Below are 57,509 nucleotides of genomic sequence, written 5' to 3'. Positions count from 1 at the left end.
GCTGGGCTGATCTGGAAGGCTACAACGCCGCTTCCCGCTTGGAGGAATACAAGAAGCTGTTAATTCATCTGGGTTCGCACGGCTCGCTGATTACCCGCTCGATTTTCAACAATGCCAGCACCGTGATCCGCAAGCCTGCCACGCTCAATAAGCTGGTGACGGAAATCGACAAGATGGACTGGTACAGTGCCAAAGCCGAGGGGCTGGGCGATATGTACGAGGGCTTGCTGGAAATCAACGCGACCGAGAAAAAATCCGGCGCGGGGCAGTATTTCACCCCACGGGTGTTGATCAATGCGATGGTCGGGCTGATGAAACCGACGCTGGATGACGTAATCGTTGACCCGACGGCGGGCACGGGCGGCTTCCTGATCAGTGCGCACCATTACATCAAGCAGCACAATGACGTGGAGTCGCTGGATGCAGCGGCGTATGACCAGTACCAGCACGATACCTTTTTCGGCATGGAATTGGTGCCGGATACGCGCCGTCTGGCGATGATGAACCTGATGCTGCACGATCTGGCGGTGGATGATGACAACACCGGGATCATGTTCGGCGATACGCTTTCCAACGAGGGCAAGGCGTTGCCGCTGGCTACTTTGATTCTGGCGAATCCGCCGTTTGGGACGAAACAGGGCGGCGGCGTGCCGACCCGCGATGATCTGGTGCATTACACCTCCAACAAGCAACTGGCGTTTTTGCACCTGATGTATTTGCGGATGCTGAAACCGGGTGGGCGGGCGGCGGTGGTGCTGCCGGATAATGTGCTGTTTGAAAGCGGCATCGGGCGCACCATCCGCAAGGATTTGATGGAAAAGTGCAACCTGCATACGATTTTGCGGCTGCCGACCGGGATTTTTTACGCTGCGGGGGTGAAAACCAATGTATTGTTTTTTAGCAAGCCGCTGGATGTGCGCCAGGACAAGGGCAATACGCAGCACGTGTGGGTGTATGACTTACGAGCCAACATGCCGCAGTTTGGCAAGCGCACCGTGTTCAGTGCCAGCCATTTGGCGGAGTTCTGTGCGGCGGTTGGCGATGACCTGACCCGCGTGGATGAAACTGCCCGCCAAGCCTTCATCGACCAACACGGCAACCCGGATACCTGCCGCTTGCGCTGCTACTCCCGCGCTGATATTGCCGCCAAGGATGACTCGCTGGATTTATCGTGGATTCGGGATGACAGCAGCGAAGACAGCGCCAACCTGCCGGAGCCGGATGTGCTGATTGCCGCCGCGCTGGAAGAAATGGCGGGCGCGATGAGCGAGTTGCAGGCGATTCTGGTGGAGCTGGGGGCGGCGGAAGAATCCATCATTGAGCAAGCAGCAATGTAGCGTGGTAAGATTTTGGTGTGTGCTTAACAGCAGGAGTTCGATATGCGCAAACAGCGAGTCTACTACTCATCCCCTTTAGATGCCTTGATTGCGGTCAGCAAACGGCTGGGGTTGTATGAAAGCCAGCAGGGCATGGATTCAGAAACATTTGTCGACCTTTACCGCAAAGGTCAGATGCCCGATGACATCGCTTTTGTCGAGTGGGCTAATGATTACCAGCACTACCTCGCCTTACACCAGCAGGTAGAAAGGGTCATGCGTGCGGCTGCATAATTTATTGGGCTACCGCTATCACTGTCAGGATGATGCAAACCGGTTGTTGTTCCGCTACGACGATACACCACACTTCCCTGATCTGGATACCTTTCCCCATCACAAACACACTGGGCAGATTGTTATCAGCCACGAAAAACCTCGGCTGATTGATGCCTTGCACGAAGCTGCCGGTTTATGAATAACGACTTGAAGAACCCCCTCCCCAACCCTCCTCTTATCAGGGAAGGGAGCAAAGCCCCCGACTCCGCCTCTGCTCCCTCCCCTGACAAGGGGAGGTCAGGAGGGGTTTCTTCATGCGCAGCACTCCCCCCCGGCTGGGAAACTATTAAACTTGGTTTTATTGCAAAAGCAATTACCAAAGGAACAACTCCAACTACAGCAGGCTTCAGATATAAAGAAGAGGGAGTGCCTTTTGTTAAAGTTGAAAATATAAATGACAATGGAATAAATTTAGACTCAATAAGTCAATATATAGGTAATGATGCTCATGACTTTCTAGCACGATCTCAATTCAAAGAAAATGACATCTTATTCAGCATCGCAGGAACTATTGGGAAAACTGCCCTTGTCAAAAAAGAGCATTTGCCAGCAAATACAAATCAAGCTGTTGCCATAATTCGTGGGGTGACAGATTATTTTCAAGAAAATTTTCTACGCTTACAGCTCAAAGAAAAAGCAGATCAGATAGCAATGAGTAATGCCCGTGGTGGGGCAATGAAAAATATTTCTTTAGGTGATCTTAAAAGTCTTGATGTATTGATTCCCCCTCTCCCCGAACAAATCCGCATTGCCAATAAACTCGACAGCCTGCTTGTCAAGGTCGAAACTGCCCAGACCCGTCTGGAAAACATCCCTACACTGCTGAAACGCTTCCGGCAGGCGGTGCTGGTTGCGGCGACTTCGGGGGAGTTGACCCGTGAGTGGCGGGAAGAGAACTCACTGATTTGGAAGATTGATCAAATTACCGTCAATTTAATTGCAAAAAATGAAAAATACTCATTAGGAATTGGACCTTTCGGAAGTAACTTGAAGGTAGTTGATTATCGTGATGAAGGGCATCCTTTGGTTTTTGTGCGAGAGATCAGGGCTAATAACTTCGGAAGAGAAGGTACAAAATTTGTTGATGATGATAAATTTGCCGAGCTTGTAGCACACAGGGTAAAGCCGGGAAGTTTACTGATTACAAAAATGGGTGATCCACCTGGAGATGTTGCTATATATCCTGAAAATCGCCCGGAAGGAATTATTACATCTGACTGCATTAAGTTGGATGTTGATCCAGAGAAAGCCAATAGGGATTTTGTTTATCTCTATCTGCAATCAAAGCCATTTCAAACCCAGATTCAAAATATTACGGCTGGAGTTGCTCAGCAAAAAGTGAATCTAAAGAAATTTCGGGAGTTATTGATCAACTTGCCTGAGATGGAAGAACAGGCGGAGATCGTGCGGCGGGTGGAGTCGCTGTTTGCGATGGCGGATACGGTCGAGCGGCAGTATCAGGCCGCCAAAGCCCGGCTGGATAAATTGACGCAGGCGATTCTGGCGAAAGCCTTCCGTGGCGAACTCGTCCCGCAAGACCCGGATGATGAACCCGCCAGCGTGTTGTTGCAGCGGATTCAGACAGAACGCGCATCACCCAAACCGGGGAGCAAAGCCCATGCATAACCCTGAAACTGACCTCCTCCCCAGTGCCCTGCGGGCGCTACAAGGCAATATCCCGGCTTCCTTGCGTGCTTTTTCCGCAGAATACCGCGCCGGAACCATTCACCTGCGCAGTATCTTTGATGAAACCGCCACCGATGCCGAAGTGGAGCTGCTCAGCATTGCCGCTGCCGAGATCATCGCCGATTTCCCGGCACTGAACCTGGAGGAGGAATACCTGCGGGGAACCGCCACGGATGCGATGGCGCATCTGGCACTGCCCGTTTTTCTCCGGGATGAGGGCTGATACTGATGCAGCTTGGTGAATCTCTCAAACAGCTTGACTGGTATATGTGGCTCCTGTGGCGGCGTCATGCCAGCGCCAGTGGCAACGTCAACCTGACCAATACCGAGATGGAATACCTGTACGCCTTGAGCAATACCGACCCGCAAGGTGTGCGCCTGACCGATCTGGCGAATCTGCTGGGAATCACCAAAGCCTCTGCCAGCGCCATGGTCAGCAAGCTGGAAAAACAGGGTTATATCCAGCGCCAGCCCAGCCCCTCTGATGCCCGTACCAGCCTGTTGCTGCCAACCCCCCAGGCCATTGCGGTACAGCAAGAAGACCTCGCCGCTTACCAACAGACGGCTGACATGCTGGAAAAGGTGCTGGCAAAAGAAGAGTTGCAGCAATTGCAGGCGTTGCTGGATAAAGCCTGTCACGCCTTGTGGGCAGCAGAACCATCATCCTGCGCTTTGGTCAGTTTGTGCATTGAGCAGAATTCCGGCTAAATATTCAATGCCACATCGGCTGGTTGCCGTCCAGCGGAATCATGCTTCCTGATGCAAACCGGATCATGTCGCTGACGGCAAACAAGGCAAGCGTTGCCGTTTCGTTATCCTGTTCTGTTTTGTCTGCCAGCATGGCATTGATGTAATCCTCAAAGGCTTGCCGGGTTCTGGGATTTTCTGCCATCAGTGCCCCCACCTCCGGGCTGAGGTCGACGGCTGTCCGCAACAGGCGGGTAGGCGCTAGCGCCAGGCAACGGATGTCCCAGCCGGTGAATTCGGCGACCATCGCCTGGGTGGTGTTGGCGAGCACATGCTGGATGGTTACATGATCACGGATAGTTTTGAGGGTGCTGGCGGTGGCCAGTGACAGGATGTTGAGGATCACCCCCGTCTTGCCTTGATGACGCAAATGTTGCGCCAGACCGAGGGATGCGCTGTGAATATTGGGCAAATGTGTTTTGCTGATCTGTTGCCAGACCGTGTTGTCTGCTCCCTGCATGGGGTGGGCTGGAAAGAGGCAGGCGTTGTTGACCAGAATGTCCGCGTGCGGAAAGTGCCGGATGGCATGGTGGATCATGGTGTCTGCGGCGGCAGGTGTGGCAGCTTCCTGAAGCAGGATGTGGGTTTCGACCCCACAGGCATCCTGTATCTGTGTGCAGGTGTGCAGCAGGCGTGCCCGGTTTGTACCGCACAGCAACAGGTCTGCCCCTGCTTCCGCCAGCCGCTGGGCAATGGCAATTCCCAAACCATCATCTGCGCTGGTGATGATGGCAGCCCGGTTGCGCAGGCTTAGCAACTGTCCCGATGGCAGTACCGGTGTACAAACGGCAGATGGTGTGGGCATATCCATGACCTCCTTGTGTTCTGGTTTGGTTTGCTTAAAAAATAATAGTTAGCCTAAACTAACCAAATGGGCAGCGTCAAGCCTGTCTTGCCCACCTGACAAACCGTCTGCGGGCGACCGCTTTTCCTGAAAAATTTGCATTGTTGCTGCCTAACCGTATTGTGTGCGCCCAGGTAACAACAAACGTAACAAACATGCACATGAAAACCCCCATTCATACTGTTGCGCTGGCTGTATCACTGCTGGCGGCAACGGTCAGCGATGCCAAGGACAAAGCCTTGCCCTGGCCGGACATCCCACCTGCGGAAGCACCAGCCAAACCAGCAGACAGCAGCCCGGCAGACAATGCCAAACCGGAATCAGCCCCGGCGGAAGGTAACAAGGAAAAAAGGCGCAACCTGTATACCTGGCCTCCCGGCAAGGAGCCGCCAGCGCCCAAGCCTTCCGGCAAATAGTGGTTGTTACTGAGGTATCAGCGGGCGCGGCGCTGCATCAGCCATAACAGCAGCCCCGCACCCACGATCATGCCAGTTCCTGCAAAAAACGCCCAACCCAGTGGGTCGTGGAACAGGAACAGGCTGTACAGGGTGGCGGCAACCAGTTGTGCATTCAGCCAGGGTGACAGTTCCGAAGCCGGGAGTAGGGTATAGGCTTTGATCAGCAGGAAGTGTCCGCTTGCCCCCAATGCGCCCATGCTGATCAGCAGCAGCCACTGCTGTGCATCAGGTGTTTTCCACCAGAACGGAACCAGGCAGCTCAACACTACTGCACCGACAATCGAGGTGTAAAACAGCGACGTGCGCGGGTCATCCACGCTTGCCACCTTGCGGGTCAGCAGGAAATACAAGGCCAGCAGGAAGGAAGCCAGAAATGCCAGCAGCATGGTGGGTTCAAAACTCTGGAAACCGGGGCGGGTGATGATCAGTACCCCGGCAAAACCCAGCGCAACCGCCAGCATGTGGCGCGGCAGGATGCGTTCGCCCAGAAAAATGCCCGCCAGCAAGGTGACGAGCACCGGCGACAGGTACATCAGGGCTGTGGCTTCCGCCAGGCTGATGGTTCTGAGCGCCAGGTACAGTGAGGTATTGATGCCGATCATGCACAAGCCGCGCAAGAGCTGGGTTTTCGGTGCACGGGTGGTGACAACCTTCCGCAAGCCTTGCCGAAAAAACAGCACCGAGACGATGATGCTGTGGAACAGGAAGCGTGCCCAGGTTACTTGTGGGGTGGAAAAATCCTGCATCAGGAATTTTGCCAGCGAGTCCATCCCCGCCAGAATGACCGAGGCAACAAGGGTGAGGATGATGGCGAGCAAAGCAGGCTGGCTTTTCAAGGGGGAAATCCGTCAGGAAAAAGTAGTTAACTGAACCGTGCTTATTGCAGAAAATCTTCAAAGAACCAAGCGGCAAATTCATGCCGTCCATTCAAACCGGATTTGCGGTAGATGGCAGTTGCCTGCTGTCGCACCGTTTTTTCCTTGGTGTCACGCACACCGGCAATTTCCTCAAAACTCAACCCCTTCAGCAGTAACAAGGCGACCTCCTGCTCACTGGGGGTTAGCTCCCACTTGCCTAATTGTTCTTGGATCACTTCGCTGTACTGGCGGCTGGCCTGACGCAGTTTGCTGTTGGTTTCATTCAGGTCGGCGCGGGTGATGCTCAGTTGTTTGCGCAGGTTTTCTGTTTCCTGTTGCCGTTGCCAAAGTTCGTGCATCAGGACGCTAATGCCGACTACCGATACCAGAATAATCAGGGCTTCTACCAGCAGATGAATACGGCTGTGCTCGCTTTCCTGATAGTCGTTGTAGAAATCGTAAACGTTGAGCAGGGTAACGATGACCAGCAATGCGATGAAAAAGGTTTCCTTACTGTGGTGCATGAGCGTGTTCCTTTATTGGGCATATGTCTAATGCGGGGATTTTAGCACTAATGCCGCTTTGACAATGGATAAATTTGGGAATAATTTCCCAATCATTCGAGCAGTAACAGAAGGAGTCTTTTCATGAACATCAAAATAAGGCTTGCCCTTGCATCCATGCTGGGTGGCATGTTGGTGGCTTGTGGTGGTGGTGGGGCATCAACCAGTAGTGGTGAAAATGCGGTGACAGCCATGACCTACAGCATCAGCGGGAGTGTGCCAGGAACGTTGATTGAAGCATTTTGCTCAAATGGGCAAATTTACAGTACACAGTCTGAACATAACGGGACAGCCCAGCACCCCTTTACACTCAATTTGCCACGTAATGTGAAATGCCGTCTGGTGATGACGACCAATGAAAACGATTTTGCCAACCGGGTGGTGACACCTATCCGGTTGACGAAAAATGGCGCGGGTAGTATTGCTTTCACCAGCACAGGTAGCGCAGTCAGTCTGGGGTATATTGATCTGAAAACAAACCGTTCTGCCATGCGTGCCGATGCTAATCAGGATGGCGTGGAAGACAGTGCATTAGCTGTTGATATTTCATTATCGGCGAGCGATGTGGGGGTGGATACGGCTTTTGCTGATCCTATGGATGTTGACCGTGATGGCATTATCGACACCTATGAGGATGATGACGGGGATCGTGTACCTAATCGCCATGATGACGATGATGATGGTGATGGAATACCAGACCTAGCAGATAACGATTTTGATAGTGACTATGATGGTACTGGTGATGATGAAGATTCGGATGATGACAATGACGGTCACTATGACGGTGATTCCACTCAGATTGGTGGCGGTAACAGCAGCGTTATTGTGCCGGATGGAGGACGGTTGCTGGCTGCCCAATGCTTCCAGTGCCACGGAACGGAAGGGCGTTCAGTAAGCCGGATTGAAGGTCTGGCTGGTGAAGCGGGTGAAATTGCCAGCGAGATGCGAGAGATGAAATACAGCACCAATCTGAACGATATTATGCATCATCAGGCCAAAGGTTATACCGAGAGTGAAATTGACGCGATTGCCGCTTACTTTGCGAACAAATACGGCGGTGTGGCAGGAGGTGGTCATGATGGCGATGATGATTGATTTTTCATCTTTTATTTCACTTCTACGTTTACCTCATTTTTGCCTGGAGCAGTTACCATGAACCCAACAACCCGCCGTCAATTTTTGAAAAGCCTTGGTTTGGCAACCCTTGCCACCGGGTTCCCTGCGATTGTGACCGCAGCCACGACCCGTCCACATGTGATTGTGATCGGAGGTGGTTTTGCTGGGGCTACGGCTGCGAAATATTTGCGGCATTGGTCAACCGCCGTTGATGTGACGTTGATCGAGGCGAATGCCAATTACAATTCATGCATCCTCAGTAATCTGGTGCTGAACAACCAGATGAACATGAGCCAGATTACTTTTAATTACAATGTGCTGGCGCAGAAATACGGTATCCGCGTCATCAACGACTGGGTAAACGGTGTCGATGGCAATAATCAAACCGTGAGCTTGCGTGGTGGCACTACGCTTGCTTATGACCGCTTGATTATCGCGCCAGGGGTGCAATTCCTGCCGGTAACAGGGCTGGATAGCAACGTGATTCCCCATGCATGGAAGGCGGGTGTGCAAACCACGTTGCTGCAACAACAATTGGCGGCAATGCCGAACAATGGCAAGTTTGTCATGACTATTCCTGCCAAGCCGTATCGTTGCCCGCCAGGGCCGTATGAGCGGGCATGTGTGGTAGCAGATTACCTCAAACGCAACAAACCCGGCGCGACGGTGACGGTGCTGGATGCAAATGCTGACATCGTGGCGGAACGGGAAACCTTCAACCATGCCTTCACCGTGACATATGCCGGGATAGTGAATTACGTACCGAATGCAGTGCTGACTGCGGTGGATTCTGCCCGGAAAATTGCCCATACCAGTCTGGGAGACTACACCGCTGATGTGCTGAATGTAATTCCGCCACAAAGTGCGGGTGAAATAATCCACTCCACAGGGTTGGCAAATGTTGGTGGGCATTGGGCGGGTGTCAACCCGTTGAGCTATGAATCAACGGCGGTGGCAAATATCCACGTTATCGGTGATTCGCAGGGAACCGGGCAGCCCAAAGCCGGGCATATTGCCAATGCTGAAGCCAAGGTGTGTGCCGATGCGATTTTGCGTTTATTGGGGGGCAACCCGCCGTTTGCTGCACCTGTCACCAATTCTGCTTGTTATAGCCCCATTTCTGCGACAACAGCTTCCTGGCTGACGGCGGCTTTTGCTTACGATACGGTTAGCCGGACGATGAAAATTGTGCCGGAATCCAGTGGTGAAGCCTCCGCACCCAGCCGCCAAAACTATCAACGGATGTTTGACTGGGCAAATAACCTGTTTGCCGACACGTTTGCCTAAAAGTTGCTTCTCTTCGGCAAGTGCTGAGCCACTGTCCGCAGTGGCTTTTTTTCTGCTTTAAGGATCATTTAAGGCTGATGGCGCAGCATGATCCTGTGATTAAACTAAACCTGATAGGAGATTGTCATGTTGTTAGATAAATACTGGCTGGCGTTATCCGCCTGTACCCTGTTGTTGGCGGCTCCGGCCTTTGCTGAAACGCCTCAGGAAATTCTGGATGGTTACACCACGCAAGCCAAAAGTGCCGACCCGGCTTTCAGCGCGTTTGACGCTACCCGTGGCGAGCTGTTTTTCAAGAATACCCACGGTAACGACTGGAGCTGCGCTTCCTGCCATACCCAGAATCCTGCTGGTGCAGGCAAACACGCCAAAACCGACAAGCCGATTGAGGCACTGGCACCTTCTGCCAATGCCGAGCGTTTCACCGACCCGAAAAAAGTGGAAAAGTGGTTCAAGCGCAATTGCGGTGATGTGCTGGATCGTGAGTGCACTGCGCTGGAAAAAGGCGATGTGCTGACTTATCTGCTGACTATCAAGTGAGGGACTGAGCATGTTATTCAACAGCAAAAAATTCGCCGTTGCCATCAGTCTGGTGGTCGCACTGCTCTCCGGTTTCGGTGCCATGCAAGCCTTTGGCGATGATGACAGGCATGAGCGCGGTGAACGTGGTGAGAAACACGAGGGCAGGGGGCATGAGCGGGGTGAGGGTAAGCGTTTCACTGCGACCAACGCTACCTTTCAGGCAGAATGTAGTTCCTGCCATATTGCCTACCCGCCTAACCTGCTGCCCGCTTCTTCCTGGCGGGAAATGATGGGCACGCTGGACAAGCATTTCGATACTGACGCGAGTCTGGATGCCGCTACCATTGCCGAAATCCTGCCGTTCCTGGAGCAGAATGCAGCGTCGGAACGCAAGTCTGCGGCGGGCAAGCCCGTGTTGCGCATCACTGAAACCGGCTGGTTCAAGCATGAGCACGATGAAATTTCCCCGGCGGTGTGGAAGCGGGATGCCATCAAGAGTGCTTCCAACTGCATGGCTTGCCATACCGCAGCAGACAAGGGTGATTTTGAGGAAGACAATATCCGTATCCCGAAATAAGGAGATCAGGTCATGTTGCAACGTGTGCTGGTGTGGGATGTGCCCACACGGGTGTTCCACTGGCTATTGGCGGTGTCGTTTGCGGGAGCCTACCTGACGGCGGAATCCGAGCGTTACCGCGACATTCATGTGGCGCTGGGCTACCTGATGTTTGGCCTGCTGCTGTTCCGGCTGGTTTGGGGATTTGCAGGCACGGCTTACGCCCGCTTCAGCTCGTTTCTGTATGCACCGTCAGCAGTGGTGACGTATGTGCGTTCCCTGTTCAGCCAGCAGCCACAGCATCATGTCGGGCATAACCCGGCGGGTGGGGTGGCGATTTTCCTGTTACTGTTGCTGGGTTTGCTGATCAGTGTTAGCGGTCTGGGTCTGTATTGGGAGCTGGGTGATGAAGATTGGTGGGAAGAGTTGCATGAAATTGCCGCCAACCTGATGTTGCTGGTGGTGTTGGTACACATTGCCGGGGTGGTCGTCAGCAGTGTATTGCACAAGGAAAACCTGCCACGTTCAATGGTGACGGGTTACAAGACTGCCCATGCTGACCAAGGCATTGCCCGCCCTTATGCAGGTTTGGGGCTGGGGATGTTGGGAGTGGTTGCTGTGTTCCTGCTGGTTTATCTGGGCGGTTTAACCTTTTAAGACGGAGAGAATGTTTATGGAAAATCAAAGTAAAACAGTGCGGGTCTGGGATCCACTGGTACGCATTTTTCACTGGTCGCTGGTGGCCTCATTCGCCGTTGCTTACCTTAGTGCGGAAGAATGGGAAAGCGTGCATGAAATTAGCGGTTATATTGCGTTTGGCCTGATCCTGTTCCGTATCCTGTGGGGTTTTATTGGCTCCCAACATGCCCGTTTCAGTGATTTCATTTATTCACCGCAAGCGGTGATTGAGTATTTACGCTCCCTGCTAACCACCCACCCCAAGCACTATCTGGGGCATAACCCGGCAGGTGGCTGGATGGTAGTATTGCTGTTGCTGGGCGTATTGGCAACCGGGTTTACCGGCATCAAATTGCTGGCGGTGGAAGAAGGGCGCGGGCCACTGGCACAGATGGACGTGCCTTCACTGGTTTCTCCTGCTTATGCCGACCGCGATGAAGACGAGGAACATGAGGGCAAGGCACAAGGCGAAAAAGAGGCTGGTGAAGAGTTTTGGGAAGAAGCCCATGAAGTTGCGACCAACCTGACCTTGTTGCTGGTGTTTCTGCACGTGCTGGGCGTGGTGGTCAGCAGCCGCTTGCACGGTGAAAACCTGGTGCGAGCCATGGTGACCGGCAATAAAAATCTGCCTGAAAAAGATTCGGTATGAATTAGGGAGAAAGGGAGTTAAAGCGTGTATGCGGATACTGGTGGTGGAAGATGATGCCCTGCTGGGTGATGCGCTTCAGGCGGGGTTGCAACAGGCGGGTTATGCGGTTGACTGGGTGCAGGACGGTGTGCAGGCTGACCATGCCTTGTGCGGTGAAACCTACGCTGCGGTTGTGCTGGATCTGGGCTTGCCGCGCCTGTCCGGGCTGGATGTATTGCAAAACCTGCGTAGCCGCCAGTCTTCCTTGCCGGTGCTGATCCTCACTGCCCGCGATACGGTGGAAGACCGTATCCGGGGGCTGGATCAGGGGGCAGATGATTACCTTGTCAAACCTTTTGACCTGGGGGAGTTGGCAGCCCGTCTGCGGGCGCTGATCCGCCGATCCACCGGTCATGCCAATCCGGTACTGCGGGTGGGCGAGGTGGAACTCGACCCCGCCGGGCATAGCGTTACCTGGCAAGGCAGGCCGGTCGATCTGGCGGGGCGCGAATTTACCGTGCTACAGGCATTGATGCTGAATGCAGGCCGGGTGCTATCCCGCGCCCAGCTCGAAGACAAGTTGTATGCGTGGGGGCAGGAAGTGGAAAGCAATACCGTCGAAGTCCATATCCACCACCTGCGCCGCAAGCTGTTTCCCGGCCTGATTGAAACCATCCGTGGTGTTGGCTACCTGATCCCGCGTGACAAGGCAGGTGACTGATGTCCCTACGGCAACGCTTGCTACTGTTGGTGCTGGGTGTGGTGGCTTTGGTATGGCTGGGAGCAGCAGCTTTCACGTATCGTGATGCGCGGCATGAACTGGATGAGTTGCTGGATGCACATCTGGCGCAGGCTGCAACCCTGCTGATTGCCCAGTCTGCGCATGAGCTGGACGATATGGAAACCGAACACGCCCCTTTGTTACACAAATATTCCAGCAATATTGCTTTTCAGGTGTGGGAAGAGGGTGAAGAACTGAAATTGCATTCCAGCAACGCTCCTTCTGTCCCGTTAGGAGGTAACAGTACAGGCTTCAGTGATGCCGAGATTGCAGGTCAGCACTGGCGGGTTTTCACCATTTGGGATAACTCCGGGGATCTGTTGATCCATGTGGCTGAGCTGGCAGATATGCGGGCGGATCTGGCACGGGAAATTACCGGTAATCTGTTGTTGCCGTTGTGGGCTGCCTTGCCGGTACTGGCAGGGCTGCTGTGGTGGGTGATCGCTGCCAGCCTGCGCCCGCTGGTCAAGCTGACCCAGGCGGTTGCCAGCCGCCAGCCGGACAACCTTGCTCCGCTGGATGTCGCTGTTCCGCGTGAAGTGACTCCACTGATTGAACGTCTCAACCACCTGTTTGCCCGCATTGGCAAGCTGATCGAAAACGAACGCCGTTTCACTGCCGATGCCGCCCACGAATTGCGTACTCCGGTTGCCGGGATCAAGGCTCAGTTGCAGGTAGCGCAAGGGGCAAACGATGCGGCAGAACGCAACCGCGCCCTGACCAATGCCCTGACCGGTTGCAACCGCGCAACCCATCTGATTGAGCAATTGCTGACATTGGCACGCCTGGAAAGTGTGGATACTGCCGTTTTGCAAACCTGTTCCTTGCAGAAACTGGCTGCCGGGGTAATCGCTGAGGTTGCGCCTGCGGCTGTTGCCGCCGGGGTGGAGCTGGCGTTGCTGGAAGGGGAGGATGTTGCCGTCAACGGCTTGCCAGCACTGTTGCAGGTGATGTTGCGCAACCTGCTGGATAACGCCATCCGCTATACGCCTGCCGGTACACAGGTGGAGGTGGAAATCGGCAAGCAGGGGGGCAAGGCATTCCTGCGGGTCAGTGACAATGGCCCCGGCTTGCCTGCGGAAGAGCGCGAGAAAATTTCCCGGCGTTTCTACCGTGCTCTCGGTACATCTGCCAGCGGCAGCGGGCTGGGGCTGTCGATTGTGCAACGGATTGCGGCGATTCATCAGGCGCAGATGACAGTAGCTGTCGGCAAGGATGGGCAGGGCTTAAGTTTTACGCTGCTGTTCTGATCGGACAAAAGGGCTTTGACATTTTTCAAATTTGGGAATAAATTCCCAAGTTATGGAAAAGATGTTGTTGAATGCCACTCGCCGGATTCTCAAGCCGTTGGTACGTATCCTGTATCGCAAGGGTGTGGCTTTTGGCGAATTCAGCCAGTTGGCACGTCAGGTGTACGTAGAGGTGACAGAAGAAATGCTGGCGGCAGCGGGTGAGCGTCCGACCACTTCCCGGATTGCCATTGCTACCGGACTGACCCGCAAGGATGTTGCCCAGTTACGGCAGATGCCCGATGCCGGGTTGCCAACAGCCAGTTACAATCGTGGCGCGAGGGTTATGACAGGCTGGTTGCATGATGACCAGTTCCATGATGGTGAGGGTAAGCCTGCCGCGTTGTCCGTACAGGGGGAAACCGGCAGTTTTGCCGCATTGGTGAGCCGTTACAGTGGTGACATGCCCTACCGTGCCATGTTGCAGGAAATGGAACGTTTGGGTGCGGTGCAACTGACAGCTGACGGTAAAGTCGAGCTGATGGGGGGCGGGTATGTTCCGCACGGCAGCGAAGATGAAAAATTCTCCATACTGGGAACGGATGTGGCTGCCCTGATTACCACCATAGAACATAACCTGATTACGACAGACCGCAGCCAGTTACGTTTCCAGCGCAAGGTCAGCTACGACAACCTTCCTGAAGAAGCCCTCCCGTTATTGCAGGCGATGGTCAACAAGGATGGGCTGGATTTGCTCATCAAGTTCAATAGCTGGTTGGCTACCCAGGATCGGGACAGTAACCCGCAAGCCGCAGGTACAGGCAGGATGCGGGCTGGTGTCGGTATTTATTATTTTGCAGAACCCGTGATTGAGCCACCCGAACAGGCAGGTAAACCTACATGAAAGCAATGACCACACTTTTGGCAACAGCATTACTGCTGATTCTGGCGGCTTGTGGTGGCGGCGGTGGCCTGACGGTTGCCAACGGTGGCATTGGTGGTACGGGCATCTCTACCGGGCCGATTACTGCGTTTGGCAGCATTTTTGTCAACGGGGTGAAATACGATGTGGATTCCGCCAGCTTTACCCGCAACGGGGTCGCAGCCAGTGGGCAGAACGAATATTTCCTTGGCGAGTACATCACGGTTGAAGGCAACGTCAATGCTGATGGCGTCACCGGCAAGGCAAGTGCGGTGCATTTCAGCCGTGGCTTGCAAGGCACGGTAACGGCTGTGTCGGCTGATTCGGTGGATGGCAAGAGCTTGTGGGTGTTGGGGCAGGTGGTAAAAACCAATGCCTTGACGGTGTTCGAGAGATTCAAGCTGTTGGCTGATCTCAAGCTGGGCAATGTGGTGGAAGTTTCCGGTATACGCGATGCGAATGGTGAGCTGGTGGCAACCAGCATTCGTTTGTTGCAGGTTCGCTATGTGCCGGGTGAAACGCTGGAGGTCAAGGGAACAATCGGTTCCGTGGATACCACCAACCAGACGTTTACCCTCAGCAACCTGATTGTGGATTACTCACCGGCGGTGTTGCAGGGGTTCCCGTCCGGGATTCCGCAGGCAGGCCAGTATGTGGAAGCAGAAAGCCAACAGGCTCTACAAGGCAGCCGCATGATTGCCAGCGAAGTGGAACGCAAGGATGCGGGCATCACCTTCAAGGAAGGCACGGAAGTGGAGGTGGAAGGTGTGATTACCCGCTTTGTGAGCCGCAGTGATTTCTCGGTCAACGGTGTTGCCGTGACAACCAATGCCAGTACCCGTTTTGAAGGTGGCACTGCCAGCAATCTGGCGCTGAATGCTCTTGTAGAAATCGAGGGCAATGCCAATGCCGCTGGTGTCATCGTGGCGGAAAAGGTGGAGATCAAGCAGTCCGACAGTAGTGATATTGATGAACTGGAAGGCAATATCACTGCCATTGATCCGACGGCACAAACTTTCAGGCTGGGTATTTATACCGTCAGTGTGAATACCTCGACCTTGTGGGAAGACGAGAGTGATGCGGATATTCCGCAGATGAATTTCAGTCACCTGAATATTGGTGATTATCTGGAAATAAAGGGTAAAACCATTGGTACAAACAAACTACTGGCCTTGCGCATCAAGCGTGAAGACCCCGATGACTGACTACACCTGATTTTCAAGAATGCCCCACTGTTGCGAGCAGCGGGGCATGGACGACCTACCCGTCATGGGTAAGCCTTTCAGCAAACCGTAGGAGATAGTAATGATGAAGATACCCGATATGGTAGCAAAAGTGCTACTGACGGCGGTAGTAGCCTTACCAGCCGTAGCCTTTGCAAACCCCGCCACCCTCAATCACCCCGGACGTACCTTGGCAGCCAATTGCTTTCAGTGCCACGGCACGGATGGTTACGGCATGGAAAGCCTTGCCGGAGAGTCTGCCGCCGAAATCGTGGAAGAAATGCTGGAAATGAAATGGGATACCGCCAACAAGGACATCATGAATGTCCATGCGCAAGCGTATACCGATGAGGAAGTTGCCTTGATCGCTGACTATTTTTCCAAGCAATAAAGGGGAGCAGAGCTTATGAACCGTCGGGATTTTTTACGCTATTTGAGCATGGGTGCGGCAGCCGGTTTGACTCTGCCGCTGGAACAGGTGTTGGCAGCAGCGGCTGTACCGGGTAATACCGGGGCAAACGGTCGGGTTGTGGTGGTGGGTGGCGGCATGGCAGGTGCTGCCGTTGCCAAATACCTGCGTTTGTGGGGTGGTACAGGGGTGAAAGTAACGCTGGTGGAACCCAATGCCATCTATTATTCCAACATTTTCAGCAACAAGGTGCTGACGGGGGATACAACCCTTGCCAAGCTGGCATACAACTATACAGCTCTGAAGAAAAATTACGGTATCGAAGTCAAGACAACATCTGTTACTGCCATTGATCCTACCAGCAAACAGGTCAAACTGGCTGATGGCGGAACCTTGCCTTACGAGCATCTGGTACTGGCTCCAGGTATCACCTTTGATGCCTTGTCGGTGTCTGGAACTATTGGCAATAAAGCGAAAATTGTCCACGCATGGCAGGCAGGGCCGCAAACTGTGTCCTTGCAGGCTCAGGTCAAGGCCATGACCAACAAGGATACCTTCATCCTGACCATCCCGCCCAAACCATACCGCTGCCCGCCGGGGCCTTACGAGCGTGCCTGCGTGGTGGCTGATTACCTGACCCGCGTGAAAAAAGGTGGCAAGGTGATTGTGCTGGATGCCAATAACGGGATTCTGGCGGAGCCAAACAATTTCGGTAAGGCATTTACCAGTATTCACAAAAATATTACCTATGTGCCGAATGCAATCCTGAACAGCATTGATGCGGATACCGGTACGGTGAACACAGCCGTGGGCAGCTTTAAAGGCAAGGTTATCAATGCCATTCCCGCTCAGCGTGCTGCCAGCATCATCACCCAGTCAGGTCTTGGGTTGGCGAATGATACTACGGGTAAATGGGCGGGGGTGGATTTGCTGAGTTACGAGTCGACGGCTGTTGCCAAAATCCATGTGATTGGTGATTCGCACGCCAGTGGGCAGCCCAAGGCCGGGCATATTGCCAATGCGGAGGCAAAAGTGTGTGCCGACGCGATTGTGCGGGCAATGCGTGGTGAAAGTCCCAACCCCAACCCTAGAACCAACTCAGCTTGTTACACGCCGATTACCAAAACGACAGCCTCTTGGTTGTCGGTTGCTTTCAAGTATGATCCCGCTTTGAAGACGATGGTACCTGCCGGGGCTGGTGTAGTGGAATCCGCCACTATCAATAAGGATAATTACGAAGAAATGAACAAATGGTTCAGCAACCTGATGTCTGACACCTTTGCCTGAGTCAGAATGTAATAAAACAACTTGAACCTTGGGGTGGGCAGCAGAAATAATGCTGCCCACTATGGTTGCAATGGGTATTCTCTAACATGACATCAATCAGAAAATGGTCAGGGGCGCTATGGCCATTCGTGTGCTTTGCCTTACTGGCATTGCTGCTGCTCAGCCTGAGCCGCTTAGGGTTCATGGCGTGGTACGGTGAGCGGGTAACGGCAAACCAGGGCTGGGGTGTCATGCTGTCGCAAGGCTTGCGGGTGGATGTTGCCACCATTTGCTGGGTATGGGGCATCGCCGCTGCTGCTACGGTGTTGCTGGGTGGCAAGCAGTTTCCCGGTACGGTGTGGTTATGGGTTGTACGCATCCTGCTGACGCTGGGCTTGTGGTTGCTGGTGTTCATGGAAGTCGCCACGCCGGGTTTCATTACCGAATACGGTTTGCGCCCCAATCACATTTTTGTCGAATACCTGATTTATCCGAAAGAAGTGTTCAGTACCCTGTGGCTGGGGCACAAGCTGGAACTGTTTGCCGGGTTGCTGGTTGGCGGGCTGGTGTTGTGGGTTGGTTGGTGGTTATCTGGGCGTTGTGTGCGTGACCTGAGGTTTCCGCGCTGGTATCTGCGCCCGGTGTTGGCGTTGCTGGTATTGGTGCTGGTGGTGCTGGGGGCGCGTTCGACATTGGGGCATCGTGCCCTGAACCCGTCGATGGTGGCTTTTTCGTCGGATGCGACCCTCAATTCACTGGTGACGAATTCCACCTATTCCCTGATGTTTGCCATCGACCAGATGCAGGATGACACGCTGGAGTGGACTTCCGCCTACGGCAAAATGCCGGAAACCGAGATGGTGGAACGCTTGCGCAAAGCCAGTGGGCGACCTGCGGCGGCGTTCCGTTCCGATAGCTTGCCAACCTTGAGTGATAACACCGCCAGTTTTACGGGTAAGCCGAAAAATCTGGTGATCCTGTTGCAGGAAAGCCTGGGGGCGCGGTACATCGGCGCATTGGGTGGTTTACCGCTTTCCCCTAATATTGACCGACTGGCGCAGCAGGGTTGGTTTTTTGACAATATGTATGCGACCGGAACCCGTTCGGTGCGTGGTATTGAAGCAGTTACGACGGGTTTTACCCCAACCCCCAATCAGGCCGTGGTCAAGCTGAACAAGAGCCAGTCCGGTTTCTTTTCGCTGGCGGAATTGCTGGGCAAACGCGGTTATGCCACCCAGTTCATCTATGGTGGGGAAAGCCATTTCGACAACATGCGCGGCTTTTTCCTCGGTAACGGTTTTCAGGACATCATCGAGCAAAAGGATTATCAAAACCCGGTATTCACCGGTTCGTGGGGGGTGTCGGATGAAGACCTGATGCGCCGTGCCGATGCCGAATTCAAGCGGATGCACGCGGCAGGCAAGCCGTTTTTCAGTCTGGTATTCAGCTCCAGCAACCATGACCCGTTCGAGTTCCCGGACAACCGTATTGAATTGCATGAACAGCCCAAGGCAACCCGCAACAATGCGGCGAAATATGCCGATTACGCCATTGGTGAGTTTTTCAAGCTGGCACAGCAGTCAGGTTACTGGCAGGACACGATTTTCTTGGTCATTGCTGACCATGACTCGCGGGTGACGGGGGATGAGCTGGTTCCGGTACAGCGTTTCCACATTCCGGGGCTGATCCTGGGGGGGGATGTGCCGGTCAGGCGTGATGCGCGGGTAGTCAGCCAGATCGACATGCCCACGACCTTGCTGTCGCTAATGGGGGTGTCGGCAACTTACCCGATGCTAGGGCGTGACCTGACTCAGACCCCGGCTGACTGGGAGGGCAGGGCGCTGATGCAATACGAAAAGAATTTTGCTTTGCTGGAAGGTTCGCGCCTGACCGTGCTGCAACCGGACAAGCCTGCTGTGGCCTTTGTGTATGACAAGGCGCAGGGGCGTTCCGTGCCGGATACCGCCCCAGTGGATGCCGAACGCGCTAGGGACGCGCTGGCATATCTGTTGTGGGGCGGGGTGGCGTATGACAAGCATTTGTTCCGCTTGCCGTAAAGGCACGGCTGGCGCAATTAGCCCAACGCTTGCTTGATCGCTGTCTGTGCCTTGTCATTGTAACCAGTGAACATCGCACTCATCATGGCAACTTATCTTGTCACCTGCATTAACGTTGTGTGGCTAGGCGTTCCATGCCACGTAGCAAGCCAAAGCCCAGTACAAAGCAGATCAAAACTCCAGCCAGCCCTGCGACACCGGTTGAGAGGCTTTCATTGCTGATGGCTGCAACGGTGTAATCTGGCATCGCACCAACAAACGCAGGTGCTGATTCATGCAGGAACTGGTATTGCCCTGCCACCCATTCCAGCCCATCCGGGAAACCTGACGCGAATGGACTGAGTAGCAAAGCCACCAGCACCGCAGCCAGCAAAGGTACGGCAACATGTGCTTTGCCTTGCGCTTCCGCCCAGTTCAGCAGCAGGGCAACGGCGGCCACGGAAATAGCAGCTTCACCCAGACCGATCAGCGCATGAGTCCCGACCATCGCAGGTAATACCGTTCCCAGTGCAGCCTGACCATCAATTGCCAGCTCCAGACTGACCGCAGCGGATGCCAATACCACGGAACACCACGCAGCCACGGCGGTGGATACGTATTGCCCCAGTGAGCCAGCCAGCCTCTGCTGCAACCAGCCACCCACACCTGCGCCAATCAGCGCCATATTCAACACATTCGCCCCCAGCACGGTTACACCACCATCCGAGAACACCAGACTTTGGATGGTGACAACCAGCGCAATCGCTAGTACACCCAACGGTGTCCCCAACACAGCAGCAGCCAGTACACCGCCCAACAAGTGCCCAGAGGTTCCGTTCATGATCGGGAAATTCATCATCTGCCCGGCGAAAATCAGCGCCACGACGGCAGCGAAGCGCCCAGCCGATGGTTTGTGCTCGGCTTTCATCACTAGCCAGGCAGCAGCAAGCACGCCAGCCACACTGACCGCAGCCGTGACCGAGCAGACAGCACCTTGTAACATCGAATCAGGAATGTGCATTGTTATTCTCCTTGGTATGAAGAAAATAAAATTCGTATGAAGACATGAGCCAGTGTAGACCTTGCCTGTAGCCGAAGTCCATGCAGTGAGGTTGATGAAAACTGATTAAAATCAAGTAAGCGGGCGAAAGTGCAGATGGTGGAACGAGGGTGCATACTGTTTTGCTGTATAAGGTTTGCTGTCCAGTTGCCTGTGACAGCAAGCCGTGCCTGTATGGTTACAGTTTCTGCATTTCCGCAAACGTGGCAGGGTAGATGCTTGTCAGTTCCGCCACGTATTCATTGATGCCGCTGGCATCGTTGCTTTCGCCCTTGTGTTGCAATTCCTTGCAGATGGCTGCCATCTGTTCTGCCCCTAGACTGACGCAAGAGCCTTTCAGTTTGTGAGCAGCCTGCGCCATGGCGCGCAGGTCGCCACTGCTGGCATGTTGCTGGATGTCCGTCAGTAATGCCGGGGTGGTTTTGCCGAACATGTCGACTAGCCGGGGCAGGATGGCTGCGGGCAAATGTCGCAGGGCTTCAGTGGATAGCAGTTGCATGATCCGGTTCCTCTTGTTGTTTTTCCTTGGGTAAACACCAGCGTTGCAGAGTAGCTTCCACCGCTTCTGGCAACACGGGTTTGCTAATGTAATCGTTCATGCCTGCATCCAGGCATTCCTGTTTGTCACCTTCCAGCGCATTGGCAGTCATGGCAATGATGACCGGCTGGTGTTCCGCTGGAAACTCGGCGCGGATACGGCGGGTGGCTTCCAGCCCATCCATTTCCGGCATTTGCATGTCCATGAAAATGACGTCGTAAGGCTGGGTGCGCAAGGCTTCCAGGGCTTGTACGCCGTTTTCCACCACCGTGGTGGTGTAGGCCATTTCTTCCAGAATGGCAGTGGCAACCATCTGGTTGATGGGATTGTCTTCTGCCAGCAGGATGCGCAAAGGTAGCCATTCGCCCAGCTTGAGGCTGGATTTGGCGGGTTTGGGCATAACCAGGCTGGTATCTCCCAGTGCGGTCATCAGGCTGTCGAACAGGCGGCTGCGGGTAACGGGTTTGGTTAGGTACTGGTTGTACAGTTCGCGCACAACGATTTTAGGGTGGCGGTCATTGGGCGGTGCAATCAGGATCAGCGGCAGTTCCTGCTTGCTGTAGCGGCTGCGGATGTAACGCGCCAGCGTCAAGGGTGTGTCACCCGGCAGGTTGGTTTCAACCAGTACCACGTCATACGATTTGCCGATTGCCATGCGGCTGATGGCATCGGCGGAGGTATGCACTACATCAGCCAATGCTCCCCAGCCCTTGCAGGCATCATGCAGGCTTTGGCAACTGGCGGGGTTGTTTTCCACGATCAGGATGCGTTTGCCGGTGATGGCTGGGATATTGTTTTGCAGGCAGGGCTTGAGTTGCCCTTTGGCTTTGCGTGTCCTGATGGTGAAGTGGAAACGGCTGCCAACCCCGACGGTGCTTTGCACCCAGATGTTGCCATGCATCATTTCAATCAGGTGGCGGGAAATGGCTAACCCCAGCCCTGTGCCTTCGCGCTGGCGCACCAGCTTGTCATCAGCACGGCTGAACTGCTCGAAAATGCTCTCCAGCCGGTTGGCAGGAATGCCGGGGCCGGTGTCATTGATCTGGAATTCGAGTTCGTATTCATCGCCTTTGTGGCGGCGGGGCAGCACAAAAATGGTAATTTCGCCCCGGTCGGTGAACTTGATGGCGTTGCCGACCAGATTAGTGAGAATCTGCCGCAAGCGTACCTGATCGCCCTCAATAAACAACGGGATGGAAGGGCCTACGGTGTACGCCAGCTCCAGATTCTTTTCCAGCGCCTTGGCGTGCAACAGGCTGATGATGTCTTCTATACAGGCACGCAAATCAAACGGTTCGCGTTTGAGATCGAGCTTGCCTGCCTCGATTTTGGAAAAGTCCAGCACATCATTGATGACGGTCAGCAGGTGTTCGCCACTGAGGTGGATGCTTTCCACAAATTCGCTTTGCTTCTTGCTCATCGGCGTATTCATCAGCAAACGGGTCATGCCGATTACGCCGTTCATGGGGGTGCGGATTTCGTGGCTCATGGTGGCAAGGAACCGCGCCTTGGTTTTGACGGCTTCCTCGGCGGTATGTTGTGCGGCTTCTGCCTGGGCAAGAATGTGGGTAATGGCACGCAACTGGCTGGCAAGGTAGATGCGGGTCACGGTCAGTACAGCGATAGCTGTCAGCATCAGCCAGGGTAAACCTGTACTCAGGCTGGATGGCACGTGTTGCGGTTGCAGCAGACTGAACACGGTTGCCGCCAGTAATGCCAACATCAACACGTCAACAAGGCAAGGAAGGCTAATGGGATGACGCAACAGTTTCATGATAACGGTCGGCCTGTCATGCTGGCTCTGCCTGCGGGTGCAGGTTGGCAAGCGAACGTTGTAAGGCAGCCTCGATCGCTTCCGGTAGGATCGGTTTGCTGATGTAGTCATTCATGCCCGCATCCAGGCATTCCTGCCGGTCGCCTTCCATCGCGTTGGCGGTCATGGCGATAATGATCGGTTGGCGGTCAGGCGGAAACTCTGCACGGATGGTGCGGGTGGCTTCCAGCCCGTCCATTTCCGGCATTTGCATGTCCATGAAGATCACGTCGTAAGGCTTTTTGCGCAGGGCATCGACGGCTTGCTGCCCGTTTTCGGCAATTTCGGCCTTGTAAGCCATTTCATCAAGGATGGAGGTCGCCACAATCTGGTTGATCGGGTTGTCTTCTGCTAGCAGGATAGACAAGGGCAGGCGTTCGCCCAGTTTGAGCCGTGATTGTTCCTGGCGCACGGTGACGAGGTTGAGTTCGCCCAGCACTGTCATCAGGCTGTCGAACAGGCGGCTGCGGGTAATCGGTTTGGTCAGGTACAGGTTGAAAATTTCCCGCACGGTTTCTTTGGGGTGGGCATCGTTGGGTGGGGCAATCAGGATCAGCGGGAATGCCTGCTTGCTGTAACGGCTGCGCACGTATTTGCCGAACTCCAGCGCGGAAGCGTTCGGTAGATTGCTGTCGATCAGACCAATGTCATAGGTGTGACCACTGGCAATCAGGGCAATGGCTTCGCTGGATGAGCAACAGGCTTGCGTAATAGCTCCCCAGCCTGAACAGAAGTCCTGCAACGCTTGGTGGCTGGCAGGATTGTTTTCCACGATCAGGATACGCTTGCCGACAATTTCCGGGATGTCAGGGTGCAGGAAGGGCTTGAGTTTGCCTTCTGCCCGGCGTGCTTTAAGCGTAAAGTGGAAGCGGCTGCCTACGCCAAGGGTGCTTTCTGCCCAGATTTTGCCATCCATCATTTCCACCAGACGGCGTGAAATTGCCAAGCCAAGCCCAGTGCCCTCACCCCGGCGCGTCAGGGCATTATCTGCTTGGCTGAATTGTTCAAAGATGCTTTCCAGCCGGTCGGGGGGAATACCTGCGCCCGTATCATTGATCTGGAATTCCAGCTCGAAGTCTTCTCCTTGATGGTTGCGTGGCATTACAAATACGGTGATTTCACCCTGTTCGGTGAATTTGATGGCATTACCGATCAGGTTGGTGAGGATTTGCCGCAGACGTACCATATCACCTTCGATGAACAGCGGGATGGAAGGGCCAACGGCATAAGCCAGCTCCAGGTTTTTTTCCAGGGCTTTGGAAGTCATCAGGTTGAGAACGTCTTCGATACACGCCCGCAGTTCCAGCGGTTCGCGTTTGAGGTCTAGCTTGCCCGCTTCGATCTTGGAAAAATCCAGCACGTCATTAATGACGGTAAGCAGGTGTTCGCCGCTGAGGTGGATGCTTTCCACGAATTCGGTCTGTTTCTTGCTCATCGGCGTATTCATCAGCAGGCGGGTCATGCCGATCACGCCATTCATGGGGGTGCGGATTTCGTGGCTCATGGTGGCGAGGAAGCGTGCCTTGGTTTTGACGGCATCTTCCGCTACTGACTGCGCCCGCTGGGCAGTTTCCACCAGATGTTTGAAACTGCCGGAGAAATAGAGGCGGCTGATGACCAGCCCCACTATCAGCAGTGCGGCTACCAGCAGGGAGCGTTGCTTGATGGTGTTGAGGCGTTCCATCATGTCGCTGGCGAGGTTGGCATTTTGCTGGATGGATTGCTGGATGGATAAGGCAACCTGTTCTGCCAGTTCATCATCCATACCCTCCAGTTGTTCCAGCATTTCGCGGGCTTCCAATGCCGTGTCGTGCGCATCAACGGCAAGCTGCCTCCAGTGACCCGGCGACAGGCTTGCCAGCTCTGCCACCAGATTGACCATGATGCCGCTGGTTTCCTCAAACTGGTTTTTGAGTTCCTGCCCACCGTTGGCAGGCCAGTTTGCCAGCATTTGCTGACTGTGCTGGTGCAGGTGGCTAGAAAGCTCCTGAAGTTTCGGCAAGCCATCCTTGCTGCTATTGGGGTTCATGGTGAACTGGAAAAATGCTTCGTCTAGGGTATCAAACGCTTCACGCTGCTCGTCTACCAGTGATTCCAGTACCATCTGCTGTTGGAATGCCTGATATGCTTCCTGCAAGGCGTGTGTTGCTTGCTGCTGGTTGTGTTGGGCATTGCTGGCAACATTGCCCAGACTGAACCACAGTAACAGTGCCAATATACCCAGCAACAGAACCAGCAGGGTGCTGTCAATCAATTGCAGCAGACGCATATTGGTAAAGGGTCGCATGAAAAATCCCTGGTTTAAAACTGGAAGCGCAGTGTGGTAGAAATAAAGTGGCGCTCGTTGTCGTCATGGTCGAATACGGCGATTGCGCCCGTGACCGGTTTATCCGCTATAAAGCGTACATCATCGGCAAAACCAGTATTGAGTTTGCGGCGTTGTTCCAGATGCCATTTGCCATCTTTCCACACACCTTTGGCTTTCACGTCATCGCTACTGGGTGGCAGGGCTTCTTCCAGTGGCAGGTATTTGGGCATGATGTCCTGCTGTTTCTTGAAATAACGTTTGGCAACATAGGGTTCACGATCTGCATCGGAAGGGCGCTGAATGTAAAGGTCAGAACCATCTGGCAAGGTTGTCTTGTACGCTTCCTGCATCGGTTGCTTGCTGATAATAGTCATCTTGTCGTGGGCAATGCCGATCGGGTTGGTGCGACCCGCTTTCCAGTTCCACATGTCGGCTTTGAATTCCTTGCCAGAAAACCAGTTGGCGTCGTAATCGCCCACCATCGCAAATTCGAGGGCGAAACGGTCTTCGCGTTGTGGGCCTTCCACGTATTTCTGCTGGGTTTCGTCCCACACATGTGGTTTGTGCTGGGTGTCTTCAGTGCTGTCTTCCCACTCGCTGTAGAAGAAGACTTCATCGCCGAACACACCGGCTTTCAGGGTAACGGTTTTGGTCAGTTCCGGTTTGTTCAGATAGGTAAGGGGAATTTTGATGCCAGTCACATCTTGCCAGTCGTCGGCGGAGCCATCAACACTGGGGGCGGCTTTGAGTTTGCCCACGGTAATGATTTGCAAGTCACTGGATGTTGCGGAAGCCGTGTTGATCAGGTAGCCGCTGAGGGCAGCCATTGTCAGCATGGATAGAAACACTTTCATGGGCGCAATCCCTTATTGTTGTATTGTTAGTGCCGGATGCAATAAGTTTTATACGACAACCTTATAAGATTGCCGGATGAATGGCAAGGATTGGCGGATGGGAGGAGCAGGCGTAACGCCCCGCCGATACAGACATCATACCGGTATCATGCGGGACATTGGCATCAGGCTGACAGAGCGTCTTGCCGGTGTTTTTTGTTCAGCAGGATCTGTTCGGTTTTTTGCAGTTGGCGGTTTTTGGCAACTTTCATGTATTCGACATTGCCGTGCTGCACAGGTAATGGTCTGCCAACCTGATGACCTGTTTCATCATACGCATAAATCAGGGTTCCTTTCTGCACGTGGACGGACTGGGCGGTAAAGCCTTTGAGGCCGTCATCGGGCCAACGTCCTGGGGCGGAAATAGAGGTGGTTTGTCTGCCATCCACATCGTAGATGTAGATCAGTGTTCCTTTCTGTTCGGCATGTCCAATCGTCATGGGGTTTTTCCTCGTTAGTGATTCTGGCATATTTTTAATTATTGCACCTTGGGCGTAAGCGATTATCCTACCATATCAATGAACCTGAGAAATTTAAAATAGACCAACGTAGGGTTTGCCCTGAAGTCAAGTCGGGTAACTGTGTGTTTTATAAATAACCTGAGTTCGGGATAAGCCACCAACCAAGTTCATAAATATTTAATATAACCGCCATAAAACATTCATTAAAAGTTCCTAGTATCCGCGCCAGTCCATCCCGGATTTTTTTGAAGGAGACTTTTGAATGAAACAACTCACTCTGGCAGTAGCACTGGGCTTGGTCGCTGCTTCTGGCGTTGCACAAGCACGCGACAACATCGAAATCGTCGGTTCTTCTACTGTATTCCCTTTCAGCACTGCGGTAGCTGAACAGTTCGCCAAGAAAAATGGCGGTGCTGCGCCCAAAGTTGAATCCACTGGTACTGGTGGCGGCATGAAACTGTTTTGTGCTGGTGCTGGCATCGAAACTCCAGACATCACCAACGCTTCCCGTCGCATGAAAAAAAGCGAGATGGAAACCTGCCAAAAAAATGGCGTCAATGAAGTCACTGAAATCAAGATCGGTTACGATGGTCTGGCTGTTGCGCAATCGAAAAACGCAGAGCCAATCAAACTGTCTGCACGCGAATTGTATCTGGCTGTTGCCAAAGAAATCCCTCAACCGGATGGCAGCTTCGTAGCAAACACTTACCAGACCTGGAAAGACGTAAACCCCAACCTGCCAGCGCACGCTATCGAAGTTATCGGCCCACCACCCACCTCCGGTACTCGTGACTCTTTCGTCGAACTGGGCGTGGAAAAAGGCTGTATGCTGTTCCAGGGCATCCCTGAATTGAAAAAGAAAGATGAAAAGTTGTTCAAGGAAAAGTGCCACACTCTGCGTGAAGATGGCAAATTCGTTGAAGCGGGTGAAAACGACAATCTGATCGTGCAAAAGCTGCAAGCTAACCCGAAAGCGGTTGGCGTATTCGGCTACAGCTTCCTGGAACAGAATGCTGATGCTCTGAAAGCAGTTGCGATTGCTGGTGTTGAGCCATCTGTAGCAACTGTTATGGACGGCTCATACCCAATGGCACGCTCCATGTATATCTACGCCAAGAACGGCCACGTTGGTCAGGTCGCAGGCATCAAGGAATTCCTGGCTGAGTTCACCAGCGAAGCGGCGATGGGTACTGACGGCTATCTGGCTGACAAAGGTCTGATCCCACTGAAAGCTGATGAACTGAAAGCGTCTCAGGATGCAGCCGCCAACCTGAAATCTGTGTCAGTCAACTCTCTGAAATAAGAAACTCTCTTCTGACAATAATTGAGGGAGCGGGCAACCGCTCCCTTTTTTATTACCACGCTACACATAAAAAAAGGGGCGATCCCGCGCCCCAGTCTCACACTACACACTTTATTGTTACCTTATTGTTACGTCATTCATGCAACCACCGGATTAGCCTCTACTCGCGTATCCCGTGGCTTTGCTACTGCCGCTGTAACTTCTATCCATTGCACAATGCTCAGGTTGCCATCCCACGCTTCCACCAGTGCTGTACAACTTTCCACCCAGTCACCATCGTTGCAGTAGAGGATGCCGTCAATGTCACGGATTTCGGCATGATGGATATGCCCGCAAATAATCCCGTCCAGCTCCCGCCGTCTGGCCTCTTTCGCCAGCGTTTCCTCAAAGGCGGAAATAAAATTCACCGCTGACTTGGTTTTGTTTTTCAGGTAAGCCGACAATGACCAGTACGGATACCCCAGCCATTGACGCCATCGGTTATAAACCGTGTTGACTACCAGTAGGCGCTCATAAATCCAGTCCCCCAGTTTTGCCAACCAGCGGGCAAACTGCATCACCCCATCAAACTGGTCGCCGTGCAGCACCAGAAACTGGCGTCCATCCGCCGTGGTATGCACCACCTCATCTTCCAGATGGATTGCCGTGATTTGGTGATGGATGAAGGGGCGCAGGAATTCATCATGATTGCCGCTGATGTATGTTACCTTGACGCCCCGCTGCGCTCGCTCAAACAGCAGGTGCAGAATCTGGTCATGGTAAGAATCCCAATGCCAACGTTTGCGTAACGCCCAGCCATCCACAATATCGCCGACCAGATAAATGTGTTCGGCGTGATTGTGTTGGAGAAAATCAAGCAGGAATTCGGCCTTGCAACCGCGAGAGCCGAGATGGGTATCAGAAATCCAGATACTTCGCCAGGTGCGGGATGTCTGGTTGATGGTCATTGGAGTTCCCCTTTTTCTGGTAATGCGCAAGCAAGGCGTAGCGTCCGGGTAACTGGCGCATACGCAGTTGGTCATCGTGTCGGGTAGCCAGTTGTTGCAGGAAAGCAGGCACTGCCGGGTCAGGATGAACATGGAACCAGCCAAGCCAGGTCAGTAATGGCTTACGAAACCAGCCAGGCATGGAAGTCTGGTCGGAAAAATCCACCACATGCAGGCAGCCACCCGGTTTGAGGATAGGCAGGGTTTGCTCAAGAGCCTTTTGCCAGCCGGGAATCATCGACAGTACATAGGAGAAAACAATGTGGTCGAAAGGTTTTTCCAGCCCAAAATCACGGTAGCTGATCTGACCCGCCAACCCTTGCCGCAGGGTAATCTTGTTCTCGTATAACGTGCCTTGCAGTTTGGCACGGGCGGTATCCAGCATCATGCTGGAAGCATCCACCCCAAACAGGCGTGCAGATGGGAAACGGTAAGCCATTTTCGACAGGTTACGTGCTGTACCACAACCAATTTCCAGGATTGTATCGCCTGCTTCGACTGGCATTTCCTGCAACAGGGTGTCGCGCCCCAACAGGTAATACTTGCGTGACCAGTCATAAACGTAGCGCTGATAGCGGTACTGCCGATCCATTTGTTGTGCTGCATCCATCTCAGTCGACCCTGCGGTAGAGGTGGAAGCCGCCGTAAATAGCTGAACGATCTTGCTGGAACAGTTGCGCCGAGGTTTCGGCTTCGTAGACGAACTGGCTGCGTAATTCGGCAGGCAGGGCGGTTTCCAGCGGTGATTCGGCAGCCGCAGTACGGAAGATGATGCGCGTGCCTGGCTTGCCGACCCTTGCCACTTGCGTCCACAGACGGGTAAGTACGTCATCGGTCATCCAGTCCTGCGCATCGAGAAACACGAAACGGTCATAGCTGTGCGGGGGTTGCTGTTCGAGGAAGTCGATCATCGAACCGAGGTGGGTATCTACCTTGCCCAACTGGCTGCGGATGGTGTCGTAATGTTCGGCTTTCAGGTAGTCGGGGATGGCTTGACGCTTTTCATGGTCGTAGCTATGGCTAAAACCCTGCCAGGCAAAGTAGTTGGTTTGGATTGGCAACTGGCAAGCGATGCGCTCAACCCGTTCACGGTATTGTTCGATCAAGTTACCCTGTGCTTTCATCGCCTTGTATTGCTGTGGCGGGATACCAAGGCTGAACACCGAGATGGGCAACTTGCCAACGAATTTGACCAGGCGGTTATCGAAAAACGGCGCGATATGCTGACGGAAAATCGCCTGCTGTTCGTACAGGCTGTTTGCTCGCAGGAGCTTGTCCGGCTGGTAATTGGTCTGGCGGGCAATCCAGTGCAAGAAACGCATGAAATAGCCAAAACGGGTATGCCGGTACAAACCATCACGGAACATGTGGATACGCTTCTGACCGAGGATATTGCGCCCCTGCCAGAAGCTCTCCAGTTCTTCCTCCAGATGCGGCTGGATGTGTTTGTTGTAAAGCGCTACGTTGTTATCACGGTCGGCATAGCCAAAAAAATCATAAAAACTGGCATGATCCGGCAGGTGTTTCATCGCCGCCAGTTTCAGGCGGGTCAAAGACATGTGATAGGGGTTGAGGTCAATCGCAGTGATATGCGCCGGGTTCGCGGTCAGGTAATTCAGCACGTTACAACCACCAGAGGCAATTGTCAGGATACGGCTTTCAGGTGTCACTTGTAGTGCCTGCAAATCCACCGCCGGGTCTTCCCAGATCTGGTTATAGATAAAGCTGTTGAACCAGAAACTGAATAAACGTTGCTGCATCCCCATCAGTGAAGTCGGGGCGTGTTGATGAACTGCGTCACGCAGTGCTTCAGGAATGCCTGCCATGCAAATCTCTCTAACGATAACGAATTATCGCGGCAGATTAAGGCTGGGCAATGACTGGATAGTGACGGTTAAATGACGGTTGTGTTATGAACAGGTAGGTGTTGGCAAAAATCGTCAATCTCACAGAATAAGCGTGTTAGCATGGGAAGGGCAGCCTTTGGTGTGTCAACGTGGAGTGTGGTTACTCACCATTGTCACATGAAAGGTTGCTTCTGTTCTTATCCCGAACTCAGGTTAAATAATCAAAATGGAGTGGCAGTTTGAGCGTTTATCTGGCAGGTTGGTGGAATATAGGTTTGCTACTGCTGGACATTATTATTGTGGCAACCCTGCTGCCGACCATCGTTATGCAACGGCGCGAATCAGGGGCGACGCTGGCATGGCTGCTGGTGATCGTGTTGTTGCCTTTTATCGGCTTGCTGTTGTTCTGGCTGTTTGGCACTACCCGTTTGCACCTGCGCCGCCGCAAACGCCGCAGGGTAGAAGAAAAACTGGCACCGGCTCTGGAAAGAGTGCAGCCTGACGGGCAGGGTGAGGCGCAAATTGCCGCCATAGCTCCCACCTTGCTGAAACTGGTACGTACACTGGATGAGGTCGGCCCGCTGGCAGGTAATGCCGTTGACATCATGCGTGATGGTGCGGGTGTATTTACTGTGCTGGAAAACGCCTTTGATGCGGCTGCCCGGCATATCCACCTTGTTTACTACATCTGGGAGCCTGACTATACCGGGCAACGCTTGCGTGATGCCTTGCTCAGGGCGGCACAACGTGGGGTGGAGGTGCGGCTGTTGTTGGATGATGTCGGTTCCCGTCAGGCAAAACCGCGCTTTTTTGCCGATTTGCAGGCAGCGGGCGGGCAGGTGGAACGTTTTCTCAAGGTCAGTATTCTCAGCCGCCGCTTGAACCTCAACAACCGAAACCACCGCAAAGTCGTCATCGTGGATGGCAACCTTGCCTTTACCGGCGGGATGAATGTGGGGGATGTGTATGCCGGGCGCGGTGAACCCTGGCAGGATCTGCACGCCAGTGTGCGTGGCCCGGTTGCTTATGCCTTGCAGGAAGTGTTTTGTCAGGACTGGTATCACGCGACCGGGGAGGATTTGGTCAGCGCAACCTATTTCCCGCCCTTACAGCCCGTCGGGAATATTTGTGCGCAGTTCCTTGCCAGTGGCCCAGCGGATGAACGCTGGCAAGCCATCCATACTGTCTTGTTTGCTGCCATGAACCTTGCCAGTGAACGTATCTGGATCGAAACACCGTATTTTGTGCCGGATAAACCCATCCTGATGGCCTTGCAGACAGCCGCTTTGCGGGGAGTGGATGTACGCCTGTTGTTGCCGGGGCGTTCCGATCACCCGTTGGTGTTGGCGGCGGGGCGTTCCTTTATTGATGAATTGCTGGAAGTCGGGGTGCAGGTGTTTGAAATGCACCGTGCCATGCCCCATGCCAAAGCCGTGATGATTGACGGCAATTTCGCCACGCTAGGCTCGGCAAACATGGATCAGCGCAGTTTCCGTCTCAATTTCGAGGGCAACCTGTTCTTCTATGGCAATGAAATAGCAGGCAAGCTGGAACAGGATTTCCTTGCCATTTGCGCCAACGCCCGCAAAGTGAGCAAAAAACAGCGGCGAAAACTGGGGAAATCCGCCAAGTTGCTTGAAAATATTGCAAGATTGCTGGCGCCAATATTGTAACTAATTGATATTATATGCTAAGGTTTTGATATTACAGTAATGGAGTCAAGGGATGAATCCACTACCTTATTATCTGGGCCTGCCGTTGTGGGCAAATGCTCACTGGAAAGGCTCCTTGTTCCGGGCAGATGCCCGTCCGGCTGAGTTTCTGGCGCAATACGCACGGGTATTCAATGCGGTGGAAGGCAACACCACCTTTTATTCCACCCCCTCCAGCGAAATGGTGTTGCGCTGGATGGCAGCAACGCCGGATACCTTCCGTTTCAGTTGCAAGTTTCCCCGTGCCATTACCCATCAGCATCATTTGATCCATGCCCGCAAGGAAGCCCTGGAATTCCTGCAACGCATGGAGCCACTCGGGCAGCGTCTCAACGGCCTGATGATTCAGTTGCCTGCTTCGTTTTCCCCGGATGAATTGCCGATGCTGGAAACTTTCCTGCGTGATTTGCCAGCCGACTACCAATATGCGGTAGAAGTGCGGCATCCGGCATTTTTCACTGATACCCCTGTGCGTGCGACGTATAATGCCCTGCTGGAAAAGCTGGGGGTGGATCGGGTGATTTTTGAGAGTCGCCCGCTCCATGCCGCTTTGCCAATGGATGAGGCTACCCGTGAAGCCCAGACCCGCAAGCCGCGTTTGCCGGTGCAACTGGATGCCACAGCGGAACGCCCGGTATTGCGTTATATCGGGCATCCCGTGCTGGCAGACAATCATGCCTGGCTGGATCGCTGGGTAGCGCAAACAGCCCGCTGGATACGGGAAGGCAAGCGCCCGCGCATTTTTCTGCATACACCTGACAACCAGCTTGCCCCGGAACTGGCGCTGATGTTTCACCAGCAATTGCAGGAAAAGCTACCGGGGTTGGCAGATTTACCCGCGTTTGCCACTGAAATCGGGCAAGCCAGTTTGCTGTAAAAAAACAGGTATGTTGGTTGCTTGTGGCAGGTTGTTCTGGTATCCTCGCGCACCTTTAGAGTTTCAGAATCGCAGAATTTGGAGTATCCCGATGTCTCGTGTATGTCAGGTAACAGGTAAGCGTCCGATTACAGGTAACAACGTATCGCACGCCAATAACAAGACCAAGCGCCGTTTTCTGCCCAACCTGCATTCCAAGCGCTTCTGGGTTGAAAGCGAAGGACGTTGGGTAAGTCTGCGCGTTTCTGCCAGCGGTATGCGTATTATCGACAAGAAAGGTATTGATACCGTTCTTGCTGACATGCGTTCCCGTGGCGAAAAAGTTTAATTGACGGAGGTAACAGCAAATGGCTAAGAAAGGCGGTCGTGACAAGATCAAGCTGGTTTCTTCCGCAGGAACCGGTTTTTATTACACCACAACCAAAAACAAGCGTACTACCCCAGACAAACTGGAGTTCAGCAAGTACGATCCGGTTGTGCGCAAGCATGTTATGTTCAAGGAAGCCAAGATCAAGTAATTGATCTGGTTTTTGCGATTCTTGAAAGCCCGGCTAGTCCGGGCTTTTCGCGTTTGAGGCTATAATCAGGGTTCTTCATTAAGGGATGAATGGAAAATGATGTGGATCGCATTAAGTGTCGGCGTGTTGCTGCTGTTGTTGCCGTTGCTCATTGGGCTGGGTTTGCCGCCACGTCAGCAGGTCACACGGGTGGAGTTGCTCAAGGCTCCAACGGCTGAAGTCTGGGAAGCCCTGAATAACCTGCAAGCCCAGACTCAGTGGAGGCAGGATCTGCAAAGTGTGCAAATGCTGGATGATGATGCCGGTTTGCGCTGGCTGGAAAAGGCATCGCGGGGCTCACCCGCTACCCTTCGCAAGCTCAAGGAGACCCCGCAACAGGAATTGGTGCTTGAAATCCACCAGGGTAGCAGCCGGGGAACCCGTCAGGCACGTCTGAATTCGGTTCCGGGCGGAACCCGTGTTACGTTTACCGCTGTTCAGGAAACCAGCAACCCGCTGGCACGTTTGGCTGCACGGCAGCGCGGCGGGCTGGATGCCCGGCTGGATCAGTTTATCCAGCAGTTGAAACAGCATTTTGCTGCCTGACAGTTAGCGGCAGGTCAGCTTGACAGGTTTGAGCGAGCTGGCAGACAAAATGGATTCGCTTGCCAGTGTGCCGATGTTTTGTTGCAGGGCTGGATGTAACGCCTCAGAGGCAATTTCTGCTAGCGGGAACAGGACAAACGGGTAACGCAATATATCGTTGTGTGGCAGGTTTTGTCCGGGTTGCAGGTTCAGGTCGCCGTACATCAGCAGATCGGCATCCAGCGTGCGGTCACTGTATTTTTCCCGGCTGCGGATTCTGCCGTGGTCATCTTCCAGTTGGCGCAACCAGATGCGTAGTTTGTCCGGTGACAGGTTGGTATCAAAACCGGCAACCAGATTCAGGAAGGGTTCCCCGCTAAAACCCTCTGCCGGGCTTTCATAGACATGGGACAGGGTGATACGCCTGAATGCCTGCCTGAGTCGCTGGATGCAGGAACAGATGTTGGTTTCTCGGTCGATATTGCTGCCGATGCTTATGTAGACATTTGCCATTGCGGATTTCCCCGTTCAATTCTGACCCCGACTTCACTGGAACCGCGAACCGCTCCCGGTTTGCCAACCGTGACCCGAATCCAGGGAATCTGCAATTCCGCCATCAAGGTGCTGGCAATGGTTTCTGCCAGACGTTCCACCAATTCGTAGTGATCCTGCGCTACCAGTTCTATCACCCGTTTACTAGCGGTCTTGTAGTTGAGGGTGTCCTGGATATTGTCACTGGCGGCTGGAGGGCGGTTGTCCCAGGCCATCTCAAGGTCAATACGGATTTTCTGGAGGATACGTTTTTCCCACTCATAAATGCCAATCCGGGCATCCAGACGCAGGTCGCGTACATATACAATGTCCATGCGCTACTCATGTTATGGCTTGATTGAGGGGGGATTGTATACAGGGAAGGGGAGGGAAGGAAGAAATGCCTGCAAGAAACCCCCTTGCCCCGCACACCCGCAGGACAAGGGGCAAGACCCAATAATCACTGTTTAGTTAACAGTAACCCATTGACCATTTGGTTGGCGGCAAGCACGCATTTGTACGTTTTGCGCTTGTCCGTCGATATAGCCAGTTACGTTAACCGGGCGGCAAACCTGGTTATTATTGGTTGTATAAGCCTGCCCAGGCGTTGCATTGTAGCGATAGCCAGTCTGTGGGTTTTGCCAACTGACGGGGCTACCACTGGAAACGGCATAACCAAGGCGCTGGCGGTCATACTGACTGCCAAACTGCGAACCCAGATAACCACCCAGGATGGTACCAGCAATCGTGGCGGCTGTTCTGCCGTCGCCATCACCGAATTGATGCCCGACAACCCCACCCAGTACCGAGCCAACGATGGCACCTGTTTGGGCATTATCCATTGGAGCAGCTACACAGCCTGCCAGTAGTAAGGATGCGATGGCAGAAGTTGCTACGGTGTGCACCATTGTCTTTTTCATAAAAAACTCCTTGGTTCTTGATCGGCTGCCCACTGCGCAGCCCATGCGACAGGGCTGCTTGTGGGGCATGTCTTAGTAGGGGCGGTAGTAAGGTTGTGGTTGTGGCTGGACATAACGATCCTGACCAGCACCCAGTTGACCGCCAATGTAACCGCCCGCGATACCGCCCGCGATGGTTGCTGCGGTTTTGCCTTCACCCTCACCAAATTGATGACCCACAACCCCGCCAATCACTGAACCTGCAATGGCGCCGGTTTGTGCGTTGTTCATGGGAGCGCCACAACCGGACAGCATGGCTGCGGACAGGGCAATGGCGCTGAGGGAATAAACGAAATGTTTCATACAGATAGCTCCTTTAACAAGCTGTGTTATGTGTAGTGGCTCATGCCAGATTCTTATAGCTGGTATCGGATTAGACCGGGGATGTGCGAAGTGGTTCGTGAAAGTTTGCGTTATTTTTTCATCTTTAGCGAATGCACCGCGACGCCCCATCTGCATTTTGCATCAGGAGCTGGGCAAGTGCCAGCGGAATCTTTTTTCAGTCGGCTTGACCAAACACAAAGGTGTGGCGGCTTTCGCCATCGGCAGCGACTTCCAGGGTGGCTTCCTGGCTTTGGCGGTTACGCACGGCCTTGATGCGGTATGAACCGGCTGGTAGTTGTTCGGTAATGCTGGATTTCAGCAGGCGATCGGACAGGAAGTTGCCATCGCGGGTGTACAAGGTGAAATTGGCATCCAGCGGATTCTGGCGGCTGTCAATGGCGTCCAGCACCAGTTTGCCCATGCCACCCAGATCGAAACGGTGTGTAGTGGTTTGCCCTGCGGTGACTTGCAGGGTTTCGGACAGTTTCAGTTGCCCCCACAGTACATCTACCCGGTATTGTCCGGGGGGGAGTTGCCGGGAGATTTCCTTGCGGGTGGTGAAGGTGTTGAGGTGTTCGCCACGTGCATCATACAGCAGAAAACTGGCGGGCAGGTTGTCAAGGCTGTTGCCTGCGCCCAGCGTGAGTTGCAGGGTTCCGGGTGTGTCTGCCGGTATGGCTGGCGTGGTGGTAGTCGCATTGGCAACTGGTGTCTCCAGCAGTTTCGCCAGTGCGGCAGTGTCCCCGGCAAGGGCAAATGTGCCGCCTGTATGCTCGGCGATACAACGCAGTTGTGAGGCAGGGTCATCCCGGAAGCCAAGTACATGGATACGCAACTCGGGGTCGCTGGCTTTCAGTTGTTTGGCTGCGGCACAAGGGTCGGCATCACAGCTTTCCTGCCCGTCACTGACCAGCAGGATGTGGTTGCCCCGTGTCGCTGCCTGGGTAATGGCGGCACTGATGGGGGAGCGCCCCTTGGGCATGATACTGCTGGCTTGTTGCAGTAGTTCTGCCGGGGTACTGGCTTGTTGTACGGCAATATCCTGACAGTCGGATTTGTGCTGGCTACCGTAAGTGATCAGGGTGATGCTTTGGGGTGCGGCTGGTGTTTGCAACAGTTGTGCAAGGTTGTCGCGGGCAATTTCGATTTTGCTTTTGCCGTCGATTTGCCCCCACATGCTGTTGGATGCATCCAGCACGATGACCGTGTTGGTAGTACCAGCACTCAGGCTGATGCAGGGGAACAGGAATAAGGCGACCATCCAGGCCAGTTTTACAATATTCATCAGGATTTTCTGTGAGGTTGACACTCGCGTATGCTGCATTCCAGCAGCGCCCATTCCCATTGAGATTAGCACCGTCTGGAGGAAACGTGGGTTTTTTTACCGCTTTGGTGCTAAATTGGATGTTTTCAACAATAAAAGGATAGACACCATGAGTGTTCAGGATGCTTTTGCCACGCCACGTTCCAGTGTGCGTGATGTTGCTGGTGGTTCCGGCGTGTTGACCGACAGCATTGTCGATTCACTGAGTAAAACCCGCCCGTGGGTCTTGTTTCTTGCCATTCTGGGCTTTATCGGTGCTGCTTTAATGGCCTTGGGATCACTGCCGATGTTGCTGGGTAGTGCCATGATGGGTTCGATGGGAGGGGCGGATGCTGAATTGGGAGCAATGGCAGGTGCAGGCATCATGATCGGCATGGGCGTGATGTATTTGCTGATAGCAGTTATTTACTTCATGGCTTCCCTTTACCTGTTGCGTTATGCCGGTTCCATCAAACGTGCGGTCGAATCGCTGGGCGTGGCTGATCTGGAAGCGGCTTTGGCACAGCAGGCCAGTTTCTGGAAACTGGTTGGTATCATGGCGCTGGTTTTCATCGTGATGATGATCGGCTTGATGGTGGCAGGCATCGGTGGCGCGATGTTCATGGGTGGGGCTGGTTTCTAGTTTTCATTTTACTGACCGTTCGGGGGGAAACTGCTTGCATGTTTCCCCTACCTTCATAGAATAAGCCAACACAATAATAAAAAAGACAGAACTCTCATGCAGGTTGCGACATCTCATGCTCCAGCCGCAATGTTTGGCGAAAGGCTGGTCAAACTAGGCAAACTAAAACCCGTTGATCTTGAGCGTGCCTTGCGTGCGCAGACCGAGATACGTCAGCCGCTCGGCAGTGTGCTGGTGCGTTTGGGTATGCTGACCGAACAGGAGGTGGCTTTTGTCCTGTCACGCCATTTGAATGTGCGCATGGCGCTCAGCAAGGATTATCCTTCTCTGGCGGTTGAAAACCCCGGCATCGCTGTCAATTACATGCGCAACGCTGAAGTTGTGCCGGTATTGGCGGAAACAGAACGGCTGGTGGTTGCCATGTCCAATCCGCAGGATCAGTTTGCTCTGGATGCAATCCGTATGGCGAGTGGCAAGCTGGTGGAGCCGCTGCTGGGTTTGCCCAGTGAAATCCGTGCCAATATCGAGCGTCTGTACGGCAATGAAGCAGGCCGCAAGGAAGCCGGGGCAGGGGATGATGAGTTTGAAATCAGCAGTCATGATGATAATCTGGATGACATCGAACATCTGAAAGACATGGCTAGTGAAGCACCAGTCATTCGGCTGGTCAACCAGATCATGACCAATGCCATGAGCCAACGGGCTTCCGACATCCATATCGAGCCATTCGAGAACCATCTGAAGGTACGTTACCGCATTGATGGTGTCATCCACGAGGTGGATTCACCGCCGCAGCAATTGACCGCTGCGATCATTTCCCGCCTCAAGCTGATGGCACGCTTGAACATTGCCGAGCGCCGTTTACCCCAGGATGGGCGCATCCAGCTACGGGCACAGGGTAAGGAAATCGACATGCGTGTATCCACGGTTCCTACCATGCACGGTGAAAGTGTGGTCATGCGTCTGCTCGACAAGCACAGTGTCAAACTTGACCTGAATACCCTGGGATTTTCCGACGATAACTTGCGTAAAATCCAACAGCAACTGGATGCACCGCACGGGGTCATTCTGGTGACAGGGCCGACCGGTTCCGGTAAAACCACTACCCTGTATTCCGCCCTCACCCAGTTAAACACCACGGAAAACAAGGTGTTGACGGTGGAGGATCCGGTGGAATATGAGCTGGAAGGCATCAACCAGATTCAGGCCAACCCCAAAATTGGCCTCACCTTTGCCGACGCCTTGCGTTCCATCGTGCGTCAGGACCCGGACATCATCATGATTGGGGAAATGCGTGATGTGGAAACCGCCCGCATTGCCATCCAGTCAGCCCTGACCGGACATCTGGTGCTTTCCACCCTGCATACCAATGATGCTGCCAGCGGTATCACCCGTTTGCTGGACATGGGGATTGAAGATTACCTGATCACTTCCACGGTCAACGGCATCCTTGCCCAGCGGCTGGTACGGCGTTTGTGCCCGCAATGCCGCGAATCGCACCCGGTATTGCCTGAAATTGAGCAGGAACTGGGGTTGCGCAAATACCAGCCGGAAGGCGAACTGCGCCTGTGGCACGCCAGGGGATGTAATGCCTGTGGCAATACCGGTTACAAGGGGCGTAGTGCCATCCATGAAATTCTGGTGATGGATGACCCTGTGCGCCGCCTGATCCTCAAGCATGAAGATGCTGGCGTGTTGCAGGAACAGGCTCGCAAGGCTGGAATGCGTACCATGTATGAAGATGGCCTGATGAAAGCCCTCAAGGGTGTAACCACATTGGAAGAAGTGCTGCGCGTGGCGGAGGAAACCCCGAATGCCAGCCTATAGTTACAAGGCCATTACGCCACAAGGTGTACCCAAAGAGGGTATGCTGGAAGCTGCCAGCGAAACCCTGGCTGCCGAGAGCCTGAATGCGCAGGGTTTGATCCCGATCAGGATTTTAGCCAGTAAAAATGCCGCTGCCGCAGGTAAACCCGCCACCGGCAAACGTTCCGCTGGTTTGTTCGGCAGTAAAAAAATCAGCCAGCACGACATCATGGCGTTGACCCAGCAACTGGCAACCATGCTGAAAGCCGGTTTGCCACTGGATCGGGCATTGGGCATTCTGCTGGAAATCAGCGACAAAGCACCGGTCATTGAGCTGGTGCAAGCGATTCAGGGCAGTGTGCGCAGTGGCAAACGCTTTGCCGATGCCTTGGAAGACAGCGGCAAGTTTTCCCGTTTCTACATCAACATGGTGCGTGCCGGGGAAGCAGGCGGGTCGATTGATGATGCTTTGGCTCGCTTGGTAGAGTACATGGCACGCGCCAAGGAATTGCGTGGCACGGTCATTTCTGCACTGATTTATCCGGCTATTCTGGCGTTTGTTGCGGTGGTGTCGATTATTGCGTTGCTGACCTTTGTTGTGCCGCAGTTTGCGCAGATGTTCAAGGATATGGGTGGTGATTTGCCCACCATTACCAAGGTGGTGATGGGGACAGCAGATACCTTGCAACACTACTGGTGGGCGGTGCTGGGTGGTTTCTTGCTGGTGTTATTGCTAGTGCAATACATCCTGACCAATGAAAAGGCGCGTACCGGGCTGGATCGTAGCCTGTTGCGCTGGCCGATTGTCGGTGATTTGATCGGCAAGGTGGAAATGGCACGCTTTTCCCGCAGCTTGGGAACCTTGCTGCATAACGGTGTACCGTTACTGGGTGCGTTGAAAATTGCCAGGAATACCGTCAGTAACCGGGTGATGGCGGCGGCGGTGGATGAGTCTGCCGACAGCCTTAAGCAGGGCGAAAGCCTTACCCGTACATTATTGGGCAAAGGCGTATTTCCCCCTTACGCCTTGCACATGCTGCGCGTTGGTGAAGAAACCGGGCGCATGGAAGAGCTGCTGCGTGAAGTGGCAGACATTTACGATGATGAAGTGAAAACGTCCGTGAAACAGATGTTGGCATTACTGGAACCGATGCTGATTCTGGTCATGGCAGTCGCCATTCTGGTGATTATTGGTTCAGTACTGCTGCCAATGATCAATATGGCTGACCTAGTTAAGTAAGAATCCCCAATAACAAACCACAACAATAAAGGCCGCAAAACGGCTAATAACAAGGAGCTAGAAATGCAACGCAAACCCCGCAAGCAACCCCTTTCCGGCACGCAACGCGGCTTCAGCCTGATCGAACTGATGATCGTACTGGTGATCCTCGGCCTGATTGCTGGGATCGTCGGCCCGCAGGCGATGAAATACCTCGGCAAGGGCAAAAGCCAGTCTGCCAAGGTGCAAATCGAAAACATCAGTGCCGCCCTCGATATGTACCGTCTGGAAGTGGGCAGTTACCCATCTACCGCAGATGGTCTCAAGGCGCTGGTTGCCCAGCCTTCCAGTGCGCGTGGCTGGAACGGCCCTTACCTGAAAAAAGGTGAAGTGCCCAAAGACCCGTGGAACAACGATTACCAGTACAAGCGTCCGGGTGGCAATGGGCAGGCTTATGACCTGATTTCAATGGGTGCGGATGGTGCTGCTGGTGGTGAAGGCGAAGATGCAGACCTGTCGCTCTGGAAACAGTAAGGCAAGCGGTTTCAGCTTGCTGGAAGTGCTGCTGGTGCTAGTCCTCGGCGGCTTGCTGATGGGAGTGGTTGCTACTTCCCTCAGTGAGGGGCCGGTATTGCGCAAAAGCAGCCGAGAAGTCGCTGCCAGTTTGCGCCATGCCCGCGCTCAGGCCGTCATGCGCCAGCAGCCAGTGCTATGGAAAATGAATATTGCCGACAAGCGTTTCTGGATCGAAGGTGGGGCAGGGGATGCCAGTCGCACCTTCAACAGTCAGGTGGAAGGTAAAATCAATACCAGTGCTGCTCAGGTCGATTCTGCTCAGCAGGGCGGCATCCAGTTCTATCCCGATGGCAGTTCTACCGGCGGTTCGGTGGAACTGACCTATAACCAGCAGACCTACAAGGTCAATGTCGAGTGGGTGACAGGGCGTGTCAGTATCCAGTAAAGGTTTCTCACTGCTCGAAGTACTGGTCGCCTTCGTGGTGATGGGGCTGGTGGTGGGTGTATTGCTGCAACTGTTTGGTTCTGCCATGCGCAGCGTAGCCTTGGCGGATGAATACAGTTTTGCCGTGCAGGTCGCCGAGTCCCGCATGGCGGCGGTTGGCAATGACATTGAAGTCAAGGAAGGCAGTGTCAGTGGCGAAGAGCAAGGTTCCGGTTATCGCTGGGAAGTGCAGATGGAAGCCGTTGAACCGGATGAAAAAATGGAAAAAGTGCAGGTTCCGCTGCATTTGTTCCGGGTAGAGGTGGTGGTGACGTGGCAAAACGGTGACAAACCGCGTGAATTCCATCTGTCGTCACTGCGTTTCGGGGAGGAGCAATGAAACAGCGCGGTTTCACCCTGCTGGAAATGCTGATTGCTTTTGCGTTGGTTTCCCTGCTGTTCCTGGCACTGTTTGCGGCATTCAATACCATTGGGCGTAGCTGGGATGCAGCCGATACCCGCATGAACAAAAGCGAGGACATGCGCCTGGTTGCCGATTTTCTGCGCCGCCAGCTTGGGCAGGCGATGGTGGTGCGCATCAAGGGCGAACAAGGGGACAAGGAAGAGCAGACCTATGCGTTCGCAGGCACTTCTTCCTCACTGCGTTACGCTGCTCCCCTCCAACCATTGCAACACCAGGGTGGTGTATTCCTGATTGAGCTGAATATTGTCAGCAGCAAAAACGGTCAGGCACTGGAAATGCTGTATGCCCCTTACCGCCCAGAGCTTACCTGGGAGGATGCTTTCAAGGATGCCGAGCCGGTGACGGTGTTTGATGGTCTCAAGGGTGCGGCTTTCAGCTATTTTGGGGCAGAAAAGGAAGACGAAGAGCCTGAATGGGTCGGCGAGTGGGAAGACAAACCTGTGTACCCGCACATGTTGAAGCTGGCTTTGGCTGACAAGGAACGTGCTTGGCCGGAACTGCTGGTCGATTTGCCGCAGGTGACAGATTATGGGCAATAAGCAATCCGGTGTTGCCATGATTGTGGTGCTGTGGATGATCATGGTGATGATGACGCTAGCAGCCAGTCTGCTGTATGCCACCCGCACGGAAAGCAGCATGGTGGATTACGCCCGTCGTTCCGCCCATGCCCGCGCCATTGCCGATGCCGCTGCCCATTACGCAGTCATGCAACTGTATCTGCCCAACAAGGAACGCGATTTGAAACTGGGCGGAACACCTTTGCTATGGGAGTACGAAGGTGCGAAGGTTGAAATCCGCATGGTGGGTGAAAATGGTCTGATCGACATCAATTATGCCAGTCGCCCCTTGTTGCAACTGATTCTGGAACAGGCTGGCGGTATGGATGAACAGGGTGTGCAAAACATGCTGGATGTATTGGAAGACTTCCGGGATGTGGATGACCTGAAGCGGCTGAATGGTGCGGAAGACAACGATTATGAAAACGAAGGGCTGCCTTTTGGAGCCAAGGATGCCCCTTTCGAGCGTATTGAAGAATTGCAGCAGGTTATGGGGATGACACCGCAGCTTTATGCATCGCTGACCCGCTATCTGACCGTCCAGTCCGGGGCGGCGGGTATCAACCCGATGTTGGCTCCACGGCAGATGTTGCTGCTGCTGGCAGAAGGCGATGCTGCCAAGGTGGATGCCTATATGCAGAAGCGTGAAGATTCCGAAGGTGAATATGTGCAACCGGATTTCGGTGGTGCGTTTCTGGATGCCAGTCAGCAGCCGTTGTACCGGATGCAGGTTAGGGTGTATGCCGATGAAACGGCTCCCCCGTATTTTGAGGAGCGTTCCATGCGCCTGAAGCCGGAGAAAATGCCGCCATTCGTTACTTACTTTCGGATTTTGCAGCCATCTTCTGCGCAGTTTGAGTAAACGGGTTTAAGCGTGCTAGCAGTTCTGGCAGGCTTTTGCCGCTGGCATCCAGATAATTGACGCTGGACTGGAAGATGATGAAGCTGAGCAGGAAAGCCAGCAGCAGCAGGGTTTCATTGCTTTGCCGCCATTCGGACAGCAAGCCAGTAGCAGCCATCAGCATTGCCAGTAGCGTGATCAGGAACAATGTCTGCATTTTGCTGAGACCAGCCCGTAGCAGAATGTGGTGCAAATGGTCGCGACCGGCTTCAAACGGTGATTTGCCCAGACGTATGCGTTGCAATGCTACCCGTGTCATGTCCATCAGGGGGAGTGCAATCAGCCACACGGCAGTGATTGGGCGCATGACAGCCACTTCACGCTGGGTGGCTTCCAGCAACAGCCAGATGATGCTGAAACCGATCAGCATGGAACCAGCATCCCCCATGAAGATTTTCTGCCTGAAGGGGGCGATCAATAGGTTGTTGGCAAGGTAGGGGACAAGGGCAACGATGAATGCCAATGCAATCACATAAGGCAAGCCGCCTCCCTGTGAACCAAACAGGATGGCCAGACTGGCAAACGATACCATCGACACGAAACCCAACAATCCATCAATACCGTCAATCATGTTGAAGCAATTGATGGCAGCAACAACCACAATGGCAGTCAACGGGTAGCCGAATGCGCCCAGATGTATTTCACCTAGCCCCAGCAGGTTGCCGAGGTTTTCCAGATGCAGGCCAGTTCCCATGCACAGGGCGCAAGTCAGCAACACCTGCATGGTCAGGCGCAGGCGCACCGATAGGTCTTCGGCATCGTCGGCAACCCCCAGCAATACCAGCCCCAGCGAACACAGCAGCCAGCTCGACAGGCTGGAATCCAGCGGCATGGTCATAATGATGGTGCTTGATAATCCGGCGAAAATGGCAAGACCACCAATCAGGGGGATAGCACCGTCATGTTGTTTGCGTCCTTTGGGGATGTCTAGCAGATGAGCACGGAAGGCAACAGGTTTTAATAGTATTAATGCAAGCCACGTGACACACAGGCTTGCCAGCAGGGATGTTATCAGCATATTGGCCTCGGGATCGTGAGATGTTCTCTTGTTATCCCTGAGGCTAGGAGAATATGCTGGCGTGCTTGTGACTGGGTTGTTTAAATGTCGTATAAAGTCAGATAAAAGGCATTAATAAAAATTAATTATTTGATTATTTATTGAATTAATTTACGGTCGTCTTACAGCATTTTTGCAAATGTTCGCGCAATAGCACTACTGTTGGTGATAACTGGCGGCGGTCAGCACACACCAGCCACAGGGGTGTGGGTTCCCCTTCCCAGTCCGGGCATAGCCTGACCAGTTCACCTGTACGCAAGCTGGGTAACACGTCCAGCATGGATTTGTAGGCAATGCCATGTCCCGCCAATGCCCAGCGGTGGACAGCATCACCGTCGTTTGCCCTGCGGTTGCCGTTGACCATGACAGTCAGGGTCTGACCATCGCGGTAAAACTGCCATTGTTCGTGGACATTATCATCCAGATTAAAGCGTAGGCAGTTGTGCCGGGAAAGTTCGTCCGGCGTGTTGGGTTTTCCATGTTTGGCAAGGTAGATAGGGGAAGCACACAGTACGCGCCGGTTTTGTGGCAGCAGCGGCAAGGCAATCAGATTGGAGTCGGGCAAATCCCCGTAGCGGATGGCGACATCCACTGGCTGGCGATAAAGGTCGGTGATGCTGTCACTCAAATGCAGGCGGATGGTAACTTCAGGGTATTCGTTCTGAAATGCATCCAGCCAGTTCAGTACCTGGTTACGCCCCAAGTCGGAAGGGATGGAAATTTGCAAATGTCCTCGGATGACTTGCTTGCCAGTACTGAGTTCCTCAAGTGCATCGTGCAGTTCTTGCAATGCCAGTTTGGCAGCGGGTAGCAGGCGTTGGCCTTCGGGAGTCAGGCGCAGGCTGCGGGTAGAACGCACGAATAGCATTAAGCCCAAATCCGTTTCCAGACGTTTGAGTGCTGCACTCGTCAACGCAGGGGAAATGTTCAGCAGCCGTGCCGCAGCGGAAAGGCTGCCACTTTCGGCGGTCAGCATGAAAACTTCCAGATCACCGAGATTCTTTATTTTCATGGTTTCCTTGAAAGTCATTCTTGAATAAGTCTGTTTATCTATTGCCAATGATAAAAGATAATAATGGACTCGGAAAACTGGCAGTTATCCCCCCCGAATTCTGAGGTGTAATTGTAGTACTGTTTGAACCGTTAATCAGTGAAATAAGACAAATCTATAGTTGGCGTTAGGTGTGAGGGAGATACGATGAGAGAGTCCGCCCGTTCGTTATTGTTTGCCCTGTTGTGGCTCGTGGTGTCGAGTTTATTTGCTGGCGGGGTTGCGAGTGCCGCTCCTTCCATAACCTCACCGGCGGCGGGTAGCACGTTGGTAGGGTCATCACACACCTTCTCTTGGGATGCTGTTGGTTAAAAGCATGGCAGCACAAGTGCGTGGGTTGACCCAACTCCGTAAAAACTGGATGAGAAACAAGTGCATGAAACAGTATAAAATTTTGACAACCTCTTTGCTGTGTCTCGGTGTGGGATTGGGTTGGAGCACCCAATCGTTGGCAGCGACGGTGAATCATCCACCCAGCATTAGTGGCGTGCCCGCTACCCAAATTGCGGCGGGAACACCGTATGTGTTTACGCCAACCGCCTCTGATCCTGATGTTGGGAATACCCTGACCTTCAGCATTACAGGTAAACCGACGTGGGCAAGTTTCGATACGGCGACGGGCAAGTTGAGTGGTACGCCGACTGGGGCAAATGCTAAAACCTATACGGGCATTGTCATTTCCGTCAAAGATAACAAGTTAGCCAAGGTGTCATTACCTGCCTTTGATTTGACGGTGACGAATGATGCACCTGTGCTGACGGGCGAACCTGCATCAGGCGTTTACACCGGACAGCGTTACCGCTTTGCTCCAGTCGCAACGGATGCCAATGGTGACAAGCTCAAGTTTAGCATTAATAAAGCCTTACCCGCGTGGTTGACGTTCAGCACCAGCACTGGGGTATTGACGGGTATTCCAACCGATGCAGAAATCGGTTCGATTAGCAACCTAGTCATCAGTGCCAGTGATGGCAACAAGAAAACCAGTTTGCCTGCGTTTGGCATTGCCATCAGCAACCCAGCCCCAACCATCAGCGGTACGCCCAATAGCAGTGTGCGCTCTGGCTTTACTTACCGCTTCCAGCCCATTGCCAGCGATTTGAATAAACCTGCCAGTGGTTTGGTGTTTAGCATCAGCGGGCAACCCAGTTGGGCGACTTTTGACAAGACCACGGGTAAGTTGGAAGGGATTCCGGTTACTGACCGGACAGTCAATTTCGACAACATTGTGATTGGTGTTTCGGATGGGCGCACTACCGTGAATTTACCAGCGTTTGGTGTGACGGTACGCAGTGGCACAAACTATACAAACTGTCTGCCTGAACTTGGCACAGGAACGCCCTTCGAGTGCAAATTGCCGATAACAGCGGGTGCGACATTTGCCTTGAACAACCCGAAACAGGGCATGGCGATTCAGCAGAAAACGGGCATTTTGCATTGGACACCGACCAGTAACCAGACTGGGCAGCACTATGTTGGCGTCAGTGTGACGGATAACGTAGGAACTAAACAGCTTACTGTGCCGTTAGCAGTGACGGCTGGTGCTGCGGATTTGGCAGGGATTTACGTTGCACCTGATGGTAACGACATCACAGGTAACGGTTCTGCTACCACACCGTATGGCAGTATTGCCAAAGCTGCCAGTGTCGCTACAGCAGGCAGCACGCTGTATTTGCGTGGTGGTGATTATTTCAATGCGGAATACGGCAAATCGTTTACCAATCGTGCTTACGGTGCATTGGCGCGGATTACCACCAAAGGTACAGCCGAAGCCCCCATCACCTTGCGCCCTTATGGTAATGAATACGCTAGGCTGATTTCCGATGTCACGGCGTTGCAATTCACTGGCGCACAATACTGGAATGTGGAAGGTCTGGAGTTGGCAGGCACAGCATCGAGCCTAACCTTGGCGAATGCGATGGATGACTGGTGGAGTGAAACCAGTCTTAAAACCACCGGGCGCGGCATTAGTACCAATACCTCACAGAACATTACGGTGCGTAACAACGTGATTCACGATTTCGCCGGGGCAGGTATGGGCAGCAACGGCTCTGACATGATCCGGGTGGAAAACAATGTGATTTACCACAACGGTTGGTGGAGTACGGGGGGCGTACATGGCATTGCTAATTCTTACCTAACCACCGTCACGGGCAATAAAGGTAAGGAAGGCTTGGTAATGAAAGGCAACCTTGTGTTTGGCAACCAGTCACGGCTTATTTCTCATGTGTTCAGCAAAGGTAACGTAGACTTGGCGATTGACGAAGGCAATGGTTTACACGCTCAAAACAATACCAAAACCTTCACAGGCATTGCACGGGTCGAAAACAACCTGCTGCTATTTAACGGCAAGGCGGGCTTTGGCATTAATACCATGAACAATGTCATCGTGCGCAACAACGGTTTCTACCAAAATGCGCAAGTGGTCAATACTGGTGAACTCGCTATCCAGTCTTCAACAGATACGGTTGTCGATAATAACCTATTTCATCCCTTAAGCTTGCGTAGAACCTTAAAAGACAGCAACAACAATTACGCGCAGTTGCATGACGATAATTTGACGACGTATGGTGCGGATTCAAGTCTTGTGGATAGTTCGGTTTTGAGTAGTGCGGTGTTTAGTAACCCTACAAGTCTGGATTTCAGTCCCGCAGCGGGGATTGATGCGACATTTGGCGTACCTGCTGCCGATTTGCAACGCATGGCACAAACAGTGAATGAGTACGGCATCCGCGTACAAAATCCGGTGTTCAGTGAAACCATTGATGCAGCTTATTTATGCCGTATGAAGCAGCAAATTTTTGATACGTGGGATACCGCTGCGGATAGTTTGAAGCAAATTACGCTGACCGACCGGGACGACAATATGCGGATTTACCGTTATGAAGACCGGGATTTGTTTAGCTGTACGCCATAAAGGAAACAAAACGATGGGTATCAGCCGCTGGGTGTGGATGATTTTAATGTTAGGGTTAGTGGGATTTTCATCCCCATCCAGTGCGGATAGTATGCTTACCCCACAACAATACCAGTCCATGCTCGGCAAGGGCATGGATGTGGATTGGGCTAAAACCCGGCAAGGTCTGCGTTTTTACAACCGAAAAATGCCCGCCGATTTCAAGCAACGGGGTTTGCAGCACGTCAGGATTAGGGTGGCGGATACCGCTTCACCAGCTTTGCTGAAACATTTGCAGCAAGTAGTGGATGATGCGTTGCAAGCGGGGTTAATGCCGATCATTGCCTATCAAGGTGACCCCTTGGAACGTGACCCGCTGAACCCCGCGTCGCAACGGGCATTCTTAAACTGGTGGCAAGCAGTCGCTGAACAGTTTAAAGGCTATCCGCCCGAATTGGCGTTTAACCTCATTATCGAAGTGTCTGGCAAGCTCAAGAAACATCCTGATGTGCTGAACGCGATCCATGCCCAAACCATCGCTTTGATCCGACAGACGCATCCTAACCGCATTTTGATTGCTGCCCCTGGTCATTTGTCTGCCCCGGAAGCCTTGGTGGACTTACGCCTGCCCCCCGACAAGCATTTGATGGTGGAATGGCATTTTTACGCAGCAGGGCCTTCGCGTCACAACCCCAAAAAACAATGGACTAATGGCAATGCCGCCGAACAACAGCTTATCCACGACAAAATTGCTTTGGGTAAGGCGTGGCAAGAGCAAAACGGCATTCCTACGTGGGTAGGTGCTTGGATGGCAAATAATTTCAACGAACATGAAAATCGTGGCAGGGGCGATTACAGCATTCCCGAACAAGTTAAATTTGCCCGGTTTGTCGCAAGTGAACTGGATAAAGCAAACATTCCGTTTGCAGTAAATTCTGATACCAAATTTTATGACCGCGCAACAGGGCAATGGATTACGGAACAGCAGCCTGTGCTGGATGCGATCTTAACGCCATGACAGAGAAAGTTAAAATGACAGGTGAGAAGATGCGAATTTGGGTAATGTGTGCATTTTTACTGGGTTTGACTGGGTGCGGCGGTGGTGGTGGAAGTGGCACTGTGAACACTGTTGTCACTAAAACGGCGGTCTTGCTGGATGGTGTGGTATCAGGCGTGACGTATGATGCCGGGAGTGGTGTCAGCGGTACAACTAACGATGCCGGACAGTTTCAATACGTGGAAGGGCAACCGGTTAGTTTCTACATCGGCGGTATTTTTTTGGGGCAAGCTCAGCCCGTTAGTACGCCAGTAGGTGCAACTAATGTGTTGGCGGATAGTGTCATTACTCCCCTAGAGTTGGCGGGGGTCAATGATATAGCTGATCCGCAAGTCCTAAATCGGGTGCGTTTGTTAATGGCTCTTGATAGTGATGGAGACCCACAGAACGGTATCCAGATCGACAGCGCGACCCAGACTGCCTTGCAGAATGTTCAGTTGAATGACTTCAGTGACCCGTTCGCCCCCACCGCAGCGTTGCAAGCCGTATCGCAAGCCACAGGACGCAATGTCGTACTGGAAGACAGTGATACCGCAAAACAGCATCTGTGTGATTCGTTGGGGCTAAGCACTTGCGATACAGTTGTTGATGACCCATACACCCAATTGACCCGCGATACCGATAACGACCAAACACCGGACGTGTTTGATACCGACGACGACAACGATGGCACACTCGACAACGAGGACTACCGCCCACTCGATAACAGCATCCAAACTATTCCCAGTTTCACCGGGCGGGTGAATTCCTCTGCGCAAACCTATGTTAGGCAGGACAATCCCAATAACAATTACAGCAGTCAATCCAGCCTATTACTCCGCAGTATCACAGGTTCGTTTGCGACCGCTGGCTTGCTGTATTTTGATATTCCCACCACACTAAGCGGCAAGCGAACGGATAATATCACTAGTGCAACACTAACCCTCAAATCGAAGACAGAAACTGATCCAGTGCGTCTCTTTGTGTCAACTGATCCGGCATTTCCCAATGCTGCCACTGCGACATGGGGAAACACTCAGCCCTTATTTGGCACAACGGAATACGGGCGTATTACCCTGACAGCAGGTGCTTCCAGTAGCACAGTTTTAAGCCAGCGAGTAACTGCCGGAAAAATCGTTTTTATCGTCGATGAAACAGGGAATGATGCCCGTAAAGAGCTATTCAAAAGCAACACTGATACTTACCTTGACCTGACATTTGAAGAAATTGACCCTACTATTGTCACTGTCACCCCTGTTGCCAACAGTCGTGCCACCCAATCCGGCGGTGAACAGCAATACCAAATCAGCCTGACGCAAACCCCAACCAGCGATGTCTATGTGCCTTTGGTGTTGGCAAACACCACTACCGCAACCCTGACAAGTGCAACCATCCTGACGTTTACCCCGGCAAACTGGAACACGCCACAAACCGTTACGATCAAGGGTAAAAACGATAACACCCAACAGGGCACAAAAGACAACAAACTGCTGGTCTACCCGTTGCATAGCCTTGATAACTATTACAATGGGCATAACCCCACCGACCCTGACTTCAAGGTTTACGCAACATTGGTGGATGACGTATCGGGTGGAACAGCCAAATCCGGGCAAGCCTTTGCTGCCACGGCTGATTATAGCAACCCTAACAAAACCGCCAGTTTTGAATTGGTGGGCGCACCCATGGGCATGAGTATCCAGGAAAAAACAGGCGTGATTCGTTGGCAACCCGACAGTTCGCAGGTCGGTAGCCATGACTTCACTATCATTGCCAAAGAAAACGGCACAACGGTCTACAACAAACAGGTAAACGTCACCGTGGCGTTGGTTGCTGTAAACCCCACCAATGCGTTCTACGTTGTGCCGGGTGGCACGGTTGCCAACCCAATAGGCGCACAAGGCAGCATTACCAACCCTTACACCAATATCGAAACCGCATTAGCAGCCGCAACACTGAATGCAAGCAAGCGCACGGTCTATGTCCGGGGTGGGCGTTATGACAATACCGCAGTGACAATAGGGAGTGCTATTGACGGTGCATCAGGCAATCAGGTGGTTTTGACCCGCTTGCCGGGTGAACGGGTAAAGTTCAGTTTCTCTGGTATGTCAGCTTTCACCATTGAAGAAGATGCTTCGCACATCGTGATTGACGGTTTTGAAGTCGATGGCAAATCCATTCAAGACCACGACACCATGTTACGCAATAATTGGTGGAACCCGTTAGGTGATCGCAGTATCGGTGGTGGGCAAGCCTTCAATGTGGACGGCAACTACATTACCGTGCGTAATAACGTCATCCACGATGTTTACCAAAAAGCGGTCAATATTTATAAAGGGCGTTACGTTAATGTGCATGACAACGTGATTTACAACGTCGGTCATTCTTCTTTGAGCGGTGGTCACGGCATCATGCGTAAATGGGAACGGAATTTCCATGTCAATCCCACTGATAACGTAGACAAGGGGTTGGATGTTTATACTGATGAATACCCATATCGCTTTGATTTCTTAGGTAATCTGCTGTTGAGGGTGGAACAGCGCATTTATTCACGTGTGTTCAACAAAGGTTATTCCAACCTGACCATTGATGAAGGCAAACCGATTGCGATTGATGAAACCCAAGACACTGACCCCAAAGGTCGGATTGCCCACAATCTGGTGTTATACGGTGGTATTGACCATATTCGCTTGAAACAGAATCCGAATATGGAAGTTCACAATAACAGCGTTATTGCCGATCTTTCCAGCCCGGAAATTGCGGATGGCATCACTGACAAAAGCAAATTGGTTAACCTGAAATTTTACGGCAATCTGGTGGCTTCCAAAGGCATTGCAGTAGACGTAGCTGATAGCTTCATTGCCAATGGTGTCGATGAAGACCCGAACAAACTGCGCAAGTATGACAACTTTATCGCTGGGGGAAGCTCGATTACGGAAGGTAGCAAGTTGTCTGGTATCACCAATAACGGCACTGCAATCAGTAGTTTGTTTGCTGATGTTAGCAACAAGGATTTCCGTTCAGTGGTGACTGGGGAAAAAGGTACAACTGGGGTTAGCGAAAGCAAGCTGAACCCGATGTTGGCACTGGCAAATGAATACGCGATTGACCTGATTCCGGGAGGGTGGGTACATAACCATGTGCGTAACACCGACCTGCTTTTGTCGGGTATACCCAGTACGGTTTTTGATACGTCTACCGTCTATATCGGCTCATCCAGCATTGAGGAGGGGCATCAGACACTGTTTATCAAATTCATTGATAGTGATGGTAAATGGTTGTATACCAAACGCGAAGAGGATGGAGTGGGCTGGAATAACTTGCAGAACAAGGATTTGACTGACACAGCTATTTACGACTTGCCGAATGTCAGTATCCAGAAAGGGGGTAAAGGGGCGTATGTTTTCCAGCTCGTTGCCCCGCAAGCGTGGTTTGATCGTTATGGCAACGCCAATAAGACACCGTTTTTCATCAATAATGGCAATACGCAAGTGGTGTATCTCGATACGACCAACGCTAATGACCGGAAAATATTGGAATATTCGGCTGCGGGCAAAGTACGCTCGTATTAAGATCGTCGTGATAAGTATTTTTGGAGCATGGTTAAATAATGAAAATGCATAAAGTGATTGCGTTAGCCCTGTTGTTGGGTGCAGGTGTTTATCTGGGTTCGCCCGTGACGTTTGAGGCAGTAACCCCAAGTGCGGGTGACGCGCCGCTCGCGGCATCGTCAACCAACGTTGCACCTGAAACCCAGCAAGCAGTCGTTCAGGATGGTAGTACCCCAACACAGCCAGTCACGGCAACAACGCAACCAAAGACTTTCCAAGCCTTTGATGCGTGGATGGAAAAAGCAGCCGTTTCACCTGTCACGCCTGATGAGTTGGAAGAAGGGTTGCAACTCGCCCAAGCACGCAAGACAGCCATGCAATCCTTGATGCGTACTAATCCGGCGCAAGCACTAGCGCAAGCGGTTTCCCTGAAAGAATACGCAGCATTACCCGAAACTATTAAACCTTATGTGGAAAAACCGTTCAGTGAGCGCGTTGATATAATGATTTTACCAGACGAGTCTGGTCTGAATCCGCAAAAAAACAAGCCACGGTTTGACCCGAATCGACGCACCGTTGGCGAACAGATTACGCTTACCTTTAAAAACCATGAGTCATTGACTTTAGTGCCTCACGGTAGTCGGGCGGGAATCCTCTCCAAAGACGGGTTAGCCACTCAAGGGATTGCATTAGACGATGTAGCCATCATCCATCCGGCAGCGTTACAGGTAGTACAGGCAGAAGATGCGGACTATATCCAAAAAACATTTCCAGCCAGAACGACGAATACCCAACACGACTTTTTTACCGGTGAAACCATTCAGGGTGAGCCTGTTATGGCATTGGCAGGTGGGCAGGTATTTTATTTCGCTTCGGCTGTGAATGTTGAGCGGCTTAACCTTAAACTGGCTGAGCTGGAGCAACAAACCGGCCCTAAAGTAGGCTCACAGATACTGTTCCAGCTAGCAGAAACACCTGCTTCCGTCACAGGTAATACGGCGTCATCTTCTTTGAGTAGCCAGATTAATCAGTTGCTCGCTGCTCCATCACCATGGACAACGACACCCAAGAAAGTTTATTTCATTCGAGCCGTTTTTCCTGACAAGCTGGATGTGCCTGTCGCCAAGTCACGTCTGGAAACGGTTTTGCAGGAAACCTCCGACAATATGGCAAGCATGTCACAGGGTAAAACGCGGTTTGATTACACAGTCAATGCCGATAGTGCTATACCAACTTTATCTAATAACACGGCGTATTATTATAACAATGGCAGTTTCAGGGGAGGGGATATTTACAATGATACCATTGCTGCGTTTAACGCACTGAACACAGGTGTTAATTTAAGTAGCTACGATATTATCGGCGTCTATTTTGGCATTAACCATCCATCCGCAGCGGGGGTCGCCACGGTGGGTGGCAGTAAAATGTGGATATACAACTACGACAGTACTTTTGTGTTTACCCATGAAGGTGGGCATAACTACGGTTTGTTTCATGCACACTCATGGAATACCACAGATGGTTCCGTCGTGGGTAGTGGTGCCACGGAAGATTACGGTGACATTTACGATACGATGGGGGCGAATTATGACTCGCGTTCAACCTTCCATCCGCAAGCACGCGATAAGCTAGGCTGGCTGGAAACTAGCCAATGGCAAAGTGTCACGACTTCAGGCACATACCGTATCCAGCGGTTTGACCATACCAATGCCAGTGGTAACCGTGCTTTGCGCATCAGCCGGGGTGGAACAAACGGACATTATTGGGTTAGTCACCGCCAAAACTTTGATAGCAATAAAGTCATGGAAAACGGGCTTTATTTACAGTGGCAACAAAACGGGGCGACCGATGGTTGGTTACTGGATACCACCCCTAATTCTGCCGATGGTAAAAATGATGCAGCCATTGTTTTGGGAAAAACCTACTCCGATGCGATTGCCAATATTCATATTACCCCTGTAAACAAAGGCGGTGCATCGCCTGATGAATGGGTTGATGTCAGGGTCAATATGGCTGTGACAGGAAATACTGCTCCAGTCGTATCAGGCATCAATGGATCAATTTCGGTTGCAGCACGTCAGGATATTAGTTTTTCTGCCAACGCTAGTGATGCCGAGAATGATGAACTGGCCTATTACTGGGATTTTGGTGATGGTGTTATCAACCCGAATTTGGGAACTGTTACGCACAAATGGGCAGTCGGTGGTACTTATACGGTAAAACTGACCGTGAGCGACATGAAAGGCGGGGTTGATAGCACACAAATAAGCGTGACGGTGACAGATCCACTGAACGTGTGGAATTCCCGAGCCTCAAATAGTACGGGTAGCCTGCGTGATATTGCCAGTGATGGCAATAAACTGGCGGTGGTGGCTTCCAATGGAGAAATCTTGACATCCAATGATGCTAGTACCTGGAGTAAAACGGATCTTGGCGGCAATGTTAGATTGTATGGGGTTTACTATACCAATGGTTTATGGGTCGTGGTTGGTGATGACTACCGTTGGAATCCAGATGGTTGGGTTGGTGTCATTTATACATCAACGGATACAGTAACGTGGACTCGTAGGCATTTTGATACCACTATCAGTTCAACGTTGTTAAGTGTGGCTTATGGAAATGGTTCTTGGGTAGCAGTGGGGAATAATGGTAGGGTTTTAAACTCGACGAATGGTGTTACATGGACTTCAAGCAGTAGTGGTACAACTGAGCATATCAAAAGTGTAGCATACGGGAGCGGCACTTTCGTTGCAGTCACCAACAAAGGTGGTGGTCGCGTTTTAACATCAACCGATGGGATAGCTTGGGCAGACCCCGGTACTATGGCGATGTCTAGCTGGAAATCATTGTATTACATTGATTATCTCAGTAACCGTTTTATAACCAGTGGTTTTTATGCAGGTATTCGTTATTCAACCGATGGAGGGATGAATTTCCAGAGCAAACAGCCTGATTCACAATCAACGCCCGCCAATGCCTATGCACCAGGATTGTTTTTCTCCGCTGGAGTCAATGCGCCTCAACAGGGGGATGAAACAGACATCAATCTGGTATCAACCGATGGTGAAAACTGGAATCTGCTGACAACAGCCAGCCAGCCTAACCGTAATGCGGCTGTTTTCTTCAAGAATACTTTCGTTACAGTCGGTGAGAGTGGCAGCATTTATCAGTCAGGGTTTGTTTCTTCTGACACCACCCCGGATGCTTTCAGTTTCACGGCAAAAATGGACGTGGCATTGAATGCAGCGGTTGTTTCCGCCCCAGTGCAAATCTTGGGAATTGACAGCCCTGCCGCCTGGACTGCCGACAATGGCGAGGCTTGTGTTTCATCAGCAAATGACTGCAATTGCGGTGTTGCAGGTTTCGCGGCTAGTGGTACGGTGACAAATAATCAGTATATGTGTGTGCGTCACACCGCATCTAATAACTATGCCAGTAGTGTTTCCAGTACCTTAACAGTGGGCGGTATTAGCGGCAGTTTCGGCAGCACGACACTGAAAAATAGCCAAACGATTACGTTCGGGGCACTCAGTGATAAAACGCTGGGTACTGCTGATTTCAATATCAGCGCGACGGCTAGCTCCAATCTGACCGTGAGTTTCAGTAGTCAAACGCCAACTGTATGCACAGTGGCAGGTACGAGCGTACATCTAGTTGCAGCAGGAACGTGTACGATCCGCGCCAAACAAGCAGGGAATAGCACATATAATGCAGCAGCGGATGTGGATAAAAGTTTCACCGTCAGCCCTGCCGCTGTGAATGGCAGTTGCGGAAATGATAATGACGCAACGTTGACCAGTCAGCCGACCAACCTGTGTACCGTGGGTACAGCCTCTAGCGTCACTACCAGGAACAGCAGTTATAACTGGAGTTGCACCGGCCTTTACAGTGGAAGCACTGCAAATTGTTCTGCCACC

Annotated in this window: 57 protein-coding genes (1 of these 57 running past the window's edge); 38 read left to right on the top strand and 19 right to left on the bottom strand. The window is 52.8% G+C overall.

Translation table 11 applies throughout. From position 1 onward, the window contains the following. The 6 genes in view from B2U47_RS11895 to B2U47_RS11870 are tightly spaced (at most 42 nt apart) and all read left to right on the top strand, a layout consistent with a single transcriptional unit that may run on beyond the window. Positions 1-1,337, top strand: partial view of an N-6 DNA methylase gene (locus B2U47_RS11895; RefSeq protein ID WP_296681119.1) — the 3' portion only. Its footprint begins 160 nt before the window's first position; the window shows 1,337 of its 1,497 coding nt (coding positions 161-1,497); its start codon lies beyond the left edge, outside the window; it ends in the stop codon at positions 1,335-1,337. A gap of 42 nt (positions 1,338-1,379) precedes the next feature. Next, positions 1,380-1,610 (top strand): antitoxin TumA, encoded by a 231-nt coding sequence (gene tumA / locus B2U47_RS11890; protein ID WP_296681117.1) that lies wholly within the window; start codon positions 1,380-1,382, stop codon positions 1,608-1,610. After that, the gene (locus B2U47_RS11885; protein ID WP_296681115.1) at positions 1,597-1,791 is read left to right on the top strand and encodes a toxin-antitoxin system TumE family protein; all 195 of its coding nucleotides are present in this window, start codon (positions 1,597-1,599) and stop codon (positions 1,789-1,791) included. The genes tumA and B2U47_RS11885 overlap by 14 nt, the downstream gene beginning before the upstream one ends. Next, the gene (locus tag B2U47_RS11880; RefSeq protein WP_296681111.1) at positions 1,788-3,278 is read left to right on the top strand and encodes a restriction endonuclease subunit S; all 1,491 of its coding nucleotides are present in this window, start codon (positions 1,788-1,790) and stop codon (positions 3,276-3,278) included. The genes B2U47_RS11885 and B2U47_RS11880 overlap by 4 nt, the downstream gene beginning before the upstream one ends. Further along, a complete protein-coding gene (locus B2U47_RS11875; RefSeq protein ID WP_296681108.1) occupies positions 3,271-3,561 on the top strand; it encodes a hypothetical protein in 291 nt (96 codons plus the stop codon). The genes B2U47_RS11880 and B2U47_RS11875 overlap by 8 nt, the downstream gene beginning before the upstream one ends. 5 nt (positions 3,562-3,566) lie before the next feature. After that, positions 3,567-4,046, top strand: a complete 480-nt coding sequence (locus tag B2U47_RS11870) for a MarR family winged helix-turn-helix transcriptional regulator (RefSeq protein ID WP_296681105.1) — start codon at positions 3,567-3,569, stop codon at positions 4,044-4,046. Between the two features lie 4 nt (positions 4,047-4,050). Here B2U47_RS11870 and B2U47_RS11865 read toward each other — a convergent pair whose 3' ends face one another. Next, the gene (locus tag B2U47_RS11865) at positions 4,051-4,890 is read right to left on the bottom strand and encodes an SDR family NAD(P)-dependent oxidoreductase (RefSeq protein ID WP_296681100.1); all 840 of its coding nucleotides are present in this window, start codon (positions 4,888-4,890) and stop codon (positions 4,051-4,053) included. A 200-nt stretch (positions 4,891-5,090) separates the two neighbouring features. Here B2U47_RS11865 and B2U47_RS11860 point away from each other — a divergent pair, with 200 nt between their 5' ends. After that, complete coding sequence (locus tag B2U47_RS11860) at positions 5,091-5,345, top strand: hypothetical protein (RefSeq protein ID WP_296681096.1); 255 nt, start codon at positions 5,091-5,093, stop codon at positions 5,343-5,345. A 17-nt stretch (positions 5,346-5,362) separates the two neighbouring features. Here B2U47_RS11860 and B2U47_RS11855 read toward each other — a convergent pair whose 3' ends face one another. Continuing rightward, on the bottom strand, positions 5,363-6,223 hold the full coding sequence (locus tag B2U47_RS11855) for a DMT family transporter (protein ID WP_296681092.1): 861 nt from the start codon (positions 6,221-6,223) through the stop codon (positions 5,363-5,365). Between the two features lie 41 nt (positions 6,224-6,264). Then, a complete protein-coding gene (locus B2U47_RS11850) occupies positions 6,265-6,768 on the bottom strand; it encodes a helix-turn-helix transcriptional regulator (RefSeq protein WP_296681090.1) in 504 nt (167 codons plus the stop codon). A gap of 123 nt (positions 6,769-6,891) precedes the next feature. Between B2U47_RS11850 and B2U47_RS11845 the strand changes: the two genes are divergently transcribed. The 13 genes from B2U47_RS11845 (at position 6,892) to B2U47_RS11785 (ending at position 19,481) form a co-directional block, all read left to right on the top strand. Continuing rightward, a complete protein-coding gene (locus B2U47_RS11845) occupies positions 6,892-7,902 on the top strand; it encodes a c-type cytochrome (RefSeq protein WP_296681087.1) in 1,011 nt (336 codons plus the stop codon). A gap of 57 nt (positions 7,903-7,959) precedes the next feature. After that, on the top strand, positions 7,960-9,210 hold the full coding sequence (locus tag B2U47_RS11840; protein ID WP_296681085.1) for an NAD(P)/FAD-dependent oxidoreductase: 1,251 nt from the start codon (positions 7,960-7,962) through the stop codon (positions 9,208-9,210). 126 nt (positions 9,211-9,336) lie between these two features. Next, positions 9,337-9,750 (top strand): DUF1924 domain-containing protein, encoded by a 414-nt coding sequence (locus tag B2U47_RS11835; protein WP_296681082.1) that lies wholly within the window; start codon positions 9,337-9,339, stop codon positions 9,748-9,750. A 10-nt stretch (positions 9,751-9,760) separates the two neighbouring features. Beyond that, complete coding sequence (locus B2U47_RS11830) at positions 9,761-10,309, top strand: diheme cytochrome c (RefSeq protein ID WP_296681081.1); 549 nt, start codon at positions 9,761-9,763, stop codon at positions 10,307-10,309. Positions 10,310-10,321: 12 nt separating this feature from the next. Then, on the top strand, positions 10,322-10,945 hold the full coding sequence (locus B2U47_RS11825; protein WP_296681078.1) for a cytochrome b/b6 domain-containing protein: 624 nt from the start codon (positions 10,322-10,324) through the stop codon (positions 10,943-10,945). 16 nt (positions 10,946-10,961) lie between these two features. Then, positions 10,962-11,615, top strand: coding sequence for a cytochrome b/b6 domain-containing protein (locus B2U47_RS11820; protein WP_296681076.1), 654 nt, complete (start codon positions 10,962-10,964; stop codon positions 11,613-11,615). Positions 11,616-11,643: 28 nt separating this feature from the next. Continuing rightward, positions 11,644-12,315: a response regulator gene (locus B2U47_RS11815; protein WP_296681073.1), complete on the top strand. Its 672-nt coding sequence runs from the start codon at positions 11,644-11,646 to the stop codon at positions 12,313-12,315. Next, complete coding sequence (locus B2U47_RS11810) at positions 12,315-13,625, top strand: ATP-binding protein (protein WP_296681070.1); 1,311 nt, start codon at positions 12,315-12,317, stop codon at positions 13,623-13,625. The genes B2U47_RS11815 and B2U47_RS11810 overlap by 1 nt, the downstream gene beginning before the upstream one ends. Before the next feature lie 52 nt (positions 13,626-13,677). Next, complete coding sequence (locus tag B2U47_RS11805) at positions 13,678-14,508, top strand: DUF6502 family protein (RefSeq protein ID WP_296681069.1); 831 nt, start codon at positions 13,678-13,680, stop codon at positions 14,506-14,508. Beyond that, positions 14,505-15,731 carry a DUF5666 domain-containing protein gene (locus B2U47_RS11800; RefSeq protein ID WP_296681065.1) on the top strand — a complete coding sequence of 409 codons (1,227 nt, stop codon included), beginning with the start codon at positions 14,505-14,507 and terminating at the stop codon, positions 15,729-15,731. The genes B2U47_RS11805 and B2U47_RS11800 overlap by 4 nt, the downstream gene beginning before the upstream one ends. Positions 15,732-15,831: 100 nt before the next feature. Beyond that, positions 15,832-16,140 carry a c-type cytochrome gene (locus tag B2U47_RS11795; protein WP_296681062.1) on the top strand — a complete coding sequence of 103 codons (309 nt, stop codon included), beginning with the start codon at positions 15,832-15,834 and terminating at the stop codon, positions 16,138-16,140. 15 nt (positions 16,141-16,155) lie between these two features. Continuing rightward, positions 16,156-17,445 (top strand): FAD-dependent oxidoreductase, encoded by a 1,290-nt coding sequence (locus B2U47_RS11790; RefSeq protein ID WP_296681060.1) that lies wholly within the window; start codon positions 16,156-16,158, stop codon positions 17,443-17,445. A gap of 86 nt (positions 17,446-17,531) precedes the next feature. Beyond that, positions 17,532-19,481, top strand: coding sequence for an LTA synthase family protein (locus B2U47_RS11785; protein WP_296681057.1), 1,950 nt, complete (start codon positions 17,532-17,534; stop codon positions 19,479-19,481). 109 nt (positions 19,482-19,590) lie between these two features. Here B2U47_RS11785 and B2U47_RS11780 read toward each other — a convergent pair whose 3' ends face one another. The 6 genes from B2U47_RS11780 to B2U47_RS11755 all read right to left on the bottom strand — a co-directional run bounded on the left by B2U47_RS11780 (position 19,591) and on the right by B2U47_RS11755 (position 26,512). Next, positions 19,591-20,481 (bottom strand): energy-coupling factor ABC transporter permease, encoded by an 891-nt coding sequence (locus tag B2U47_RS11780; protein WP_296681055.1) that lies wholly within the window; start codon positions 20,479-20,481, stop codon positions 19,591-19,593. A gap of 217 nt (positions 20,482-20,698) precedes the next feature. Next, on the bottom strand, positions 20,699-21,019 hold the full coding sequence (locus B2U47_RS11775) for an Hpt domain-containing protein (protein ID WP_296681052.1): 321 nt from the start codon (positions 21,017-21,019) through the stop codon (positions 20,699-20,701). Continuing rightward, positions 21,000-22,832, bottom strand: a complete 1,833-nt coding sequence (locus tag B2U47_RS11770; protein ID WP_296681049.1) for a response regulator — start codon at positions 22,830-22,832, stop codon at positions 21,000-21,002. The genes B2U47_RS11775 and B2U47_RS11770 overlap by 20 nt, the downstream gene beginning before the upstream one ends. Before the next feature lie 16 nt (positions 22,833-22,848). Continuing rightward, complete coding sequence (locus B2U47_RS11765) at positions 22,849-25,158, bottom strand: response regulator (protein WP_296681046.1); 2,310 nt, start codon at positions 25,156-25,158, stop codon at positions 22,849-22,851. A 14-nt stretch (positions 25,159-25,172) separates the two neighbouring features. Further along, the gene (locus tag B2U47_RS11760; protein WP_296681044.1) at positions 25,173-26,033 is read right to left on the bottom strand and encodes an ethylbenzene dehydrogenase-related protein; all 861 of its coding nucleotides are present in this window, start codon (positions 26,031-26,033) and stop codon (positions 25,173-25,175) included. Positions 26,034-26,197: 164 nt separating this feature from the next. Continuing rightward, on the bottom strand, positions 26,198-26,512 hold the full coding sequence (locus B2U47_RS11755) for a hypothetical protein (protein WP_296681042.1): 315 nt from the start codon (positions 26,510-26,512) through the stop codon (positions 26,198-26,200). Positions 26,513-26,795: 283 nt separating this feature from the next. Here B2U47_RS11755 and B2U47_RS11750 point away from each other — a divergent pair, with 283 nt between their 5' ends. After that, positions 26,796-27,836: a PstS family phosphate ABC transporter substrate-binding protein gene (locus B2U47_RS11750; protein WP_296681039.1), complete on the top strand. Its 1,041-nt coding sequence runs from the start codon at positions 26,796-26,798 to the stop codon at positions 27,834-27,836. Between the two features lie 137 nt (positions 27,837-27,973). On the opposite strand, the gene B2U47_RS11745 is transcribed toward B2U47_RS11750, so the two are convergent. From B2U47_RS11745 to B2U47_RS11735, 3 genes are read right to left on the bottom strand one after another with little or no spacing between them, the layout of a single operon-like run. Then, positions 27,974-28,783, bottom strand: coding sequence for a UDP-2,3-diacylglucosamine diphosphatase (locus B2U47_RS11745; protein ID WP_296681036.1), 810 nt, complete (start codon positions 28,781-28,783; stop codon positions 27,974-27,976). Beyond that, positions 28,734-29,432, bottom strand: a complete 699-nt coding sequence (locus B2U47_RS11740; protein ID WP_296681033.1) for a class I SAM-dependent methyltransferase — start codon at positions 29,430-29,432, stop codon at positions 28,734-28,736. The genes B2U47_RS11745 and B2U47_RS11740 overlap by 50 nt, the downstream gene beginning before the upstream one ends. Before the next feature lies 1 nt (position 29,433). Further along, a complete protein-coding gene (locus tag B2U47_RS11735) occupies positions 29,434-30,648 on the bottom strand; it encodes a DUF3419 family protein (protein ID WP_296681030.1) in 1,215 nt (404 codons plus the stop codon). Positions 30,649-30,908: 260 nt separating this feature from the next. Between B2U47_RS11735 and cls the strand changes: the two genes are divergently transcribed. The 5 genes from cls to B2U47_RS11710 all read left to right on the top strand — a co-directional run bounded on the left by cls (position 30,909) and on the right by B2U47_RS11710 (position 34,361). Continuing rightward, entirely contained in the window at positions 30,909-32,342 is a 1,434-nt protein-coding gene (cls, locus tag B2U47_RS11730; protein ID WP_296681027.1) for a cardiolipin synthase, read from the top strand. A gap of 52 nt (positions 32,343-32,394) precedes the next feature. After that, positions 32,395-33,258: a DUF72 domain-containing protein gene (locus B2U47_RS11725; protein WP_296681024.1), complete on the top strand. Its 864-nt coding sequence runs from the start codon at positions 32,395-32,397 to the stop codon at positions 33,256-33,258. Between the two features lie 91 nt (positions 33,259-33,349). After that, a complete protein-coding gene (gene rpmB / locus B2U47_RS11720) occupies positions 33,350-33,586 on the top strand; it encodes a 50S ribosomal protein L28 (RefSeq protein ID WP_296681021.1) in 237 nt (78 codons plus the stop codon). Positions 33,587-33,605: 19 nt separating this feature from the next. Then, positions 33,606-33,776, top strand: a complete 171-nt coding sequence (gene rpmG / locus B2U47_RS11715; RefSeq protein ID WP_002707790.1) for a 50S ribosomal protein L33 — start codon at positions 33,606-33,608, stop codon at positions 33,774-33,776. Between the two features lie 96 nt (positions 33,777-33,872). Then, positions 33,873-34,361, top strand: a complete 489-nt coding sequence (locus B2U47_RS11710; protein ID WP_296681015.1) for an SRPBCC family protein — start codon at positions 33,873-33,875, stop codon at positions 34,359-34,361. A gap of 3 nt (positions 34,362-34,364) precedes the next feature. Here B2U47_RS11710 and folK read toward each other — a convergent pair whose 3' ends face one another. The 5 genes from folK to B2U47_RS11685 all read right to left on the bottom strand — a co-directional run bounded on the left by folK (position 34,365) and on the right by B2U47_RS11685 (position 37,439). Further along, positions 34,365-34,853, bottom strand: a complete 489-nt coding sequence (gene folK, locus B2U47_RS11705) for a 2-amino-4-hydroxy-6-hydroxymethyldihydropteridine diphosphokinase (RefSeq protein ID WP_296681012.1) — start codon at positions 34,851-34,853, stop codon at positions 34,365-34,367. Continuing rightward, complete coding sequence (gene folB, locus B2U47_RS11700) at positions 34,835-35,206, bottom strand: dihydroneopterin aldolase (RefSeq protein ID WP_296681009.1); 372 nt, start codon at positions 35,204-35,206, stop codon at positions 34,835-34,837. The genes folK and folB overlap by 19 nt, the downstream gene beginning before the upstream one ends. A gap of 132 nt (positions 35,207-35,338) precedes the next feature. After that, positions 35,339-35,791: an RT0821/Lpp0805 family surface protein gene (locus tag B2U47_RS11695; protein WP_296681008.1), complete on the bottom strand. Its 453-nt coding sequence runs from the start codon at positions 35,789-35,791 to the stop codon at positions 35,339-35,341. 72 nt (positions 35,792-35,863) lie between these two features. Next, entirely contained in the window at positions 35,864-36,133 is a 270-nt protein-coding gene (locus B2U47_RS11690; RefSeq protein WP_296681005.1) for a glycine zipper 2TM domain-containing protein, read from the bottom strand. A 196-nt stretch (positions 36,134-36,329) separates the two neighbouring features. Beyond that, positions 36,330-37,439: a VWA domain-containing protein gene (locus tag B2U47_RS11685; protein WP_296681002.1), complete on the bottom strand. Its 1,110-nt coding sequence runs from the start codon at positions 37,437-37,439 to the stop codon at positions 36,330-36,332. Between the two features lie 148 nt (positions 37,440-37,587). Here B2U47_RS11685 and B2U47_RS11680 point away from each other — a divergent pair, with 148 nt between their 5' ends. The 8 genes from B2U47_RS11680 to B2U47_RS11645 all read left to right on the top strand — a co-directional run bounded on the left by B2U47_RS11680 (position 37,588) and on the right by B2U47_RS11645 (position 43,968). Continuing rightward, positions 37,588-38,100 (top strand): hypothetical protein, encoded by a 513-nt coding sequence (locus tag B2U47_RS11680; protein WP_296680998.1) that lies wholly within the window; start codon positions 37,588-37,590, stop codon positions 38,098-38,100. 96 nt (positions 38,101-38,196) lie between these two features. Next, the gene (gene gspE, locus B2U47_RS11675; RefSeq protein WP_296680995.1) at positions 38,197-39,927 is read left to right on the top strand and encodes a type II secretion system ATPase GspE; all 1,731 of its coding nucleotides are present in this window, start codon (positions 38,197-38,199) and stop codon (positions 39,925-39,927) included. After that, complete coding sequence (locus tag B2U47_RS11670) at positions 39,914-41,146, top strand: type II secretion system F family protein (RefSeq protein WP_296680993.1); 1,233 nt, start codon at positions 39,914-39,916, stop codon at positions 41,144-41,146. The genes gspE and B2U47_RS11670 overlap by 14 nt, the downstream gene beginning before the upstream one ends. A 63-nt stretch (positions 41,147-41,209) precedes the next feature. Next, entirely contained in the window at positions 41,210-41,659 is a 450-nt protein-coding gene (gene gspG, locus B2U47_RS11665) for a type II secretion system major pseudopilin GspG (RefSeq protein WP_296680990.1), read from the top strand. Then, entirely contained in the window at positions 41,631-42,086 is a 456-nt protein-coding gene (locus B2U47_RS11660) for a GspH/FimT family protein (protein WP_296680987.1), read from the top strand. Before gspG ends, B2U47_RS11660 begins: the two co-directional genes overlap by 29 nt. Further along, a complete protein-coding gene (locus B2U47_RS11655) occupies positions 42,070-42,465 on the top strand; it encodes a prepilin-type N-terminal cleavage/methylation domain-containing protein (protein ID WP_296680984.1) in 396 nt (131 codons plus the stop codon). Before B2U47_RS11660 ends, B2U47_RS11655 begins: the two co-directional genes overlap by 17 nt. Beyond that, complete coding sequence (locus B2U47_RS11650; protein WP_296680981.1) at positions 42,462-43,088, top strand: prepilin-type N-terminal cleavage/methylation domain-containing protein; 627 nt, start codon at positions 42,462-42,464, stop codon at positions 43,086-43,088. The genes B2U47_RS11655 and B2U47_RS11650 overlap by 4 nt, the downstream gene beginning before the upstream one ends. Then, complete coding sequence (locus tag B2U47_RS11645; RefSeq protein WP_296680977.1) at positions 43,078-43,968, top strand: general secretion pathway protein GspK; 891 nt, start codon at positions 43,078-43,080, stop codon at positions 43,966-43,968. The genes B2U47_RS11650 and B2U47_RS11645 overlap by 11 nt, the downstream gene beginning before the upstream one ends. Here B2U47_RS11645 and wecA read toward each other — a convergent pair. After that, positions 43,922-45,025, bottom strand: coding sequence for a UDP-N-acetylglucosamine--undecaprenyl-phosphate N-acetylglucosaminephosphotransferase (wecA, locus tag B2U47_RS11640; protein WP_296680973.1), 1,104 nt, complete (start codon positions 45,023-45,025; stop codon positions 43,922-43,924). The genes B2U47_RS11645 and wecA overlap by 47 nt on opposite strands. A gap of 145 nt (positions 45,026-45,170) precedes the next feature. After that, positions 45,171-46,076: a LysR family transcriptional regulator gene (locus B2U47_RS11635; protein ID WP_296680970.1), complete on the bottom strand. Its 906-nt coding sequence runs from the start codon at positions 46,074-46,076 to the stop codon at positions 45,171-45,173. A 415-nt stretch (positions 46,077-46,491) separates the two neighbouring features. On the opposite strand from B2U47_RS11635, the gene B2U47_RS11630 reads away from it, so the two are divergent. The 4 genes from B2U47_RS11630 to B2U47_RS11615 all read left to right on the top strand — a co-directional run. Continuing rightward, positions 46,492-49,029 carry a putative Ig domain-containing protein gene (locus B2U47_RS11630; protein WP_296680967.1) on the top strand — a complete coding sequence of 846 codons (2,538 nt, stop codon included), beginning with the start codon at positions 46,492-46,494 and terminating at the stop codon, positions 49,027-49,029. 91 nt (positions 49,030-49,120) lie between these two features. After that, on the top strand, positions 49,121-50,026 hold the full coding sequence (locus B2U47_RS11625; RefSeq protein WP_296680964.1) for a glycoside hydrolase family 5 protein: 906 nt from the start codon (positions 49,121-49,123) through the stop codon (positions 50,024-50,026). A gap of 101 nt (positions 50,027-50,127) precedes the next feature. Then, complete coding sequence (locus tag B2U47_RS11620) at positions 50,128-53,613, top strand: putative Ig domain-containing protein (RefSeq protein WP_296680962.1); 3,486 nt, start codon at positions 50,128-50,130, stop codon at positions 53,611-53,613. A 38-nt stretch (positions 53,614-53,651) separates the two neighbouring features. Beyond that, on the top strand, positions 53,652-57,509 hold a 3,858-nt coding region (locus B2U47_RS11615; protein WP_296688384.1), incomplete at its 3' end, for a PKD domain-containing protein.

It is taken from the genome of Thiothrix sp. UBA5583 (genome assembly GCA_002425225.1).
Classification (GTDB): Bacteria; Pseudomonadota; Gammaproteobacteria; order Thiotrichales; family Thiotrichaceae; genus Thiothrix; species Thiothrix moscowensis.
The sequence above is the reverse complement of the archived record's forward strand: the minus strand, read 5'-3'. Positions and strand labels throughout refer to the sequence as shown.

Bases quoted from the DNA above. Each gene is read 5' to 3' on its own strand.
- tumA (WP_296681117.1), top strand. From the start codon at position 1,380: ATGCGCAAACAGCGAGTCTACTACTCATCCCCTTTAGATGCCTTGATT.
- B2U47_RS11880 (WP_296681111.1), top strand. From the start codon at position 1,788: ATGAATAACGACTTGAAGAACCCCCTCCCCAACCCTCCTCTTATCAGG.
- B2U47_RS11875 (WP_296681108.1), top strand. From the start codon at position 3,271: ATGCATAACCCTGAAACTGACCTCCTCCCCAGTGCCCTGCGGGCGCTA.
- B2U47_RS11870 (WP_296681105.1), top strand. From the start codon at position 3,567: ATGCAGCTTGGTGAATCTCTCAAACAGCTTGACTGGTATATGTGGCTC.
- B2U47_RS11865 (WP_296681100.1), bottom strand. From the start codon at position 4,890: ATGCCCACACCATCTGCCGTTTGTACACCGGTACTGCCATCGGGACAG.
- B2U47_RS11860 (WP_296681096.1), top strand. From the start codon at position 5,091: ATGAAAACCCCCATTCATACTGTTGCGCTGGCTGTATCACTGCTGGCG.
- B2U47_RS11850 (WP_296681090.1), bottom strand. From the start codon at position 6,768: ATGCACCACAGTAAGGAAACCTTTTTCATCGCATTGCTGGTCATCGTT.
- B2U47_RS11845 (WP_296681087.1), top strand. From the start codon at position 6,892: ATGAACATCAAAATAAGGCTTGCCCTTGCATCCATGCTGGGTGGCATG.
- B2U47_RS11840 (WP_296681085.1), top strand. From the start codon at position 7,960: ATGAACCCAACAACCCGCCGTCAATTTTTGAAAAGCCTTGGTTTGGCA.
- B2U47_RS11835 (WP_296681082.1), top strand. From the start codon at position 9,337: ATGTTGTTAGATAAATACTGGCTGGCGTTATCCGCCTGTACCCTGTTG.
- B2U47_RS11830 (WP_296681081.1), top strand. From the start codon at position 9,761: ATGTTATTCAACAGCAAAAAATTCGCCGTTGCCATCAGTCTGGTGGTC.
- B2U47_RS11825 (WP_296681078.1), top strand. From the start codon at position 10,322: ATGTTGCAACGTGTGCTGGTGTGGGATGTGCCCACACGGGTGTTCCAC.
- B2U47_RS11820 (WP_296681076.1), top strand. From the start codon at position 10,962: ATGGAAAATCAAAGTAAAACAGTGCGGGTCTGGGATCCACTGGTACGC.
- B2U47_RS11815 (WP_296681073.1), top strand. From the start codon at position 11,644: ATGCGGATACTGGTGGTGGAAGATGATGCCCTGCTGGGTGATGCGCTT.
- B2U47_RS11810 (WP_296681070.1), top strand. From the start codon at position 12,315: ATGTCCCTACGGCAACGCTTGCTACTGTTGGTGCTGGGTGTGGTGGCT.
- B2U47_RS11805 (WP_296681069.1), top strand. From the start codon at position 13,678: ATGGAAAAGATGTTGTTGAATGCCACTCGCCGGATTCTCAAGCCGTTG.
- B2U47_RS11800 (WP_296681065.1), top strand. From the start codon at position 14,505: ATGAAAGCAATGACCACACTTTTGGCAACAGCATTACTGCTGATTCTG.
- B2U47_RS11795 (WP_296681062.1), top strand. From the start codon at position 15,832: ATGATGAAGATACCCGATATGGTAGCAAAAGTGCTACTGACGGCGGTA.
- B2U47_RS11790 (WP_296681060.1), top strand. From the start codon at position 16,156: ATGAACCGTCGGGATTTTTTACGCTATTTGAGCATGGGTGCGGCAGCC.
- B2U47_RS11785 (WP_296681057.1), top strand. From the start codon at position 17,532: ATGACATCAATCAGAAAATGGTCAGGGGCGCTATGGCCATTCGTGTGC.
- B2U47_RS11780 (WP_296681055.1), bottom strand. From the start codon at position 20,481: ATGCACATTCCTGATTCGATGTTACAAGGTGCTGTCTGCTCGGTCACG.
- B2U47_RS11775 (WP_296681052.1), bottom strand. From the start codon at position 21,019: ATGCAACTGCTATCCACTGAAGCCCTGCGACATTTGCCCGCAGCCATC.
- B2U47_RS11770 (WP_296681049.1), bottom strand. From the start codon at position 22,832: ATGAAACTGTTGCGTCATCCCATTAGCCTTCCTTGCCTTGTTGACGTG.
- B2U47_RS11765 (WP_296681046.1), bottom strand. From the start codon at position 25,158: ATGCGACCCTTTACCAATATGCGTCTGCTGCAATTGATTGACAGCACC.
- B2U47_RS11760 (WP_296681044.1), bottom strand. From the start codon at position 26,033: ATGAAAGTGTTTCTATCCATGCTGACAATGGCTGCCCTCAGCGGCTAC.
- B2U47_RS11755 (WP_296681042.1), bottom strand. From the start codon at position 26,512: ATGACGATTGGACATGCCGAACAGAAAGGAACACTGATCTACATCTAC.
- B2U47_RS11750 (WP_296681039.1), top strand. From the start codon at position 26,796: ATGAAACAACTCACTCTGGCAGTAGCACTGGGCTTGGTCGCTGCTTCT.
- B2U47_RS11745 (WP_296681036.1), bottom strand. From the start codon at position 28,783: ATGACCATCAACCAGACATCCCGCACCTGGCGAAGTATCTGGATTTCT.
- B2U47_RS11740 (WP_296681033.1), bottom strand. From the start codon at position 29,432: ATGGATGCAGCACAACAAATGGATCGGCAGTACCGCTATCAGCGCTAC.
- B2U47_RS11735 (WP_296681030.1), bottom strand. From the start codon at position 30,648: ATGGCAGGCATTCCTGAAGCACTGCGTGACGCAGTTCATCAACACGCC.
- B2U47_RS11725 (WP_296681024.1), top strand. From the start codon at position 32,395: ATGAATCCACTACCTTATTATCTGGGCCTGCCGTTGTGGGCAAATGCT.
- rpmB (WP_296681021.1), top strand. From the start codon at position 33,350: ATGTCTCGTGTATGTCAGGTAACAGGTAAGCGTCCGATTACAGGTAAC.
- rpmG (WP_002707790.1), top strand. From the start codon at position 33,606: ATGGCTAAGAAAGGCGGTCGTGACAAGATCAAGCTGGTTTCTTCCGCA.
- B2U47_RS11710 (WP_296681015.1), top strand. From the start codon at position 33,873: ATGATGTGGATCGCATTAAGTGTCGGCGTGTTGCTGCTGTTGTTGCCG.
- folK (WP_296681012.1), bottom strand. From the start codon at position 34,853: ATGGCAAATGTCTACATAAGCATCGGCAGCAATATCGACCGAGAAACC.
- folB (WP_296681009.1), bottom strand. From the start codon at position 35,206: ATGGACATTGTATATGTACGCGACCTGCGTCTGGATGCCCGGATTGGC.
- B2U47_RS11695 (WP_296681008.1), bottom strand. From the start codon at position 35,791: ATGAAAAAGACAATGGTGCACACCGTAGCAACTTCTGCCATCGCATCC.
- B2U47_RS11690 (WP_296681005.1), bottom strand. From the start codon at position 36,133: ATGAAACATTTCGTTTATTCCCTCAGCGCCATTGCCCTGTCCGCAGCC.
- B2U47_RS11685 (WP_296681002.1), bottom strand. From the start codon at position 37,439: ATGAATATTGTAAAACTGGCCTGGATGGTCGCCTTATTCCTGTTCCCC.
- B2U47_RS11680 (WP_296680998.1), top strand. From the start codon at position 37,588: ATGAGTGTTCAGGATGCTTTTGCCACGCCACGTTCCAGTGTGCGTGAT.
- gspE (WP_296680995.1), top strand. From the start codon at position 38,197: ATGCAGGTTGCGACATCTCATGCTCCAGCCGCAATGTTTGGCGAAAGG.
- B2U47_RS11670 (WP_296680993.1), top strand. From the start codon at position 39,914: ATGCCAGCCTATAGTTACAAGGCCATTACGCCACAAGGTGTACCCAAA.
- gspG (WP_296680990.1), top strand. From the start codon at position 41,210: ATGCAACGCAAACCCCGCAAGCAACCCCTTTCCGGCACGCAACGCGGC.
- B2U47_RS11660 (WP_296680987.1), top strand. From the start codon at position 41,631: ATGCAGACCTGTCGCTCTGGAAACAGTAAGGCAAGCGGTTTCAGCTTG.
- B2U47_RS11650 (WP_296680981.1), top strand. From the start codon at position 42,462: ATGAAACAGCGCGGTTTCACCCTGCTGGAAATGCTGATTGCTTTTGCG.
- B2U47_RS11645 (WP_296680977.1), top strand. From the start codon at position 43,078: ATGGGCAATAAGCAATCCGGTGTTGCCATGATTGTGGTGCTGTGGATG.
- wecA (WP_296680973.1), bottom strand. From the start codon at position 45,025: ATGCTGATAACATCCCTGCTGGCAAGCCTGTGTGTCACGTGGCTTGCA.
- B2U47_RS11635 (WP_296680970.1), bottom strand. From the start codon at position 46,076: ATGAAAATAAAGAATCTCGGTGATCTGGAAGTTTTCATGCTGACCGCC.
- B2U47_RS11630 (WP_296680967.1), top strand. From the start codon at position 46,492: ATGAAACAGTATAAAATTTTGACAACCTCTTTGCTGTGTCTCGGTGTG.
- B2U47_RS11625 (WP_296680964.1), top strand. From the start codon at position 49,121: ATGCTTACCCCACAACAATACCAGTCCATGCTCGGCAAGGGCATGGAT.